This window comes from Algibacter sp. Ld11 (genome assembly GCF_045066735.1).
Lineage (GTDB): Bacteria > Bacteroidota > Bacteroidia > Flavobacteriales > Flavobacteriaceae > Algibacter.
This window is the reverse complement of sequence record NZ_JBISHH010000026.1, coordinates 461,374-519,044: the sequence shown is the minus strand read 5'-3', so window position 1 is coordinate 519,044 and position 57,671 is coordinate 461,374. Positions and strand designations below refer to the sequence as shown.

Below are 57,671 nucleotides of genomic sequence, written 5' to 3'. Positions count from 1 at the left end.
AGCTTTAGCGTTGAATTATCTTTTAATTTGACTTCTGGAATATTTTGCGAAAATAAACTTGCGCTAAACAACACGCATATTAATTGAAGGTAGTAACATTTCATAATAACTAATTTTTAAGGTTCTCTATAAAATTAGACTTATTACAAAATAAACGAAACCAATAATGAGTGAAAGCCCCTTATCAATGAGTGTAGTTATAAAAACGTTACATTTTTTAAAATTAAAGTGCTGAAAATACGGCATGAGCGTTTTACATAAAAATCTGCTACACACCATAACAATACATCAAATAAGCATTTGCTTAAAACCTTTATAAAAACAAAACAGATGCTTAAATGTTAAGCACCTGTTTTGTTTTAAATATATTTTATATTATTATTTCACCTCTAAACTATAAGGAAAAAGTAACTGTATTCCCTTGCGTTGCGTTCGAGATTTTACTTCTTTATAAATAGAATATTGTGCTTCACCAAGTTCTTCTCTTAAAATAGTTTCCTTAGCTTTTACTAAACCAAACTCTTGCAGCATTTTATCTAAATCCTTTTTAAATATTGGAAATTCGTTAATTTTATATTCTTCTATTCCAGCTGATTCTGCCGCGTATTTAAGAGCTAAATCTAATCCTCCTAATTCATCTACCAATCCATTTTTAACAGCAGCTGTTCCCGTCCAAACACGACCTTGTGCAATGGCTTTAACGTCATCTTGATTCATACCTCTTCCGTCAGCAACTCGTTTGGTAAATAATTCATAAATATCAATAACGCCTTCTTTAATGAATGCGTGTTGATCTTCAGTCATATCTTCAAAAAAGCTATACGTTACAGCGTTTTTATTAGTAACCACCTGCTCGGCATTAATCCCCATTCTTTCTGCTAAAACCTTAGCGTTTGGTAGCGTACCAAAAACACCAATACTTCCAGTAATTGTTGTTGGCTCTGCAATAATTTTATCAGCGTTGCAAGCTATATAATAACCTCCAGATGCAGCTACATTCCCCATAGACACTACTACAGGCTTAACCTTTTTAGTTAACTCTATTTCGCGCCAAATTAATTCACTAGCCAAAGCACTGCCTCCTGGCGAATTAATACGCAAAACCACAGCTTTAATCTTATCATCTTCTCTTGCTTTTTTAAGCGAAGCACTCATGGTACCTTGGCCTACGCTATTTTCATCTCCTTCACCGTAAATAATTTCACCTTCGGCATATATAAGGGCAATTCGATTTTTATTACTCTTTAATTTCAATTCACCGGCTGTGTGGATGGCATAATCTGCAATAGAAATTGTTTTTAGTTTTTTATCTTTTTCAACGCCCAAGGCAAACTTTAAACCATTAATATATTCATCATGATAAGCTATTCTATCAATCATTTTAGACGATTTTGCTAATGTTGCATTCCTTGCCAAAAGACTATCGGCAATAATATTAAGTCGCGTTTCATCTATACTCCTACTTTTAGAAATATCGTGCTTAATCTCACTCCAAAGGGAACTTAAATATGCTGTAATTTGCTCACGATTATTATCGCTCATTTCATTTTCTAAAAACGGCTCTACAGCACTTTTGTATTTACCAAAACGAACTACTTCCATTTTTACTCCAGATTTTTCTTGAAAATCCTTAAAATACAATTGTTCGGTAGATAGACCTTTAAACTCCATCATTCCAGCAGGATTCATGTAAATAGTATCTGCAACAGACGATAAATAATAGTCTTTTTGAGTATAAATATCGGCGTAAGCCACAATAAATTTTCCCGATTCCTTAAATTTCAAAAGCGCATCTCTCAAGGCTTTCGTTTGGGAAATCCCGGCACTTATAAAATTATTATCTATAGAAATTCCTTTTATTTTATTATCTGTTTCCGCATAGTTTATGGCATCGATAATATTGAAAAGCCCATTTTTAGCGTCTTCATTTAAAAAAGGATATTCGGCAAACTCTGTTTTACCTGCATAGTCTTTTATTGGAAAATCGAGGGTTAATTCTAAAACAGAATTATCTTTTACGATAACAACATCGTCACCTCCAGACCCCAAAATAAATCCTAGAAAAATTATTCCTAAAAAGAAAAGCACACAGAACAGAATGATTCCAGTTAGCGTTGATAATACACGTTTTATAAATTCCATATTAAATAAATTATTATTTTTTTATAAGTATCAAAAAAGGTCTAGACGTTACACTTAAAGCTCATTATTTTTTTCATTTTTTAAAAACGTTGACTTTAAATATGCAGGTCTAAAACAATAATACCTACCAAGTTATAAAAACCTAGTAGGTATTATTAAGAGTATTCGTTATTCGAGTTTAAAAAACAACTTGATCTAACGTGTTTTTACGATGAATTTTTCCTGAAGCTGTATCTATAAATTTACTTACAGCGTATATTGCTTTTGGTTTTTCGTATTTATCTAAACCATCAAAAATTGAATCGTCTAGCTTATTATCCTTTCCTTCTATAATTAAAATAGCTTTTTCTCCTAAGGTGTCATCTGGAACAGATGTTATAAAGAATTGTTGCGGTATTTTGCACTGTAACTTCTCTTCTATAACCTCTGGATACAACTTAATACCTCCAGAATTAATTACGTTATCGAAACGACCCAACCACTCAAAACTATTATCAGAATGAATTTTAACAATATCATTAGTCACTATAACTTCGTCTAACAAATTTGGAGCATTAATAACCAAGCAACCCCTATCATCTGAAGCAACTGTAATTCCCGTTAACGTTTTAAAATATTTATCAGATTCAGAATCTGTAAAATTATTTATTTTCTTTATCGCAATATGAGAAACGGTTTCCGTCATACCATATGTTTCATAAACATTAGGTTTTTTATCTTGAATTAATGCTTTTATACTCTCAGAAACGCGACCACCACCAACAATAACCGTTTTTATTTTATCAAAATATTTAGCGAAGTTTTTAAGTTGCATTGGTGTAAATGCACAAAACTCATAGTCTTTCTCGTAATCTATTCTTGGAAAAGCAGCTGGCTCTACCATATCAAGCTCTAAACCTAAAACAATGGCACGAACAATCATCATTTTACCAGCAATAAAATTGGATGGTAAACAGTGTAGCACCTTTTTACCAGGACTAAGATCGAAGAAATCACCAGTTGCAATCGCCGATTTTACCATAGCTTCCTTTTTGATAATAATCTCTTTAGGCTTTCCAGTAGATCCCGAGGTACGCACCTTTATATAATCATGCCTATCCAACCAATCGAGTAAAAACTCACCCAATTCGCGTTCGTAAGCAACGCCTTCTTTTACAAAGCTATACGCAACTTCCATTAAGTCTTCGTGAGAATAATGGTGATCATTTAACTTAAACCTTACATGTACTTTAGTGTAATCTGGTATCATAATTATTCTATTATTTTATAGTCTTCTTTTGTTGGTTCGGTAACATTGCCTATAAGTTTATCTTTCCAATTGGTCCACTTATATTTCTTAGAAAGAATAAATAAAAGTATTGGAAAAACTACAAATACTGGTATAAATATTTCGCCCAAGGCCATAGTATCTGGATCGGACATGTCTTTTAAAATTGAATCGGTTTGGAAGGCAGTCCAGTCGGCAGTAACTAACAAGGCTGTAAATAAATTATTGGCAGCATGGAACCCTAAGGCAAGTTCTAAGCCTTCGTCCATTAAAGTTAAAACACCTAAAAACAAACCTGTGCCTATGTAATATACCATAATTACTGGCCCTAGTTGCTCCACTTCAGGATTTGCAATATGCATAAGTCCAAAACCGACAGATGTTATTAACAATGGTAACCATTTATTTTTAAATATAACACCAATACCTTGCATTAAGTAACCTCTAAAAAAATACTCTTCAAAACTGGTTTGTAACGGTATTAAAGTAATAGCTATTGCTGCGAGTATTAAAAATGGTTTTAATTTAAAATTAAGCACATAATCTTCTGGCGCAAAAAAGAAATAATCTATCAATACAAAACCAGAAGAAATAACACCCCAAAGAATAAAAATAAACCAAAAACGGCTCCAATCTATCTTTTTACGTGTTGTTGTTAATTGCACAAACGATTGCTTATGCAGAACTTTAGCCGAAAAAATAACGCCCGCCAATCCTGCTGCAAAAGATACTAACATTAAAAACAGAAATAAATTACTCCCTAATGCCTCAATCATTTCTGGTATCGTGACTGGCATATTACCTGTTTCAAAAACTTTAATCCCTAAAACAATTCCCAAAGGAATCATACCTATAACTTGCCAAGCTATAAAAACAATAAATAATCCTAATAAATATCTCCACCAATCGTGTAAGCCTTTATAGGCTTGAGCTATATACATACTTCTAAATTAAATTTCCAAGGTTTTACCTCATTATACTGCAATGTACCATTTTTAACTAAAAGTGGTGAATCAAAATTATTAGAAAACAAACTGCCTGTACCTAAACCTTGTGGTAGATTACTATTTAAACCATAGGTATATTGTGCAATAGCGTTTAAGCCTACATTACTCTCTAAGGCACTTGTAATCCACCAACCTATATTTTGTTTATGAGCTAGATTAATCCAAGAGTCGCTCCCTTTAAAACCACCAATTAATGTTGGTTTTAAAATAATGTACTGAGGACAAATAGTTTCTAATAATGCTTGTTTTTTTTCTTCGGAAAACACACCTATAAGTTCCTCGTCTAGAGCAATGGGCAATGGTGTAGTTTCACAGAGTTTTGCCATTTCGGCTATCTGGCCTTGCTTTATAGGCTGCTCTATGGAATGTAAATCGAAATCTGATAATACTTTCAGTTTTTCTAAAGCTTCCGAAGGTTTAAAAGCGCCATTAGCATCTACTCGTAATTCAATATCATTTGAATTGAATTCTTTTCGAATTGATTTTAAAAGATTAATTTCTGTTTGAAAATCGATAGCACCAATTTTCATTTTAATACAACTAAAACCAGCTTCTATTTTATCCTTAATTTGTTGTTTCATAAAACTTTCCGTCCCCATCCAAATTAATCCGTTAATAGCAATACTATCTTCCGTTTTAGTAAATTTTGAAGGAAACAAATCGAAACCATCTATGCTTTCAATAGATTTAAAAGCCATTTCTAACCCAAATTGAATGCTAGGAAACTCTTCTAACTGAAATAACAACGCATCTAAACCTAATTCAATATTTTTACAAACCCATTTTAATTTATCTTCAAAATCGGGTCTATCATCAATAGAAAGTCCGCGAAACATGCCGCACTCTCCAATACCATTTTTTTCACCTTCATTTAAAATAATAAACCAAGTATCTTTAGTTTTTAAAATACCGCGCGAAGTTCCGCTTGCTTGCTTGAAGTTTAAAGTGTATGGTTGGTAAGTTGCCATCATAGTCATGCTAAAATAAGGATTTATTTTATGGAACATCAAAACTAAACAAGGATTATAATAAAAATATAAGAATGATTGTTCGTTCAATCTTTTACTATAAAAATGATAATTATTTGAGGTATAATATTACAATTAATCACTTTTGCCCCTTTAAAAAGTATAGACTAAATAATTAATAATCAATTCAATCAGGGTTCATAACAAATTAAGAAATAGTTAAAAAGAAACACCTAAAGCTCAATACTTTCTCCTATTTCTAAAAGCATTAAATCTTTATTCTTCTCAAAAAACTTACGTTTAGCAGCTTCATGATCAATTTCGATATAGCCGAAAGTATCAAAATGGTAACCTAAAATCTTATCACATTCTACAAAATCACTAGCTAAAATAGCATCACTAATTCCCATAGTAAAATTATCTCCAATAGGAAGAATAGCAAGATCTAACTTAGTTTGGAGCGGTATTAATTTCATATCAAAAGTAAGAGCCGTATCGCCCGCGATATAAATATTTTTATGTTCACCTTCTATAATAAAACCACCAGGTTGACCACCATAAGCACCGTCAGGAAAAGACGATGTGTGTATAGCATTTACATATTTTACATTTCCGAATTCAAAATCCCACTGTCCACCATGGTTCATAGGGTGACCTTCAAAACCAAGATTACCATAATACGTTACAATTTCATAATTAGAAATTATTACAGCATTGGTACGTTTAGCAATAGCTTCTACATCCAGAATATGATCTTGATGCGCATGGGTTACCATAATATAATCGGCTTCTAAGGTATTAATATCTATATTCGTTGCCTTTTCATTTCCTGTAATAAAAGGATCGACAAGTATATTAATATCTTCTATTTGAATACCTAAACAAGCGTGACCGTAAAATGTGATTTTCATTCGAAATAAGTTATAAAATTGAACTTTAAATTTACTAAATATTTACAACACTTGCCCCAAACCCATCAAAATAGATAAAAGCACTGTTGTAAGGGCTAGCTTTTTTAATTCAGGATCAAAATGTTTTGGGTTTTGTGTGTTATTCACTTTTTTAAGATGAAGAAACAAAGGAATAAAAGCAATAATAAAAATGAAATTAAAAGGTGAACTATAAAACAGCACACCAAATAAAACGGATAGTAAAATTGCCGAAACCACAAGAGCAATATGATAAGTTTTAGCTTTTTGGCTTCCTAATTTTAAGGCTAGCGTAATTTTGTTGGATTTAGTATCAGACTCTATATCTCGCATGTTATTTAAATTTAGTACCGCCGTACTTAATAAACCTATTACCATTGCAGGTAAAACAACAACAAAATCTATAGTTTTTGCATACAATACATAACCACCAATAACACTCACTAGGCCAAAAAACAGAAATACAAAAACATCGCCCATAGCATTATAGCCATAGGCATTACCGCCAACAGTATATTTTATAGCCGCAATTATAGCTGCTAAGCCAAGTACAAAAAACACAACTGCAAGTAAAATATTAGCCTTACCAAATGCAAAATAAACGGTAAGCAAAGCTAAAACAACCGAAATTGCCACGTTTAATGTAATGGCCCGTTTCATTTCTTTTGGAGATATTACACCGCTTTGTATGGCACGTTCTGGACCTATTCTATCATCATTATCCGTGCCTTTTACACCATCGCCATAATCGTTTGCTAAATTTGATAGGATTTGAAAACTTAAAGTCGACAAAATAGCGAACACACAAATTACCCAATTAAAAACCCCTTGATAGGCTGCTAAAAACGAGGCTAAAATAATTCCTGAAACAGATAAAGGCAAAGTGCGCAAACGCATGGAAGAAATCCAAACTTTTGTTTTATTCATTTATGGAATCCATTTTTTTTCAAAATTAGGCTTACGTTTTTCTAAAAAGGCATTTCTACCTTCGGTAGCCTCCTCTGTCATGTAAGCTAAACGTGTAGCTTCACCAGCAAACACTTGTTGCCCCACCATACCATCGTCTGTTAAATTCATTGCGAATTTTAACATTTTAATAGATGTAGGTGATTTTGCTAATATTTCCTGAGCCCACTCATAGGCTGTACTTTCTAATTCATCGTGAGGAATAACAGCATTCACCATGCCCATATCATAAGCTTCTTTCGCCGAGTAGTTTCTTCCTAAAAAGAAAATTTCACGTGCTCTTTTTTGCCCTACCATTTTGGCTAGATAAGCCGATCCGTAACCACCATCAAAACTAGTAACATCAGCATCGGTTTGTTTGAAAATAGCATGTTCCTTACTCGCTAAAGTTAAATCGCAAACCACGTGTAAACTATGTCCGCCACCAACAGCCCAACCCGGAACCACAGCAATTACTGCTTTTGGCATAAAACGAATTAAACGTTGTACTTCTAATATATTTAAGCGGTGATAGCCATCTTCTCCAACATAACCTTGATGTCCACGTGCTTTTTGATCGCCTCCACTACAAAATGAATAAACACCATCTTTAGTCGATGGGCCTTCCGCAGATAATAATACCACTCCTATATTTACATCTTCGTTGGCATTATATAAGGCATCATACAATTCTGATGTTGTTTTAGGGCGAAATGCATTTCTCACATTTGGCCTATTAAACGCAATTCGCGCAACACCATTACATTTTTTATATGTAATATCGGTGTATTCTTTAACAGTTACCCAATTTTCTTGACTCATTTTCTTTATTTTAGCCAAAAATAAATTTTATTTCATTAAAACCCTTCATTACCTATGAAAAATAATATTTCACTACTCGTTTTACTATTTATTTGCCTTTCTATAAATGCGCAATCGTATAAATTTGAAACAGTTATAGACCTTGAAGCTACCGATGTTATTAGCCAAGGAAATACCGGGACTTGTTGGAGTTTTTCTACATCGTCTTTTCTAGAGAGTGAAATAATAAGGATTACAGGTAAAAAGATTGATTTATCTGAAATGTACACCGTGAGAAACACCTACCCAACTAAGGCATGGAACTATATTATGCGCCAAGGTAAAACACAATTTAGTGATGGAGGCTTGGCTCACGATGTTTTAAATAGTGTAAAAAACCATGGTTTAGTACCAGCTTTCGCTTTTACAGGTCTTGAAGAAAATGCTACTAGACATAACCATACTGAAATGCTTACCGTTTTAAGAGGTTTATTAAACACATATAATAAGGACGTAAAAAAACCATTATCTCCAAAATGGAAACAGGTTACCGAATCTGTTTTAGATATTTATTTAGGAAAAAACGTTGAAACTTTTAATTATGAAGGCGTACAATATACTCCACAATCCTTTTTAGAATTCACAAAAATAAACCCTGATGATTATGTGAGCTTTACATCATTTTCTCACCAACCGTTTTACTCAAGTTTCATTTTAAATATTCCTGATAATTTTTCTAACGGAAGCTTCTACAATATCCCAATTGAAGAGATGATTAAAATTACAAATAACGCGCTTAAAAAAGGATACACTATTGCTTTGGATTGCGATGTAAGTGAAAGTACTTTTACGGCAAAGCCTGGTATGGCCATAATTCCAGAAGACACTAATGTTGATTTAAAGGACTTGACAGAAATTGTAACAGAAAAAGAAATTACGCAAGCTTACCGACAAACAGAATTTGAAAATTTTAATACCACAGACGATCACTTAATGCATATTACAGGATTAGTAAAAGATCAAAATGGAAACACGTATTACAAAGTGAAGAATTCATGGGGAAAAAACTCAGAACGTGTTGCTAATAACGGTTTTATATACATGAGTGAGGCATATTTCAAATTAAAAATGATTTCTATTACATTGAATAAAAATGTACTTGATAAAAAATATCACAAAATTTTGAATTAACGTCAAATCTATACGGGTGAAAATTGCGGATATCACAAAAATGTAAAAACCCGATTTTAAAGTGTAAGGTTATATTGATATAATTATTAGTTTTGTCACATATAAAAGCGGAACGTGTACAATTTGTTAATCACAAAGATAATTCGTACATTACAATGCGTTTAAACCCAGATTAATATGATTTTAACAATTACTCTTACATTTACCCTACTTGTATTCGTTAATTTATTGCTTTTAAAATTTAGCTGTAACAAAACAGTTAAGACTAAAAAAGTAAATAAACAACCAGTTATTTTGGCACCGTATTTAGAGTTAGATACTATGCACGAAAGACTTGCACCAACAGGTAGCTAATAGCAATGTTTTCCGCGCTTTTTGCAAAGCGCGATGTATTAATTTTCCCTTTTTATTTTTACCAATCTAGCCTTTTTTCTCCAAAGGCTTTTAGTGCTTCGTTGACTTTTGAAAAATGCTGATTACCAAACCAATACCCTCTGTTTGCAGATAAAGGAGATGGGTGTCCACTAGTTAAAACTAAATGCTTTTTCTCATTTATTAATTTCACCTTCTTTTTTGCGAAACCTCCCCAAAGTAAGAATATAACATCTTCCTTTTCATGACTTACCGTTTTAATTACGGCATCGGTAAAGGTTTCCCACCCTTGTTTCTGATGACTTCCTGCTTCATGGGCTCTAACCGTTAATGTAGCATTTAGAAGTAAAACACCTTGCTTTGCCCAATGCTCTAAATTACCACTTTCCGGATATGGAATACGCAAATCTGTTTCAATTTCCTTAAAAATATTTATTAATGACGGCGGATGCTTTACGCCATCGGCAACAGAAAAGCACAAACCATTAGCTTGGCCATAATCGTGATAAGGATCTTGACCTATAATAACCACCTTTACATCATTAAAATGACAATAATTGAAAGCATTAAAAATAGCATCTTCTGGAGGAAAACAGACCGATTCTTTATATTCTTTCAGAACAAATGTTGTTAACTTTTTAAAATAATCCTTTTTGAACTCTTGTTCTAAATATGGTTTCCAACTTTTGTGAATATCTAAATTCATTTATAAAATTTTATTAAGAAACTAAATTAACACTATCTTTATTGTAATTATAATTTAAGAAGATAAAAATGTCGCTTAACTCGTTAGATATAAAAATAGATTCGAGGGTGGAGCAAGTGTTCCACGCCTATCCGGATTTTGTTAAAAGCAAAATATTTTATCTTAGATCTCTAATTCTAGAAGTTGCGAACAACATTGAAAGTATCAACACACTTGAAGAAACCTTAAAATGGGGAGAGCCTAGTTATTTAGCAAAAAACGGAAGTACCCTTAGAATAGATTGGAAACCTAAGAAACCAGACCAATACGCCATGTATTTTAAATGCACGAGCAAACTTGTTGAAACATTCAAAATCGTGTTCAAAGATAGTTTTGAGTTCGAAGGCCATCGTGCTATTATTTTTCAACTTAATGATACCATACCCGAAAACGAGTTAAAACAATGTATTGCAGTAGCTTTAACCTATCACAAAGTTAAACAATTACCTTTTTTAGGATTATAATTTAACTAAAAATGCGCACTAAAAGTTCCTTTAGCAAATCACCTTGCGGAACAGAATTAGAACCAACACCTTTACTTTTTACATCAAATTCTCTTAATGTAGCCACCACGCCACTCACCTTTCTCATCGGGAAATTTCTGGCTGCCGTAATATAATCGTTCACAAAATACGGATTAACACGCAACGCAGATGCGACGCTCCTTGGCGACTTATCACTTAACCCATGGAACGTTAATAGTTGCGAGAAAAACGCAAACAATAACGATACTGTAACTACCATTGGGTTATCTTTTGGATTATCTCCAAAATAATGCACAATTTTAAACGCTTTAACCGTATTGCGTTCACCTACGGCTTTTCTCAACTCAAAATTATTGTAATCTTTACTAATACCAATATTTTCCTCAATATGTTCTGGAGTAATTTGAGTGCCTTGTGGTAAAATAATTTGAAGCTTTTCTAACTCATTATTTATTTTACTTAAATCTGTTCCTAAAAACTCTACAAGCATTTGCGCAGCCTTCGGTGTTATTTCATACTTTTGAGGCGCTAGAACACGTCTTATCCAATCGGCAACTTGATTGTCATAGAGTTTTTTACTTTCAAAAATAACAGCCTTTTTTTTAAGCGTTTTATAAAGTGCTTTACGCTTATCAATTTTTTTGTACTTATAATTAAATACTAAAACAGTTGTTGGCTGCGGATTTTCGGCATATGCGGCCAATTTCTCTATACTTCGAGCTAAATCTTGAGCTTCTTTTACAATCACTACTTGGTGTTCTGCCATCATTGGGTAACGTTTAGCATGGCCAACAATATCATCTATGGTCACATCACGACCATACAACACCATTTGATTAAAGCCACGTTCGGCTTCATCTAAAACAGAGCTTTCAATAAAATCAGAAATTTTATCAATATAGTAAGGCTCCTCACCCATTAAAAAGTAAATAGGTTTTAAGTTCTTATTTTTTATATCGGTTACTATTTGCTTTACTTCGTCCAAATCTAGTATAAATTCCTATTTTATAAATTTCAAATTCCTAAAAACAATTGCAGTCTTTAAAACTTGATTAATTGCTTAACTTTGAAAAAATTTAAAATTTCAGTGTTACAAAAATTAAATTTTCCTGAGTTTTCATTTCGTTTCAAAAATAGCGAAAATAAAGTATCTATATTCGATTGCATTCGCAAAAAATTTGTGATTTTACAACCCGAAGAATGGGTAAGACAACATTGTGTGCTCTATTTAATGGAGTTTAAAAAATATCCTATATCTCTAATTAACGTTGAAAAAGAACTCACTATTAACGATTTAAAAAAACGATATGATATTGTTATTTTTAACCCAAACGGCACCATACATTTAATTGTTGAATGTAAAGCTCCCAAAATAAATATTAACCAAACCACATTCGACCAAATTGCGCGCTACAATACTGCATTAAACGCAACTTATTTAATGGTAACTAACGGATTAAATCATTATTATTGTCAAATGGATTTCGAAAATGAACGGTATCAGTTTTTAAAAGACATTCCAGAATATAGCGCTCAATCGCAATAATCAGTCTCTTAAAATGTTCAGAATAAAACAAATTACTTTTTAACATATAAATAAAACAGCTTTTGAAACTCGCCATTGTTATACTAAATTGGAACGGAACACAGCTTTTAAAGCAATTTTTACCTTCGGTTATTGCGCATTCTAAAGAAGCCGATATTTATGTGGCCGACAATGCATCAACAGATGATTCTATTACATTTATAAAAACACATTACCCAACTATTAAAATTATTCAAAATAATGAAAATGGCGGTTACGCAAAAGGTTATAACGATGCTTTACAACATGTAATAGCCGATGTGTTTTGCTTATTAAACAGCGATGTAGAAGTTACAGAAAATTGGTTAACTCCTATAGTAGAAACCTTCCATACTTACCCACATACAGCAATAATTCAACCAAAAATATTAGACTATAAAAATAAAGCCTTTTTTGAATATGCCGGAGCTGCAGGCGGTTTTATAGACAAATATGGCTATCCCTATTGTAGAGGCCGTATTTTTGATACCATAGAAAAAGATAACGGACAATACAACGACACCACCGAAATTTTCTGGGCTACCGGTGCCTGCCTCTTTATAAAAAGTGAAGTATTTAAAAAACTCGATGGTTTCGATGCGCATTTCTTCGCACACATGGAAGAAATAGACCTATGTTGGCGCGCAAAAAACCAAGGTTATCCAATAAAATATGTAGGTAAATCTTCCGTTTATCACGTTGGTGGCGCAACACTAAATGCCATAAACCCAAAAAAAACCTATCTCAATTTTAGAAACAGCCTATTTATGGTGACTAAAAATGCAAAAGGCAATATATTAGCTATTATTTTTGTTCGTTTAGTTTTGGACGGTATTGCAGCAATTAAGTTTCTAGTCGAATTAAAACCCAAACATACATTCTCCATACTAAAAGCGCACTTTAATTATTACTACAATTTAAGTCGCCTATTAAAACAACGTAAGGCCACAAAAAACAAAATTATTTACTACAACAAAACATCTGTAGTTATCGATTATTTCGTAAATAAGAACATGTATTACAAAAGTTAAAGAGAATAAGTAAAAGTTTTGTTAATAACTCTGCTATCAACCTATTTTTATATACTTTTGTTAATTATAGAAAGAACATTTTTTAATCCAAAATTATAAAACAACTTATGAAAAAAGTTTTATTACTTAGTCTATCAGCCATGTTACTTTTAAGTTCATGTGTTACTAAAAAACAATTTACAGATCTTGAAGCTAAACAAAAAGAAACTCAAGACTTACTTAATTCAGCAACCGTAAAATTAAACTCTTGTTTAGAAGATCGTGCCGCTGCAACAGCAAAAGCAAGCGTATTAGAATCGCAAGTAAACGATTTACGTAAAAATAATGATAACCTTCAAGTATTATCTGCAAAAGGAGCAAGTAGCATCGAAAAAACGTTAGAAAGCATTAAAGAAAAAGAGCTTAAAATTACACGTTTACAAGATGCTCTTACTAAAAAAGATAGTGTAACACTAGCTTTAGTAACAAGTTTAAAACGTGAAGTTGGTATTAACGATCCAGATATTGAAGTAAACGTAGAAAAAGGAGTGGTATTTATCTCTATAGCCGATAAATTATTATTTCAAAGCGGAAGCTACAATGTCACTACTAGAGCTAAAGAAGTATTAGCTAAAGTTGCAAAAGTAATTAACAGCAAACCAGATTTCGAAGCTATGATCGAAGGTCATACCGATAGCCAATCTTACCAAAAAGGTGTGCTTTTAGATAACTGGGATTTAAGTGTAAAACGTTCTACATCAATCATCCGTGTATTACAAGACTTAGGTGTTAACCCAGGACAGTTAATCGCTGCAGGACGTAGTTCTTACGTACCATTAGTAGATAACGATACTGCTGAAAATAGAGCAAAAAATAGACGTACACGTGTTGTTGTTCTTCCTAAAATCGATCAATTTTATGATATGATTGAAAAAGAAATGAAGAACTTAGAAGCTGGAGGAAAATAATAAGTTTCTTATAATATATTTAAAAGCCCGACTGTAAAGTTGGGCTTTTTTTATGCTATTTTTTTTAAGGCGTTCCCCTATCGGGTCAGGCTTTACGTTACAATTCCTCGTTCGTACCTCTCTGCGGGATTTTCACTGCAATCCTTAACGCAGGGCTGAAGGAAAAGGTTTAGTTAACTAAGCCATCCTTTTAAGGTGTTATTATTACATGTTAATGAATATCATTTGCTTTAAGAATTGTATTTTTACTATGTTCTTACAAAATATTTGGTTGTATACAAAGTAAAATATTGAAGATACCAATTAGAAGTTTTGCTCATTATTTTCAATTTCATTTATTTAACAAAAAAAGGACTCGGAATTTTCCTGATGCACAGAACCAGGTTTCTAGTGATAATTTTCTAGCTTTTACAGATGAAGAAATACTATTAAGAAAACCACATGAAAAACACAATAATTCATCATATCATATTCCTATGCTTGTTATTTCAATTTAGCTGTTTGAATGCTCAACACAAAATTCATACATCATATGGAAATAATGATTCCATTGGTAAATATGTAAAATTAAATGGAGCACAAATATATTTTGAAGAATATGGAAAAGGAGATCCATTACTATTAATACATGGATGCGGAGGAAATATTAAATCGATGCAAAATCAAATTCATTATTTTAAAAATAAATATAGGGTTATTGTAGCCGACAGCAGAGGTCAAGGTAAATCAGAATTAAAAACAGATTCTTTGACTTACGATCAAATAACAAAGGATTGGGAAGGACTAGTAAACTATCTAAAATTAGATTCCATTAATATTCTTGGATGGAGTGATGGTGGTATAATTGGGTTAAAAATGGGTATTAGAAAAAACATAAAAATAAATAAAATAATTGCCATGGGCGCAAATTTACGCCCAGACACCACTGCTGTTAAAAGTTGGGCTCCAGAAAATGTGAAAAAACACCAATCGAAAGCACGTGAAATGCGAGCTAAAGGAGATACTTCGCGAGATTGGAACTTGGAACTTCAGCTGCACGGACTATTACTCAATCAACCGAATATTAGCCATTCAGACTTAAAAAAAATAACAGCATCTGTATTAATAATGGTAGGCGATAGAGATATTATTAAAAATGAACACGCTGTTGAAATATTTAATAACCTACCTAAAGGTCAACTTTGTATTATGCCTGGGCTTAACCATGGAGCTCCTTTAAACAATCCAAAAATTTTTAACGAAATAGCAAACAGGTTTTTAACCGAAAAGTTTGACTATACAATTAAAGAATAATTGCAAAGCAAATATTAAACAAACCCATAACTAAACAATGAATAAAAAAATAGGATTAAAAGACGCTATATCCATCGGCATTGGCGGTATGGTTGGCGGTGGTATTTTCGCTGTGCTTGGTCTTGCCGTTTCTTTAGCAAAAGGTGGCACACCCATTGCGTTTCTATTTGCAGGACTCATTGCCTTGTTAACGGCATACTCCTACGCTAAGCTTTCAAAAAAATTTCCTGAAAACGGAGGTACGGTAAAATTTATTCATCAACAATATGGTAATGGTGTTTTTGCTGGTGGTATTAACAACTTATTATGGATAAGCTACATTGTTATGCTAGCACTTTATTCATCAGCTTTTGGCTCTTATGCTGCCGAAATGTTTTCGCTCACAGACACTAAAAATATCGATGTTCATATTTTTCAAACATGTATTATTGTGTTAGCCTTACTAATTAATTACATGAGTGTAAAACTAGTCAGTAATATAGAATCGGTTGCTGTTGTTATAAAACTCATCATACTTATTACTTTTATTGGTGTCGGCTTTTACGGACTATATACACAACCCGAAAACTTAGACCAATTATCTCCAAAAAACTGGAAAAACCCTATTCTACTATTATCTGGTGGAATGGTAATATTTGTAGCTTATGAAGGGTTTGAACTTATAGCTAATTCTATAGCCGATTTAGAAAACAAAGAAAAAAATACCGAGAAAGCTTATTTTGGTGCTGTTGGCTTCGTGGTAGTACTTTACGTATTAATTGCCATAGTTACAGTTGGCGCTTTACCGTTTACACAAATAGCAGATGCTCAAGATTATGTTTTAGCCAAAGCAGCAGAACCAACATTGGGAAGTTTAGGATTTAAAATTATAACTATTACAGCTTTAATCTCAACCTTTTCGGCAATAAACGCTACGGTTTTGGGTAGCGGACGAGTAAATTACGACATCGCCGAAGACCAAGAACTTCCTAAATATTTTTGCCATCAGCTATGGGGTAAACCCATAGGAATACTTATTACGGCCTTACTATCTATTACGTTAGTAAACCTATTTAATTTACAAAGCATCTCAACAGCTGGAAGCGTTGGCTTTTTATTAATTTTTGCAATTGTAAATTACATTGGATATAGAAAACATAAAGAGTTAGAATCAAAAAAATGGATTCACCTACTAGCAAGTGTCCTATGCTTTTTAGCATTCTTTACACTAATAATTCAACAATACCCACAAAACAAAAATGGGGTTATTATTGCTGTTAGCATTATACTATTTTGTTTTATTCTAGAATGGGGTTATAAAAAAACACTCTCAAAAAACATATAACGCTATTTAAAAAATATCTAAACTCCCCTTACCTTCACGGATAATAACAGGCTCGCCCTCAGAAAGGTCTATAACTGTAGACGCTTCATTATCACCATAACCACCATCGATAACCAAATCGACCAAATTATCCCATTTTTCAAGAATAAGTTCTGGATCTGTGGTGTATTCTAAAACTGAATCTTCATCATGTATAGACGTCGATATAATTGGATTACCTAAAAGCTTCACAATATCTAAAGCAATAGCATTATCTGGCACACGAATACCAACTGTTTTTCTCTTTTTAAACGGATTAGGTAAATTTTTAGAACCTGGTAAAATAAAAGTATAAGGCCCTGGAAGTGCACGCTTAAGTATTTTAAAAACTGAAGTATCAATTTGCTTAACGTAATCGCTTAAATTACTTAAATCGTGGCAAACAAATGAAAAATTGGATTTTTCAAGTTTTACACCTTTTATACGTGCAATTTTCTCTAAAGCTTTTACGTTAGTAATATCACAACCCAAACCATAAACGGTATCGGTTGGATAGATTATAAGACCGCCTCGTTTTAAAATAGCAACTGCTTTTTCAATCTGTTTAGGATTTGGGTTTTCCTCATAAATTCTAAAAAATTCGGCCATAATAACTATCTTGCGTTACAATATTTATAGGTACAAAGTAAATATTATTTTTTACATATGAATGAGTAGTTCGACATACTTCATTTAAAAAAGTTTTAAAAACAATATATATGAAATTTTTTAAGTTTTTCTCACTAAACCTCTTGGTCTTACTAACCGCTTTAAGTTGTTCTGAAAAAATAGAACCGATTGCTACAACCGATATTCTAGATACCACTTTGGCTTATGAAGAGCAGGATATTGTTTATGGTGATGACGAAAATCAAACCTTCGATTTATATCTTCCTGCAGATAGAACTTTAAATACTAAAGTAATTATTTTAATCCATGGTGGAGGTTGGTCTGATGGTGATAAAGCAGAAATGGATGCTATAAAAGACCTTTTAATTCAAGATTTTCCCGATGTCGCTATAGCGAATATGAACTATCGTTTAGCAGACAGCAACAACAAACCTTACCCGATGCAAACCAATGACATTAGCACGGTAATTAGATATTTAAAAACAAACGAGACTAAGCTTTCTATCTCCGATCAACTTGGTTTTATAGGCGCCAGTGCGGGTGGACATTTAGCTCTGCTTTGGGCATATAGTTTTGATACGTTACAAAAAACAAATATGGTTTGCAGTATTGTAGGACCAACAAATTTAACCGACCCTAATTTTATTACTGCAGCAGAAGAAAATAGTGAATTAGATGTCTTTTTAACCTTGTTTGGAGAAGACCCTACAGATGAATATTTGGAAGAAGCCAGTCCGCTTCACCAAGTAACAGCTAATGCACCGGCAACTATTTTATTTTATGGCGGTCAAGACCCTTTAATTCCAATTAGCCAAGGCGCCGATTTAAACGAAAAACTATCTAAACTAAGTGTAACTCACGAATACACACTTTACCCCGAAGCTGGACACGGCTGGACAGGATTAGAATTCGTAGATACATGGATAAAATTAAAGGCTTTTACTATCGAAAACCTATAAAGAAAAAAAAGGCTAAAATTCAAGATTTGAATTTTAGCCTTTTTTTTCTTCACTAATATTATTAACGCATGCCTCCACCAGGAGGGCCACCTTGTCCACCTCCACGAGACATTCCAGAATTATTATTTTGGCGAGTTTCTTGTTTTGGGTTAAGGTCTGATTTTAATTTCTCTTGATATTTAATCCATTTTCCGTATTGCTTTTCACTTAACATAGACTCTAAATTAGCATTCAACTTTGTTTCGGCTATTTTAACTTCTCGTTTAGCAGGATCAATTTTTTGTTTAACCAATTCGCGTGAAGCTTTCATTGGACTATCGGAATCATCACCTCTATTTACACTGCTACCACCACCTATTTGACTATTTTGACGACTAGACTGAAGAGCTTTCATTTGTGCATTTACATACACATTTAGGGTGTCAAAATTATCCTTATTTAAAAGTGCTATTTCATTAACATGAATGTTATATTTTTCAATGGCTTTACGCACCTTTAACGTTAAGTCTTTATCCTTTTTCTTGATTTTAATTTTCTTAATAGCGGCATCATCATCATAATTAAAAATACCTGCTACATTAGCTGCATTAAACTCTACCATTTTTGGACGTTCTTGGCTACTACTCATACTTCTACCTCCACCTGGAGGGCCACCTTGTCCGCCACCACCTGGTTGCGCATAAATAAAACTAAAGGTTAACATGCATAATAATACTAAAAGAGTTCTCATATCTATTTGTTTTTCTATTGTTTTAAGTTTAGATGCGAAATAATAAAATAACTTTCGCTATTGGGAAAATTTTAACGCATAAATAAAGAACAAGCCTTTTAAGAAAACTCAAAAGGCTTGTTTTTTTTATTATTAAACTCAGTGATTAACCTATAACTTCTAGCTTTGCAAAACGCAGTAGTAATTTTTTAGAACCTCCATGCTGAAAACTGATTTCAGCCTTAATATCGGCACCAGTTCCTTCAATTTTCATGACTTCACCTGTACCAAAACGGATGTGTTTTACAATATTTCCAACGGCTAATTTACTATCAAACAAATTGGTATTGTTTGTTGTTTTAGCAACAGGTTTTAAGTTTTTTGGTGTAGTAACCTGAAACTTCTCGGGAGCAGATTTTGATACCCCTCCTTTTTTAAGTACGGCTTGTTTAGCAGGCTTAAATCTTATTTTCCCTGCGCTTGAGGGTTTATTGTCTACAACATCACCAAATATATTAGAATCTAGCATCGGGTTAAAACGGCGCTCTTCTATTGGTGTAACTATATCTAGGTACTTCTCGTCTATTTCCTCAATAAAACGACTAGGTTCAGAATCTACTAATTTACCCCAACGGTAACGGGACAAAGCATAAGTTAAATATGCTTGTTTTTCGGCACGTGTTAATGCTACGTAAAACAAACGGCGTTCCTCTTCAAGTTCGCTACGCGTGTTCATACTCATGGCACTCGGGAATAAATCTTCCTCTAAACCAACAATAAAAACATGCTGAAACTCTAAACCTTTCGCTAAGTGAATCGTCATTAAAGCGACATGATCGGCATCACCTTTATCATTGTCCATATCTGTAGACAAGGCTACATCTTCTAGAAACTCAGCTAAATTCCCTGTGGTATCGGCTATTTCTTTTTGGCCTTCCACAAAGTCTTTCATACCATTGATAAGTTCCTCTATATTTTCTATTTTAACAACACCTTCGGGAGTGTTATCCTTTTTATATTCGGTAATAATACCTGCGGTTCTAGTAACGTATTCGGCTAATTCAAAAACATCTGCCGTTTCGTTAAGCACCTGAAAGGTTTCCATTAAAGTAACAAAATTCTTAAGCTTCGTTTTAGTACCAGCATTAATTTTAACATCTGTTTTATCGATGTTTTTCATGACCTCAAAAATAGAACGCTTGTAACCATTGGCCGCTACAATCAACTTGTCTACAGTAGTTTGACCAATACCTCGACCTGGGAAATTTATAATCCGTTTTAAAGCTTCTTCATCTGCCGGATTAATAATTAACCTTAAATAAGCTAAAACATCTTTAATCTCTTTCCTTTGGTAAAACGATAAACCTCCATAAATTCGGTAAGGAATATCACGCTTTCTTAAAGCATCCTCAATAGAACGCGATTGCGCATTGGTACGATATAAAATAGCAAAATCACTATTTGGTAGCTGGTCGTTCATTTTAGTTTCCCAAATGGTACTTGCTACATAACGCCCTTCGTCACCATCAGTTAACGATCGATTTACTTTTATTAAAGGCCCTTCATCATTTGCCGTCCAAACTACCTTTTCAAGTTTGGTTTCATTTTTATCTATAATAGAGTTTGCTGCGTTTACAATATTTTTAGTTGATCTGTAGTTTTGTTCTAATCTAAACTCCTTAACATCATCATAATCTTTTTGGAAGTTTAAAATGTTACTAATATTTGCACCACGGAAGGCATAAATACTCTGCGCATCATCTCCTACCACGCAAATATTTTGAAACTTATCAGATAAAGCTCTCACAATTAAATACTGAGAATGGTTTGTATCCTGATACTCATCAACCAAAATATACCTAAAGCGGTTTTGGTATTTTGCTAATACTTCCGGAAAGCGGGTTAAAAGCTCGTTGGTTTTCAATAGTAAATCATCAAAATCCATCGCACCAGCTTTAAAGCATCTATCTACAAACTCCTTGTAAATATCTCCCATTCTTGGTCGGCGTGCCATAGCATCGGCCTCTTTCAATTCTGGATTCTGAAAATAAGCGCGAACCGTAATTAAACTATTTTTGTATGATGAAATTCTAGAACGTACTTGTTTGTATTTATAAAGATCCTTATCGAGACCCATTTCTCTGATAATAGAAGAAATCAACCTGTCGGAATCTTGTGTATCATAAATAGTAAAATTAGATGGATATCCTAATTTATCGGCTTCTATGCGTAAAATTTTAGCAAATACGGAGTGAAAGGTTCCCATCCATAAGTTTTTTGCCTCGCTATTACCAACAATTGTGGCAATACGCTCTTTCATTTCTTTAGCGGCCTTATTGGTAAATGTTAATGATAATATATTGAAGGCATCAATACCTTGGCTCATTAAATATGCTATACGAAAAGTAAGCACTCTTGTTTTTCCCGAACCTGCGCCGGCAATAACTATCATAGGGCCATCTTTCTGTATGGTTGGCGCTAATTGAGCTTCGTTTAATTTGCTTAATTGCTCCTGTAATTCCCTCTCTAAATCCTTTTTCAAATCCTATTCATTTTAAAGCGTGAAATTAACCATTGTTCGGCATTTTCTAAGGCGGAATTATTAAAAATTATGAACAATTCACTTAAATATTTAAGTTTTAAATATCTTTACGTCTAAGTTATTCAAATTTAAAAAACATATGTTAGATTTTCTCGGAACAATTTCATGGTGGGTATGGGTACTAATCGCTCTAGCCATTGTAGCCATTCGTGATGTACTCCAAAAGCATCACACTATAAGTCATAATTTCCCAATTGTTGGCCATTTGCGCTATTGGTTAGAAAGTATTGGACCAGAAATGCGCCAGTATTTTGTAGCAAATAACCGAGAAGAATTACCTTTTAATAGAATTGAACGAGGTTGGATTTATGCCTCTGCAAAAAACGAAAATAATTATGAAGGTTTTGGAACCGATAGAGATATTTTTGAGCATCAGCATGTATTTGTAAAAAATGCCATGATGCCTTTTGAAATTAAAAACCAAGACCATCCGCATTTTAGTGATAAAACCTTTTTGCCATGCGCAAAAGTTATGGGAGAATTTAATAATAGAAAACGCCCATTTCGCCCAGCCTCAGTGATAAATGTATCTGCAATGAGTTTCGGTTCTCTTTCTGCAAAAGCTGTTGAGTCCATGAATAAAGGTGTGCATATCGCAGGAGCATACCACAACACAGGCGAAGGTGGTTTATCGCCGTACCACAGTAATGGTGGTGATGTTGTATTTCATTTTGGAACAGGTTATTTTGGAGTTCGCTCTGCAGACGGCGGTTTTTCCATGGATAAATTAATAGCCCTTGTAGAGAAAAATCCTTTTATACGTGCTATAGAAATTAAATTATCACAAGGCGCCAAACCAGGAAAAGGAGGCGTTTTACCAGGAGCGAAAATAACTAAAGAAATAGCAGAAATACGCCATGTAGAAATGGGAAAAGATGTACTATCTCCCCCCAATCACAAAGCGTTTTCTACGGTACCCGAAATGGTAGATTTTATTGAAAAAATAGCAAAAGCAACCGGACTACCTGTTGGTATAAAAGGTGCTATCGGAAAATTGGACCAATGGAAAGAACTTGCCGATATTATGATAAAAACAGGTAAAGGTCCAGATTTTATTACAGTAGATGGTGGTGAAGGAGGCACAGGCGCGGCTCCACCAAGTTTTGCAGATCACGTGTCTTTACCATGGGTTTATGGTTTTACCGATTTATACAAAATGTTTAAAGAAAAAGGTTTAAGCGAGCGTATTGTTTTTATTGGTAGCGGAAAATTAGGTTTCCCTGCAAAAGCAGCTATGGCCTTTTCAATGGGGGTGGATTGTATTAATGTAGCTCGTGAAGCCATGATGAGTATTGGTTGCATACAAGCTCAAATTTGCCATACCAACCGCTGCCCTGCAGGAATTGCAACGCAAAAGAAATGGACACAAAACGGTATCGACCCAACTTTAAAGTCGCAACGTTTGGCACAATATTTTAAAACCTTTAGAAAAGAACTTGTAGAAATAACACATGCAGCAGGTTACGAGCATCCTTGCCAGTTTAAAATGACCGATATAGAAATTAATATAGACGGTAATGATCTGGCCAAAGACCTCAGCCGAACCTACATGTACGATAAAACCCCTGTACCTTTCAAGGGCATGGAAAGCCTTAGAAGTTGCCAACATTTAGGAGGTATTAAATAGTTTACAATAAAAACTTGAACCACAAACGGCCTTAATCAATTCGATTTTAGGCCGTTTTTTCGTTTTGGCGCATCCTTTCAGGTCGGGCTTTCCGCTATATCTTTTTATAAAACACATTACTCAATAGATACTTAAAGCGCTTTAAGTTAATCTCGGCAAAATTAATTATAATGTTTCTTTAACTTTACAAAAAGGATGCCGCATCAATCCCTTGCGCACAGCTCGAAAAGCTAGTATTCAGAATAATGTTCAATGTTTAAATTAATATTTGTAGAATTAAAGCAAACCACTTAAGTTTGTTATAAAATAACCTACACCATGGAAATTAGCCGAATATTAGACCTCTTCATGTTTACTATACCAACATTAGTAACCGGATTAATTGCCTATTATTTTTTTAAAGAACACACCAAAAACGAAGATGGTCGAAGACGCTTTTTACTAAAAAAAGACATGCAAGTAACCGCTTTACCGTTGCGCCTACAAGCTTACGAGCGTATGGCCATTTTTTTAGAACGTATTACCCCCTCAAAACTACTTATACGCATAACACCAACATCTTCTAATAAAGAAAATTACGAATCTTTACTTATTCAAAGTATAGAACAAGAATTTGAACACAACCTATCACAACAAATTTATATAAGCGATAAATGTTGGAACATTATTACAGCATCTAAAAACGCGACCATTCAACTTATAAGAAAGGCAAGTTTATTAGAGAAAACAGATACTGCAAACAAATTGCGAGAAGTTGTTTTAACCGAAATGATGGAACGCTTAGCACCAACTGATGCCGCACTATCATATATTAAAGAAGAGGTTTCCGACTTATGGTAAAATTTCTTGGCGTAACTCATTAGAGCGCCCTTCTTGACTTTTAGCTTTGGCATAATCAAAGCCCTGCTTCCACCAAACTGTCATGTCTTTTTTGTTAAAAATTAAAGAGTTCTCGGTAAGTTTAGATGGTGTATAATATAAATTAAGTTGCACATTTCTATACTTTGCAGCTAGTTTTCCAATAGTAATATCACTTCGTTCTACTTGGTCTAGTAAATGCCCAAATAAATTAAGCATTAATGAAAACGGGTTTTTACCAAGTACTTTATTGTACTCCATATTTTCCGATTCTAAAATTACAGCATCTATTTCGGTTGCTCCACGTAAAATAGCTTCTCTTATAGGCACAACGCACCCAAAAGCACCATCGGCATACTCAAAACCATCCACTTTAGCTAAAGACATAAACGGAATATAATTACAAGAAATCCAAATCCATTCGCAAAACTCCTCATAGCTAAAATCTTTTATAGACTTATACTCTACTCTATTTCTTGATAAATTAGAGACAGTAACTACAACATCTTCTTTAGTTGCTCTAATTAAATCGAACTCTTCTTTTGTAAAATGCCTTTTTAAATAACGCTTTAGAGCTTTACTTTCCCCAAAGGTTCGTTTACTTTTTATAAACTGTAATAAGGTGTTAAAATAATTAATGGTAACATAATCACGATCGTCCTTTTTACGCATAATAAAAGGGTTAATACTAAAAATATTACTCTGCTTTACATTAGTAAAAACATCATAGATTTTATCAATTTTTCCTGCAGCTAAATGAGGCACAAGCAAACTACCGGTAGATGTTCCTAAAAACAAATCATATTCACGCCCCTCTTCTTGCATTAAATACTGAGCTACACCACCTGCATAGGCACCTTTGCTTCCTCCTCCCGATATAACTAATGCTTTCATTTAAAATATTTAAAGGGTAAATATAAAGAAGAATTTACAGATAGCTTATTATATGTTTAAAACTTATTCTACTAAGAATAAGCAAATATTACTGTCCTTTTATATCAAATATTAAAAAAAAGCAAGATTAAATGTCTTTTTATAATTACAACTAAATTATTTAATTAATTTAGTATCAGCTATTAACCAACATCAACTCTATGAAGAATTACACTCTTCAAGCTATGCTATATTCCCTGATAGTATTGGCTCTATATCTCGGCGTGAGCCAAATTGAGCAAATCGGGACAAAGAACACATCTTTAAACGCTTTGTTTTTAAACAATGCTCCGGATGCTTTAATGCCTCCGTCTGCTAGTTTATCCGGAAACACAACTGTTTGTCAATACTCCTCAACAGCACCTCAAGTTACATTTACTGGTTCTGGAGGTATTGCGCCTTATACCTTTCGCTACAACATAAATGGTGGAAATTTATTAACAGTAAGTTCTAACGGATCCAACAACTCCATTGCAATAAACGCTAGTACGCAAAACGCAGGAACGTATGTTTACAACCTAATATCTGTTGAAGATAGTACTAACGATATAGTAAACACGTCAAACCAAGTAACTATAAATGTAACAAATGCACCGAACACAAATTTGGGAGGAACGGGGTCCGGCTCTATTTTTGAAGGTCAACCGGTATTTAGACAATGTAGTAATTCTACAGCTTTATTTACATTTACTAACACATCAACTACTGGGTCATTAAACTCGTCGTACTCAATAGATTGGGGAGATGGGTCTCCTTCATTCAACCAAACAACATGGAGTACCACCACACATACGTATGCCGTAGGGAAGCACAATTTAACTTATACCATAACAGGAAATAACGGATGCGACACCACAGAAAACTACATTGTTTTTGTTGGGTCTAATCCTGGAGTATCATTAGGAAACCCTGGCAATACAGATATTTGTAATTCTCGAACCCTGACATTCCCTATAACGGGAACAGAAAACAACGCACCAGGAACAACTTACACCGTTACTTTTAATGACGGATCAACGCCAGAAACATTTAATCATCCGCCACCTTCAGAAATTGCTCATGATTTTTCATCTTCCTCTTGTAACACAACAAGTTCTGATGGCACGAACTTTTATGACAATTCATTCTCTGCTATTATTGTAGCAACAAACCCGTGCAGTTCTTCTTCCGTCGGTGTTGTACCTATATATGTTTCAATAGCTCCAGAAGCCGATTTTACTAGCCCAAATAACACATGTGTAAATACTTCAACTTGCTTTACAAACACGTCTATAGGTGAAGAAAATTTAGGTAGCGGAAGTGTTTGTAATACAAGCCCTAATATTACATGGGAAGTATCTCCGAGCACAGGATATTCTATAACGAGTGGTAGTTTAGGTGACGACTTTGGATTAACAGAAGGAAACTCTTGGCTAACCGGAAGTGATCAACTCTGTTTAAATTTCACAACACCAGGAAACTATAGTGTAACTTTAAAAACAGGAAACAAATGCGGTAATGATAGTATTACTAGAAAAATTTGCGTTGAACCAAAACTTACCCCCATATTCACAATTAATTCAAACAGAGGCTGTACTCCGCTTGCCGTACAAACTACAAATACGACAGACGTATCACAAAGTTGCGGTGCAGAAACCTACCTTTGGGAAGTTGATTATACTCCATCGTTTTGCGAAACAGGTTCAGGCCAGTGGAATTTTACAAATGGTAGCGATGAAAACGCCGTTTCACCCTCTTTTAATTTTACCGAAGCAGGAAGCTATAATATAAAACTAACTGTTACTAACGCATGTGGATCTAGCGATACTTCACAAACTATAGAAGTAAAGCAACCTCCTACTGCAGTAATTGATGACATTGACGATATTTGCGGTGCCGCATCTATAACCCCCACAGCACATATAGACAGCTGTGCTCCTACTTCTGAAAGTGTCACTTATTCTTGGAGTTTCCCGGGAGGATCACCTTCTTCAGCAAATACTTTAGATCCAGGAACAATTACTTATGCTAACTCTGGAGATTATACAATTTCTCTAAGTGTCACTACAAGCTGCGGAACAGTAACTGACATGGAAGATTTTTCAATAAATCCAATACCAACACTTACAAATACAGATTTAACACAAACTATTTGCTCAGGCACAAATACCACAGAAGTTAATTTAACATCGGATATAGTAAACACTACATTTTCATGGACAGCCTCAGCACCCACAGGTGTTTCTGGTTTTTTAAGTTCAGGATCTAGCAATGTTATTCCAATACAAAACATTGTAAACTCCAATACAACTTCGGAAGATGTAACTTTCATTGTTACACCTTCTATTGGAGGCTGCAATGGAACTCCTGTAAATTTAGTAATAACGGTAAACCCGGCACCAACATTCACCACACAACCCATATCGGAAACCATATGCTTAAATGGTCCGGTATCTACATTATCAGTTTCTGTTAACGGATCTGGAACGGCTACCTACCGATGGTACAGCAACTCTACTGGCAACAATACTACAGGCTCAGAAATTATAGGCGAAACAAATTCAACTTACACACCAGCAAATACAACAATTGGAGTGACTCATTTTTACGCCATCGTATCGTTTACATCTGGAGGTGGTTGCAGCGAAATTACATCTGAAACTGCTAAAATTGAAATAGTAGATGGCATTGAAATAGATACTCAACCTATAGCAACTCAAAACATTTGTAATGGCGGCTCTATTACTTCAGCGTTAAGCGTAACACATTTCGGAGGTACAGGCTCAGTATCATATCAATGGTATAGCAATAATACAAACTCCATTAGCGGAGGTACTGCAATTTCAGGAGCAAATAGTATAGATTACACCCCTCCTACTTTTACAACAGCCGGAAACTTTTATTTTTATGTAATGATTTCGCTAAATGGTGGAGGTTGCAGTGCGATATCTAGTAACGTGGCTGAAATTGTAGTAGTTAACGACCCCATAGTAAACAGCCAGCCATTACAAACACAAACACTTTGCCAAAGTATAACTGCACAAGATTTAGAAGTTGTTACCTCTGGTGGCATTGGCTCTACTTACAAGTACCAATGGTATCGTAATTCTAACAATAGTAATTCTGGAGGCACTATAATCGCTAGCGCAACTAATAGTACATATACACCTCCTACCGATACGGTAGGTACTCTATATTATTATGCTGAAATTACTCAGGCTAGTGCAAATTGTAGCGCCACAACCAATCTCGCTGAAGTGATAATAAACCCAGCTCCAGTAATTAATACACAACCCGTTTCTAATACCTATTGCTTAGGAGATACGATTAACCAATTATCCGTTTCTTATTCAGACGGTGTTGGTACTCCTACATACCAATGGTATTCTAACACTAACAACAATACGAGTACAGGTACTGCTATTTCGGGAGAAACTACCTCAACTTTTAATCCGCCATCAACCATAGCAAGTACAGTTTATTACTATGTGGTGATAACCTTTAGTTCTGGAGGGTGTACTCTTATCACTTCCGATACAGCGGAAATAATAATTAATCAAACCCCAGATATTAACGATAAATCGGAAATAATTTGCAGCGGTACATCATTTAGCACAACAGCAGAAGCCGCTATTGGAGATACAGCACCAACAGGCACAACTTACACTTGGACAACACCAACTATAACACCTGCAGGAACCATTACCGGAGCTTCAAGTGAAAGCACACCGCAAACCAATATTAGTCAGACCCTAACAAACAATGCAACCTCCGCATCCACAGTTACCTACACTGTTACACCAACCTCCGGAATTTGTATCGGCAACGATTTCACGGTAACAATAACCGTAAACCCTTCAATCAGTATCACTTCAACCATAATGCATAGTAGTTGTTTCGGTGCTAATTCTGGTGCTTTAGACATTTCTATTTCTGGAGGCGTTCCATTTTCTACAGGAAATTCTTATCAAATAACGTGGTCGGGACCGAATGGTTTCAGCAGTAATTCCGAAGATATTTCAAACCTAGGACCTGGCGATTATACCATTAATATTTTAGACGATGGCGGTTGCCCATTTATAGAAACTTTCAATATTGAAGAACCAGATGAATTAATTTTTAGCAGTATAATTTTTGATCCCGAAACCATCTCTTGTTTTGGTGCTAACGATGGTAGTATTGGTATTGAAATTTCTGGAGGAACAGAACCATACAACTATGCATGGACCAAAGACAACACTCCATTTTCAAGCACAGAAAATTTAAGCAATTTAGAACCTGGTGACTACCAAATAACTGTAACCGATGCTAATAATTGCGCACCAATTTCCGAAGACTTCGAAATTATTGAACCTGCAATACTAAATATAACCCTAGCAAATCAAACCAATATTGACTGCTTTGGCTTCGCCACTGGTGAAATAAATATTAATACAACTGGCGGACGACAAATTGAAGTATCTAGCGGAGTTTTTGACTACAACTATGCATGGACGGGTCCAAATAGCTTTACGAGTAGTAATCAAAATTTAACAGGATTAAGTGCTGGAACGTACACCGTTACAGTTACCGACAAATCCAATTGCACAGACACCTTAGCGGTTATCTTAACCCAAAGCGACGACATCAATATAGCATACACAGCAACCGAGATTAAATGTTATGGAGATAACGATGCATCTATAAGCATCGATAATATTTCTGGAGGAAATGCGCCTTACACAGTAAATTGGAGCAATTTAGGCTCGGGGAATTCGCAAACCAACCTATCTCCCGGAACCTACACCATAACTGTTACCGATGCAACCAATTGCGAAAAAGAAGCCATTGTTATAATTGATGATGTCCCTATATATGAAATTACACCAACCATTACCAATGTATCATGCTACGGCGCTAACGACGGGCGAATTGTTTTAAATTTAGTTGGTGGTATTGATCCCGTAAACTTGGTTTGGAACGATGACCCAATTGCTGGTACGGAGCGAAATAACATAGGCCCCGGTACATACACGGTGACAATTACCGATGGAACACCTTGTGAAATAACTGAAACTTTCACTATTACAGAACCCGGAGAATTAAACCTTGCCACCAACACTACCGATGCCCTTAATTGCGATGATGCCAATAGCGGCCAAATTAACCTTATTGTAACAGGTGGCTCGTTACCATTTTCCTATTTATGGTCTAACGGAGAAACCACCGAAGATTTAAATAATATTCCGCCCGGCAACTATTCTGTAACTGTTACCGATGCCAATCAATGTGAAATATCAGGAAATTGGAACATAAACAGATTTGAGCCTTTAGAAGTAGCAATAAGCACCGAAACTCAATTTGATTGCGATACAAAAACAGTAAACCAAACTTTTGTAGCACAAGCATCTGGTGGCGTTCCTCCCTATTCCTACCAATGGTCTAGCGGCACAATCAGTGGTACAAATGGAGAGATTATGTCTACCACGTTTAATGGTTTAGTTATTATTGAGGCAACAGATAACATAGGATGTACGACCAGTTTATCATACAATATTGAAATACCTGTATTGGGCGATAATGATTTCAACCTTACATCAACTGCGCTAATCACCTATGATTTTTATTCCATTTACGACCCCATTCAATTCACAAACACGTCAACCGGAGATTTTGTCTCCGTATCTTGGGATTTTGGTGACGGTACTTTTTCTAATGAAGAAAACCCAGAGCATACTTATTTTAACGAAGATACTTACAGCGTGACACAAACTGTAACCTATCCGTTTGGCTGTGTTTACACCAAACAAATAGACCTTATTGTGAGTAAAGGTTACAGCCTTATGATGCCCAATGCCTTTACACCTAACGGCGATAGCATGAACCCTTATTTTGCGCCACAAACCAAAGCTTTATCAGAATTCGACTTTAATATTTATGATACTTGGGGAAGTTTAATTTATTCCGAAACAGGCAACAACTTAAAAGGTTGGAATGGAAAAATTAAAGATATTGATGCCGAAAACGGGAATTATTACTTCACACTTTCAGCAAAAACACTTTACGGCACCACCATTACCGAAAAAGGCAAATTTGTATCTATAAAATAAAGCAAGATGAAATTAAAACTCTCCATAGTACTAGTCTTAAGTTGCTTTATTTTCAAAGCAAACGCACAAGACCCCGTATTTTCTCAATATTTTTTAGTTCCTGAAACTCTAAACCCAGGATTTTCTGGTTTTGAAGATGCTGCTTATTTCGGAATTATCCACCGTACGCAATGGCCTAGCCTAGATTTACGAGTAAATACCGAATACGCCTTTTATAACACCTGGATAGAAAATTTAGGAGGCATTGGTTTTAGTTTAATAAACCAACATGAAAACAACACGAATTACAACCATTTACAAGCCAACATAAACTTTGCTTACCACGTAAAATTAGCAAACGATTGGTATTTTAGACCTGGTATTGAAGTTGGATTTGGTCAAAAATCGTTTAATTTTAAAAACTTAGTGCTTGGCGATCAAATAAATATCAACTCAGGTAGCATTAACCCAATTAGCGCAGATCCATTTGCAACCAATGGAAATAGCAAAATTATGTTTGTGGATTTTACAGCTGGTTTTGTTTTCGATAAAAGAAATTATAGAAACGATACTGATTTATGGCTAGGAGCATCCATAAAGCATCTCAACAAACCTAACATCTCTTTCGCAGAAAATGGAAATGCCCCACTAGATATTTTCTACTCAATACATGCCAACTACAAATTTCCTTATTTTGACTATAACGATATGCTACTCTCGTTAAACTATATGCAGCAAGGCGCCTACAATCGATTAGACCTAGGAACCAATGTGCAATTGGAAAAACTAATGCTTGGGCTAACCGCAGTTACCAACCCAGCTAAAAACGACGCAAACAGCCATTTAGTAACATCTATAAATGCTTTTATTGGTTTGGAGATGGAAAATTTAAGATTTGGTTTCTCTTATGATATTAACACTACAAAAATTGGAAGAACAGATGGCGTTTTCGAACTTTCGCTTACATATCTAACCGGTTGCTTAACCTGTAGAAACCCTGCACAATTAGAACGTAGAAAGTAATTTATTCTGTTTTAAGCAGTGATTTTGCAAACTTAGAAAACTGCCAATTATGATGAGTTGTTGCTTTACTTAAGTTTTTCGTGCAAAGCGTATTACAAGCCTGTATTTGATGTAAGTATTGAAAAGCGTTTTGTCGTGTTTCAAAGCCATAATTAGACCCCGTATAACTTGTTAATTCATCAAAATACTTCGATTTATTCTGCGGTTCAAAATCCTCAGTGACTAAAGCTAAAGTTAACCAAAGTTGCCTCACATTTTTATCATTAAATCCCTGAACACCTTCTGTTTCATTTAAATAAAAGTGGCGCTTACGCGGAAAATTGACCCATAGATTGAACAACGCGGTTTCTATAGTACTATAAGATTCATCTTTTAACAACGTTTCGTATTCTGACTGTAATATTATTGGAATTTCGGTTAAAGCCCGAGCAGCTAACTGACGTATTTTGATATCTTTAGAATTCAAAACACCTTTAAACAACACATTCTTATCAATTAAAGAATCATTAATTAATGACTTGAAAAAATCAGCACGAGAAAAATCATTTATAAATCCATACAGCAAATCCCATTTCGCAAAACTATCTTCGCTAATTTTTGTCGATTTACATGGAAATATAACATCTTTATTTCTTTGATTTTTTAAAATCTCATCAGATTTTCGTTTTAAAACGGATTGAAAAACATCAATATTTTCAAGATAATTCTGAACAAATAGACTCAAATCCTCACCACTAGCTAGCTCTACTTCATCTATAAAATTTTTAGTTTCAACATTTTTAAACTTATACTTCTGCAAATAATTTTTAACACCAGTTTTAAAAGCAGTATCACCAACTTTTTCTCTCAACAAATGTAGTACCCAAGCGCCTTTTTTGTAAAACGTTGTACTGCTCGATTTCGGATTTAAGAGCGAAGTACTTCCCCCTGCTTTATTCTGCGTTATTAACTCTTGCGCGTACTCGTAAAGCCTCCAATAGTAATAATCACCTCCAAACACATCCTTTTCTGCTAAAAGCGCATAATACGTTGCAAACCCCTCCTGGAGCCAATGATGTGTTCCTGATATTTCTGTAACCAAATCGCCAAACCATTGATGAGCCAATTCGTGAGCATTAACATTCACATAATTTTTATCTACAAAACCTATTGAATCTACCACAAAAGCATCGGAAAACAGCGTAGTACTCGTATTTTCCATTCCTGCGTATAAAAAATCTTTTACAGGAACTTGCTTATAGTTTTGCCAAGGATACGGCACACCAATTTCTTCTTCTAAAAAATCGAACATTTGTTTTGTATAGCGATATGTAGGTTCAAGTTTCAAAGAATCTTCAGGATAGAAATACATTTCTAAGGGTATACCGCTTTTTGAAACTTCTGTATACTTAGAATATTTACCAATAGCTAGCGCTAACAAGTAACTCGACATAGGCTCCTCCATATCATAATGCCATATTGAGGTTTCGGGATTCTTATTTTTATTTACAAGTTTTCCGTTTGCAATAACTTCGTAAGAACTATCAAATTCAATGGTAAGATCGAATTCTACTTTCTCATTCATATCATCAAAACTGGGTAGCCAATTACTGGTATATTTCCCTTGACCTTGCGTCCAAATTTGCTTATTCCCGTCAGCATACTCCCAATCTATAAAATACATCGCTTTTTTAGGATTGGTTTTAAATGAAATTTCAATAGAATGGCTTGTATTTGCCATAAAATGATGTTTAACGATTAACCGATTATTGTTGTATAAACTGCCTTGAAAAGTTTCATCTAAAACATACTCAATCCGCTCAAAATCTCGCGCATCGATAACAATAGAATCCGTGTTTTGTAAAATATCGAATTGATAAATAACCTTACCTCCCATTTCTTTTTGGGTTAAGTCTCCAAAAGAAATGAAAGCTTTACCTACTGTAAAATCTACCATTTCCGTTTGTTGACCAAACGACATATTCCAAATTAAAACAATCGCAAACGCATATAATTTCATAAATAAACCCATTCAAAAACTAAACCAAGATATAAGTTTCTTGACGAAATATTAAAAACAATGAACAAAATTACTTTAATTTAATATTTATTTCTAGTTTAGTTTTGTGAAAAGCAATTACCTACAAACTCCTATAGATTATTTAAAAGGCATTGGGCCTAACCGTGCAGACGCTTTGCGCAAAGAATTAGGTATTCACACCTTTCAAGACTTAATAAACCTGTTTCCAAATCGGTATATAGATCGTACGCAGTTTTACAAAATTAGTAGACTGCAACAAAGCAATGCAGACATACAAGTTATTGGGAAAATTACGGGCTTTAAAGAAGTAGCTCAAAAACGAGGAAAGCGTCTTGTTGCTAATTTTGTGGACGAAACTGGCACCATGGAATTAGTTTGGTTTCGTGGTCAAAAATGGATAAAAGACAACTTAAAAACCAATATAGAATACGTTGCTTTTGGAAAAGCAAATGCCTTTGGCGGAAAATTTAGCATGCCACATCCGGAATTAGAATTACTATCGGACCATAAAGAAAACATGAGATCGGTAATGCAACCGGTGTATCCATCAACTGAAAAATTAGCAAACAAAGGGATCACCAATCGTGTAATTAACAAAACCATGCAACAAATTTTTCTAGATACAAGAGGAAAATTTACTGAAACTTTACCCGATTATTTACTCACTGAATTAAAATTAATTTCGAAAAGTGATGCTCTTTTCAACATTCATTTTCCTAAGAGTCAAGAACTACTTTCTAAGGCTCAATTTAGGCTAAAATTCGAAGAATTATTTTACATTCAATTACAGCTAATTATTAAAAATTTAATTCATAAATCAAAAATAAAAGGCTTTCCGTTTGATAAAGTCGGTACATATTTCAACACCTTTTTTAAAGACCATCTACCCTTCGAATTAACAGGTGCACAGAAACGCGTTTTAAAAGAAATTCGAGCAGATTTAGGCAGCAATGCCCAAATGAATCGGCTTTTACAGGGCGATGTAGGCTCCGGAAAGACCATAGTAGCCTTCATGTCAACATTAATGGCGCTTGACAACGGTTTTCAAGCTTGTTTAATGGCTCCGACTGAAATTTTGTCAGTCCAGCACTACAACGGATTACTAGAACTATCTAAAGACCTAAATATCAGTATAGAAATACTCACAGGCTCAACTAAAACTTCAAAACGAAAAATTATTCATGAAAAGTTAGAAAATGGAGAATTACAGCTTTTAATTGGCACACATGCCTTACTTGAGGATAAAGTTAAATTTAAAAATTTAGGCCTCGCTATTATAGACGAACAACATCGATTTGGTGTTGCGCAACGAAGTAAATTATGGCATAAAAACACATCGCCACCACATGTTTTAGTAATGACGGCTACACCTATTCCGCGAACCTTAGCCATGTCTGTTTATGGCGATTTAGACATCTCGATAATTGATGAATTACCACCTGGAAGGAAGTCGATAAAAACGGTTCATCGCTATGATAAAAACAGGCTAAATGTCTTCCGTTTTATTCGTGATGAAATAAAATTAGGTCGACAAGTTTATGTGGTCTACCCACTAATAAAAGAAAACGAAAAAATGGATTATAAAGATTTGATGGATGGGCATGAAAGTCTCTCGAGAGACTTCCCGATGCCCGAATATCAAATCTCTATTGTACATGGAAAAATGAAGCCAGCAGATAAAGAATACGAAATGCAACGCTTTATAAAAGGTGAAACACAAATTATGGTTGCCACAACCGTAATCGAAGTTGGGGTTAATGTACCAAACGCTTCAGTAATGATTATTGAAAGTGCAGAGCGTTTTGGCTTATCGCAATTACACCAATTACGAGGTCGAGTTGGGCGTGGTGCAGAGCAAAGTTATTGTATTTTAATGACGGGTTACAAACTAAGTCAAGATAGCAAAAAACGCTTAGAAACCATGGTTAAAACCAACGATGGCTTTGAGATTGCCGAGGTAGATTTACGCCTGCGTGGACCCGGAGATATTATGGGCACACAGCAAAGTGGTATTTTAAATCTTAAAATTGCCGACATTATAAAAGATAACGACATTTTACAGCACGCCAGGTATCACGCAAAAAATATTTTAAACATTGATAAAAGCTTATCGAAACCAGAAAACTTACCAATTTTAAACACTTATAGATCACTAAGTAAGTATAAAAACATTTGGAATTATATTAGCTAGGTTTTACTAAAATTCACCAGAATACTTACATTTACAAAAAAACAAAATATCATGCTTGGTTTAAAATTAGCAACCGACCCGAGATGGGTAAACATTGTAGAAAGTAATATTGAAGAAATATTAACCGACCATGCGTGGTGCGAACAAAAAGCCGCAACTAACGCTATTACTATTATTACACTAAATTCTGAGCATGAAGATTTAGTTACCGATTTGCTAGAATTGGCAAAAGAAGAAATAGAGCACTTCCAGATGGTTCACGAGATTATAAAACAACGTGGTTTTAAACTCGGACGCGAACGAAAAGACAGTTATGTTAACGAGCTGTACAAGTTTATGAATAAGGGCGGAAATCGCTTGCAATCGATGGTAGATCGCCTATTATTTTCTGCCATGATTGAAGCTAGAAGTTGCGAACGCTTTAAATTGCTTTCAGAAAAGATAAAAGATCCAGAACTATCTAAGTTCTATCACGATCTTATGGTTAGTGAAGCGGGACATTATACTCTTTTTATTGGTTTTGCTAGAAAATATGGAAAAACAATTAACGTAGATAAGCGCTGGCAAGAACTTATTGAATTTGAAGCAGAAGTTATTCAAAACTACGGAAAAGCAGAAACCATACACGGGTAGGTGTATGGTTTAGTATATTATATGATGTTATTTTTAAATTAGTGAAATTCACTATACTCATGTAAAGACTTAAACGTTTCTTCGTAAAACAAAATTGCTGAGATTAAATTGTCGGTATCCGAGTATGGCAAAATACGCCCTTGAAATTCCCGCATTTGCTCCAGGTATTTATCAGTAGCTTCAAATTGATCATCTAAAGCATCACTATTATCATTATCGTTAGGTATGCCTAAACTCGTCATGGTTACACCCGGTTTAGTAGCAAAAGCAATATATGGCAACAACTTTACCAAACTTTCAATACGTTCCACATACAAAACCAATAACTGACCTTTTTGCATGCGCTCTAACTCTGCTTTGTTATGATATTTTTTAATAGCTACCTTTTCACTAATAATACTTTTAGCTTGCTTTTTCTTTTGAGCAAAACCAACACTAGTTACCATAAAAAGGCTAAAACAAAATAATACAACTTTTAATTTCATATTGAATTTTTTGGGGATCAACACTGCAAATTTAAGTTTTTAAACGTAAAAAACAAGCGTTTTATCGATTTTATGTTCGTTTTTTTATCAATTAAGATGATTTTAAAATCTTAATATCCTAATATCCTAGCTATTTGATAAGAAATAATACATTTTTTTCTTTCTACTAATTTAGTAAAATTCTTTCATTTAAAATACTTCTAAATTTAAAAAAACAAGCCAAGCTATCTTTTAAGAACTAACACAGAGCTATTAAGCTTAATTACTCCTAAAAAAAGCATTTAATACAATTAAAAAAAACAGCGTATTTATTTCTACTAAATCAAAAAAAAACACAACAGTTGCCTTTTCTTACATTAAAACTTTATAGATACATATAAACGGTTTATTCTAGTTAATTGGCTACATTTGCCACTAAATATCAATAAAGTCAAACACTTTTATTGATTTAAATTTTATGTTTTTAAGTACAAATTTTTCCCTAAAAAAATGAACTATTTACAAAAAGAACTTTATCGTTCTTTAAAAACAGATCCAAAAATCTTCGAGTTTATAGAAAAAAACTCATTAGACGGTATATGGTATTCGGATCTTGAAAATCATGAAAACGAATGGATGAATAATCGTTTTTGGGAAATTCTGGGATATAGCCCTGAAAAAATGCCACACAAATCTTCTGCATGGCGAGACATTATAAACCAAGACGATTTAAAAGCTGCAATAATAAACTTTAACCAACATGTTAAAGACCCTAATACCCCTTACGACCAAGTACTGCGCTATACGCATAAAAAAGGACGAACGGTGTGGATTAGATCTAAAGGCATGGCTATTAGAAATAATGAAGGCAAAGCCATTAGAATGGTGGGCTCTCATCTAGAGATTACAGCACTTAAAGAGAATGAGGAGTTTCTAAACAGGTGCAACCAAGAAGCCAATATTGGTTTTTGGGACATGTCTGTAGAAAATAAAACTATAAAATGGAGTAACACCACTAAAAATATACATGGTGTATCTTTAGATTATGAACCCAACCTTGAAACTAGTATTAATTTTTACAAAGAAGGCTCTAGTAGAACTAAAATTACAGAGCTTGTTTTTAGAGCTCTTAATTTTGGAGAACCCTTTAACAAAGAATTACAAATTGTTACTTTACAAGGCGAATATAAATGGGTAAAGGTTATTGGTATTCCTGAGAAAATTAAAAACAACTACAATAGAGTTTACGGCACAATACAAGATATTGACGACCTAAAAAAATACCAAATAAAACTAGAGCAGAGTGAACAAGCCTTTAGAGGTAATTTTGAAAATGCGGCTATTGGTATGGCTTTGTTTGATAAACAAGGCAAATGGATAAAAATAAACCAAACTCTTTGTGATATACTAGGATACACCAAAGAAGAACTTAATGCATTAAGCTTTCAAGATATCACGCATCCTGACGATTTAAATATAGATGCAACTTTAATAGAGGATATTATTAATGAAACAAAAGACCACTACAAAGTAGATAAACGCTATTTTCATAAAAAAGGACATATTGTTAATATTCATCTTGCCGTTTCTGTTGTAAGAGATACAGATAGCGAGGTCCTTTATTTTATTTCTCAAATAATAGACATCACGCTCCTAAAAGAGCAAGAAACCGCTTTAAAACGTATTATTTCAATTACACAAGATCAAAATGATCGTCTTAAAAATTTTGCGCATATCGTATCTCACAACTTACGATCGCATTCTGGAGGTATTTCAGCCTTATTACAAATACTAAAAGATGATGAGCCTGAACTTTTTGAAAATGAAATGATTCAGCTATTAGAGACGTCTTCTACTAATTTAGAAGAAACCATTAGCCATTTATCTGAGGTTGTTAAAATTAATTTATCATCAAACGATAATTTAACATTAATACCTTTAAGTAATATCATCAAAAAACAAATTTCCTCACTTTCTCCAATTGCAGAAAAGAATAATATAAAAATTACTGATAATACTGAAAAAAACATAAAAGTTCTGGGTATTCCGGCCTATGTAGAAAGTATTATTTTAAACTTTATAACTAACGCTATTAAATACAGCTCTAATGAGCGCGATAGCTTTTTAAGTATTAACTCTGAAAAAAAAGGGCCTTATGTAATTATTTCCTTTACCGATAACGGCATAGGAATTGATCTTGACTTACATAAGAAAAAATTGTTTGGAATGTATAAAACATTTCACGACAATGAAGATGCCCGAGGTATTGGTTTATTTATTACAAAAAACCAAATAGAAACCATAGGAGGAAAAATAGAAGTAACTAGCAAACTAAACAAAGGAACCACTTTTAAAGTATTTTTTAAACATGAAAAAAATTAATTTAGCCTGTATTATTGAAGACGATCCAACACACGTTTATATTACCAAACGTTTTTTAAATCTAACGGGACTTGTAGAATCGATTTTAATATGCTCTAACGGAAAAGACGCTTTTACTAAACTAAAAGCTATAATTTCTAGTGGAGAAAAATTACCAGACTTGATACTTCTAGATTTAAATATGCCAGTTTGGGATGGTTGGCAATTTCTAGATGCCTTTAAAGAAATTCCTGTAAAAGAGAAAATAGACATTTTTATTCTTACAAGTTCTAATAACGAAGCCGATATAGAACGAGCAAAAAACTATAACATTGACAGTAACTATATTGTAAAACCTATAACATTAGAAAAACTAAAAGACGTTATCTTTAATGAATAACACCTTTTAAAAAAATATCTAGAGGGTAAAGTATTATGTTCTTAACACCTACTCGACCCTCTTTAAACGCTATGGCTCCTATATAATCTTGGTCAACAGCAAAACTAACCACTTGCATAGATTGCTTTACACCCAAATCATTATATTCGACAACATTATCACCATCTAAAATATTAATTTTTATAAGGTTATCATCTATCCCGTTACCTGTTGCCTTTACAACAGCCTCCTTTCTCGTCCATAATTTATAAAATTCCAGATTTTTATTTGCTGCGTTTAGAACCTCATTCATTTCAGGCTTACTAAACACCGTTGGTAAAATTTCTGTGAAATTAAAATCTTTAGAAATACACTCCACATCTACACCAACTGGTCGAGTTCCTATAACGATTAGCGCATAGTTTTTAGCATGAGACACATTAAAATGCAATTCGGGATGCAAAGCCAAATATGGCTTTTTATTAGAGTTTTTACTAAATTTTACTGTCGAAACATCGGTTCCAATTTCCTTAGCTAAAATAAGTTTTAATATAGCTTTAGATATTATAAATCTCTGACTGTCATGTTGATGATAATACCTTTCTGCTCTATCAATTTCCTGAGCATTTAACAGTTTTTTCAATTCAGAAATAACCGCGATATAATCGGAAATTTTAAATTTAAAAAGCTTGAAGCCTTCTATATCTATGTCAGTATCATAAATTTTACGCTCAGGTAGTTTTATTGTTTGACAACATATTTTAATTTTAGAATCATTCATAATCTCGATCTAAAATATGTTGTAACGTTTTACCAAGAATTTCATCATTTGGACTTTGAAACATATTTTTATGATTACCAGGTATAACATGTTTTATTACGCCACCTTGCGCTATCTCCTTCCAACCTAAATAATTGGTATCATGTGCGTAAAATATATTGTCATCTTCAACCTTAATTAAATCTAATTCTAATGCTTCGGGAGTAATTTGATAATTATACACAGCCAATTTATGCTTATCATCTAGCTCCAAAGGCCAAGGTTTCTCTAATTTATGCTGTGCTTCGCGGCCTAGTTTAATTCTTAAGTAAAGCGATTTAAACTTTGCTTGTATAATATCTAACCATCGATCAAAATTCTTTCTATCCTCAAGCATCATTTTAACAACAAAAGCGGCTTGACCTAAACTGTACGACAAATGCACACTTGTTTTCTTAAAGGAAACAGGATAGTTAAAAGTTGGATACACGTAGCTATCTAGTAAAATTAACGACGCTACTTTTTTGTTTTGAGCTTTTAAAATCTTAGCCATTTCATAAGCAATAATTCCACCAAACGAATATCCTGCAATAGCATACGGGCCAGTTGGATTAGACTCTACAATCTCGGAAACATAGTGCGCTGCCATTTTTTCTACAGAATCGTGAGGCTCATCAGTTCCGTTAAGGCCTTTTGCTTGCAATCCATAAACAGGTTGCTCTTTATCTAGTGTTCTTGATAACGTTTCGAAAATTAAAACATTATGATCGGCACCATGCACAACATATAATGGCGCTTTACTTCCTGAAGTCTTTATAGGTGTGAGAGAACTCCATGTTGATAAATCTTTGCCTGAATCTATAAATTTGGCTAATTTCTCAATGGTTGGATATTCTAACAAAGAAGAAAGCGGATAATTTTCTCCAGTTTCCTTTTCCAAACTCACCATAACTTTAACAGCAATGAGAGAGTGTCCGCCTAGTTCGAAAAAATTGGTAAAAATATCAATATTATCAAGTTCTAAACACACCTTCCAAATAGCCGATACAATTTGTTCTGTTTTGCTTCGAGGTGCTGTAAAATGGGCTGCTCCTTTTTTTTCTGAAGCATTTTCTAATAAAGACTTTCTATCTATTTTACCATTTAATGTTTTTGGAAATTGAGTTACCTGATTATAATCTTGCGGCACCATATAATCTGGAAGTTTATTAGCAAGATTCTTTTTCCAATTCGTAATATTTTCTTCAGAAAAAGCATGAGTATCTTTGGTGATAACAAATGCAATCAAACGGTTTGAATTAACAATCAAAACAGATGATATAATTTCACTCTCCTCATCCAACGCCTCCTCAATCTCTCCTAACTCAATACGGTGTCCTCGAATTTTTACCTGATGATCTATTCTTCCTAAACACAAAAGTTCTCCCGATGGCAATAATTTACCTAAATCTCCTGTTCGGTAAAGTTTGGTACTATCATCTTTATTAAAAGTATTTTTGATAAACTTCTCATTTGTAAGTTCTGGACGTTTCCAATAACCTTTGGCCACACCATCTCCGGCAATACAAATTTCTCCAGTTTTCCCTGCCTCTACCAATAAACCTTGAGAGTTTAGCAGAAAAACTTGAGTATTTGCTATAGGCTTACCAATGGTGATTTGTTCATCATTTGATTTAATTTGGTTTACAGTAGACCATATTGTGGTTTCTGTTGGTCCATACACATTCCATAACTCATCTACCCTATCTAGTATTTTTTTTGCTAAAGGCAACGGTAACATTTCGCCTCCACAAAGTGCTTTAATAGGCAATGCTTTTTCCCACCCTGCATCTAATAACATTTGCCAAGTTGTTGGCGTTGCTTGCAGCATTGTTATGCGTTCTTGCTTTAAAAGTGCTAACATTAATCGACTATCTCTAGCCGTATCATCGTTAGCTATTACCAATGTAGCGCCTACTAACAAAGGAAGAAAAAGCTCAAGACCAGCAATATCAAATGAAATTGTTGTAATCGACAATAACCTATCTCCTTCCTCAATGCCAGGTTCCAGCATCATACTATACAAAAAGTTGACTAAATTTTTATGTGTTACAGATACACCTTTAGGCTTACCTGTAGAACCTGAAGTATAGAGTATATAAGCAACCTGATTGTTACTTAAATTAAAAGAAGGTGGTGTTGAAGTATATTTTGATAAACTTGAAAATACATCTTCATATAATAACACTGATGCATTTGTTTTTAAACTTAATGAAAATGTTTTAGATGAAATAAGGAAATTCGCTCCTGAATCATCCAACATAAACTCTAATCGATTGATAGGGTAATTTGGATCTAATGGTAAATATGTTGCTCCACATTGCATTAAAGCAATTAGAGAAACAACAAGCTCTATTGAGCGTGGTAATGCCACTCCTACTATATCTCCAGAACTAATACCTTGTTCTATAAAATAATGAGAAAGCTGATTAACTTGAATCTCTAAATCTTGATATGAAATTTCGGTGTTTTCAAATTTCAACGCTTGCTTTTCACCAAAAGTTTTAACCCCATTTAAAATTAGATCATGTAAAGTCAATTGAGGATAAATAGTATCGGTTTGGTTTAATTTTTTATATGGAGCATCATCAACCTTTACAATTTCTCCAATGGTAACACCTGAATTCTCAACAATTGATTTTAATATCTCTTCAAAAGAAGCCATCATACGCTCTATAGTCGATGGTTTGAAAAGTGCTACATTGTAAGACCACTCTAGAACAAATGCTTCCTCACTGCCGGTAGCATTCAAAAAAAGTTCGAAAGTTTCTGAGGTTCTCGGGTTACTTATTAACTTGTATTCTAAGCCTTCAAAATGAACACGCCCCGTCATGCCCATATCAATATTAAAAACAACAGGAACTAGAGGTACTCGTGACGGATCTCTATGCAATGGAAGCTTTTGCAATAACTCTCCAAAACTTAGCTGCTGATGATCGTAAGCATCAAAAACCGAATTTTTTCTATATTTTAGATACTCTTTAAAGGAGAAAGACGTATTTATTTTACTACGTAAAGGCAATAAATTAACACAATGCCCTATTAATTGTGTTTTACCTGTTACCGCTTGCCCCGCAGCCGGTAAACCTAATACAATATCATCCTGTCCGGTTTCCTTACAAAGAAAAACCTCAAAGGCAGCCATGAGTGTCGTTACAAAACTACAGCCAGATTGTATGCCTATTTTTTTTAATTCAGCTAATAACCTTTTATCAATTGAAAAATCTAAACGCTCACTTTTAAAAGTTCTAAGCTCTGGCCTAGTAAAATCTGTAGGTAAGGTAAGTTCGGGTATTAATGATTGGTATTGATCTAGCCAATACTTTTCAGTTTTAAGATTTTCTTCGCTTCCTGAGTATGCAATTAAATTATCTACATAATCACTATAGTCGTCCGCTTCAGGAAGATTAGGTGTTTTATTAGTAGCATAAGCCGAATAAAGCTCCCCTAATTCTTCGAGCATAATACCGAAAGACCAGCCATCGCATATAATATGGTGGGCGGTTATTAATAACTCATGTTCCTGATCGTTCTTTACAAGAAGAGTAAATCTAATAAGTGGCCCCCTAATTAAATCGAATAGATAGTTTGCTTCTTCTAATACTAAATTTGATATAATTTGCTTTTGTTCACTCGACTTAAACTGTGATAAATCATGGTGTTTAATGTCCAAAGGAACAAATTTCATAACGCTCATAAAACGCCCGTCATGACTAAAAACAGAACGTAAAGATTCATGCCGCTGCACTAATGTTAGTAAAGCTTTCTGTAAAGCAAAATGATTTATCTCTCCTTTCAAAACGAGAGATATAGATTCATTATAAGCTCTATTAGCTTCAATCCCTCCTAAACTACAACTAATCCATAACTCTGCTTGAGACTGAGTTATAGGGATTACCTTTTCAAGTTCTGGTCCAATAAAAGGGTTGAAATTATTAATATTACTCAACGTATTACGGTTTTACATTAATTTGCACTCAAAATACTTAATCTAGTCGCAAAAAAAATAGTTTTCTTACATAAAAATATTGTTTTAGCGTAAATAATTCATCAACACTAAAAACTTTTTTTTATTTTTCTATAATTCTATTTTGGCAAAGCCACTTTCCGTTTTAATATCTTCAATAAACCATGCGGGATTACCCTGTTCATCTAAACCAAGTTTTGCACCTTCTACCGGAGGCTGATTTAACGTTTTAGTAAACACTTTATCTATTTTGGTAATAGCGCCTGATTTAGCTTCAAAAACACCTGCGGATATAAGTTCATCTAAACAAGAAATAAATAGGTTTTTAAGCTTATTTATATCTTGTTCGTTATATGCGTTAGTAATAAAACAAGGAAAACCATCCCAAATGTGAATTCCTTTTTCTCTCATTAAAACAAAAAGTAATTCAGAATACGGTATTTCCTCTAAAAACTTTAATCGCCATAAAGAACCAAAATAATTAACTTCTATTGGAAGCTTACGTTTTTTGATTTCAACAATTAAATCTGAAACTAAACTTTCAGTCATAGCTGTTAACCTAGTCTGTAATTCGGGCCCTTGTTCTTTCATAAAAATTAAAGAAGCCTTAGAAGCTGCTAAAGCAAGTGGGTGACGAACGAAAGTACCTGCAAAATAAGTAACACCTACTTCAGGATAAGATTTATCTCCGTATTTCCAGAAACCACCATCAATAGCATCCATCCAAGTACTATTTCCTGCAATCGCACCAATAGAAAGACCTCCACCGATTACTTTTCCGTAAGCAGCAATATCTGCTTTTATATTAAATAAAGCTTGTGCTCCACCTGGGTGCATTCTAAACCCAGTAATAACCTCATCAAAGACAAGTGCTGTTTCTGATGCTTTTGTAATTTCACGAACCTTATTAAGAAACTCAATAGGTTGAAACTCTGGTCTACGACTTTGTACTGGCTCAACAACAACAGCAGCTAATTCATGCGAACGTTGACGAATGATTTCTAAACTTTCATCAGTACCATATTCTAAGACTAATACATTTTGTACAGATTGAGATAAAATACCTGCTGCAGCTGGGAAAGTTTTTAATTTTTTAGAACCTCTTACAAGTGCCTCGTCATTAATACCATGGTAGGAACCAGAAAAAGCAACAATAAGTGAACGGCCAGTAACGGTTCTAGCAATACGCATAGCACCTAAAACAGCTTCAGAGCCCGTATTACAAAGCGCAACACGCTCATGTCCAGTAAACTCACTAAGCAACTCACAAACCTCACCTGCTAGTGGGTGTTGAGGTCCTACCTCATAACCACTTTCAATTTGCTTATGTAATGCTTCTTTGATAAAATCTGGTTGGTGACCAAATAAACATGATCCAAAACCATTTAAAGTATCGATGTATTCATTGTTATCTAAATCCCAAAGGCGATTTCCTGATGATCTTTCAACAACAATAGGGTATATAAGTTCTTTTGTTTCTGGTTTGAAACCTGACACAACTCTTGGATCAGACATATGACTACGATGTCTCTGAGCATATGCCTTACTACCAGCTGTTTTAGTGTTATAGCTTTCAATTAAATTATCTAAAAAGGTCTTTTGACTACTGCTTATACCTGTTGATTTTTTTTCAATTTTAGGTGATGCACCAAAAGGTTTTTGATGTTCTTTTTTCTCGTCTTCTGATAAATCTTCTGGATCAATAATAACAGGTGCTATTACTGGTTTTTGTTGTTGAGCAACAGGCGCAGGTTGCGCTTGAGCAACTGTATTATCGTTTCCTTGTAATAACTCCATTTGTTTCCCAAGAAGCTGTAGTTGCTGAGCGATTAAACCTAATGCCGTATTTTGGTTAGGGTTGCTTACCACATTTATAGGCTGTAGCGATGGCGTACTTGGCGCTGCATAATTTACAGGAGCTTGTGCTTGAACAGGGCTAACAGTTGGTGCAGGAGCATAAACTTCTTTAGGTAAAATTTCATCAATATAATCTGCTAACAAATTTGGAGAACCAAGTTCATCATTTAACTGTCTAAAGGTAATTGGCGTGTTAAACTCATTTTTAAAAGTTATAGCCATTTGAGTTAGCACTAAAGAATCTAAGCCAAGTTCTAAAAAACTGTGATTAAAATCATTAGCTTCAATTTCAACTCCAGAGTTTTCTTCTATGATCTCTGATATTTTATTAAGAAGGATAGGTTTTCTCATAAATTTATAATCGGTATTATGTACTAGATCAATAGACTGATCTTCGGTATTTACTATATTATTTATTTCTTTATTAGCATCTAATTCGATAGATAAAGGCTCTACCCAACAAGGTTTACGGTCAAATACGTATGATGGTAATAAAAGTTTTTGTCTGGTTTGTTCTCCATAAAAAGAACTCCAATTTGGTTCTACTCCGTGTAACCATAAAGTACCTAATGCAGACAATACAGAATGATGAGCTGTTTCATTTTCTTTAGGAAACGATAAACTAGTAATAGAAGCTAAAGATTTTAAACCTGTTTTTTGCATTGACAAAGTCGTTAGCGCACGGCCAGGGCCTACTTCTAGTAATAAAGTATCTTCTAGCTTTAAAACAGTTTCCATAGCTCCCGAAAAGTTTACAGTTGCTCTTAAGTGATTTGTCCAATATTTTGAACTAGTCGCTTCGGTATCTGTTAACCAATCTCCAGTTACTGTAGATACAATAGGTAATCGAGGAACACTTAATCTTATCTTTTTTACCTCTGTTTCAAAAACATCTAAAACAGGATTCATCATTGTAGAGTGAAATGCATGACTCGTTATTAAAAGCTTATTAGCAATATTTTCTGCATCTAAGACTTTTGAAAAACTTTCAATTTCACTATCAGGCCCGGATACTACGATTAAATGATCTGAATTGATAGCCGCAACTGACAGTGTTTCGGGAATTATATTTTTAACAACCTCGATATTAGATCGAACTGATAACATGCTACCTCCAGGAAGCTCACTAACTAGCTTACCACGCATTGTAATAAGATGTAATGCATCTTCTAAAGTAAATATACCAGCTAAATGAGCTGCTACAAATTCCCCAACACTATGACCACAAAGTAATGTTGGCTTTATTCCCCAGCTCATCCATAGTTGTGAAAGTGCGTATTCTACAACAAATAATGCTGGTTGTGTATATTTAGTGTCTTTTAATTTTAATTCAGCTTCTTCTGAGTTTTCATCAGGATAAATTATTTGTCTAATATCTAACTTTAAGTACGACTTTAATAACTCAGCACATTTATCTACCGCTTCTTTAAATATTTTTTCTTCCGTATAAAGAGACTTTCCCATTTGAAGATATTGTGCACCTTGCCCAGGGAATAAGAAAGCTAATTCACTAGAGGTAATACTTAGTAAATTTGTTTTAATGTTTTTATTGTCTTCAAATGTTAATTTATTAGAAGCATCTTCTATATTCTCAGCGATTACAAAACCTCTGTTTGTGAACGAATCTCTCGTATTAACTAAAGAATGAGCAACATCAGCAAGTGAAAAATCAGAATTTGTTTTTAAATAATTCCCTAATTCAGATTGATACCCTTGTAAACTCTTTTGTGTTTTAGCAGACCAAGGTAAAAGTTGCAAAGGTCTTGAGGCGCTAGATGTTTTTTGTTCATTATGATATTCTTCGACAACGATGTGCACGTTTGTTCCTCCTACACCAAAAGAACTGATTCCTGCTTTTCTAAGACCGTTAGACTCCCAAGGGGTCAGTTTATTATTAACGTAAAACGGACTGTTCTCAAAATCAATAGATGGATTTGGTTTTTCAAAACCTAATGATGCCGGTATTTGTTTATATCTAAGAGCCAATATTGTTTTAATCACTCCGGCAACTCCTGCTGCTGCAGTAAGGTGTCCCATATTACTTTTTATTGAACCAATAGCACAATAGCCATTAACAGCTTGTTTACCAAAAGCCATTTTTAGACCTTCAATTTCTATTGGATCGCCAATAGGTGTAGCTGTACCGTGAGCTTCAATATAGCTAATTTCGGACGGAGCTATTCCTGCATCTAATAAGGCATTGGAAATAGCTCCTGCTTGTCCTTCAGTGCTAGGCGCTGTAAAGCTTCCTTTATTTCCTCCATCATTATTAATACCGACTCCTTTAATAACACCGTAAACAATATCTCCGTCGGCTATGGCATCTTCTAGACTTTTAAGTAAAACAACTCCAGCCCCATCACTAAAGACTGTTCCTTTACCGTTTTCATCAAAAGAACGACAGTGTCCGTCCGGACTAAGCATAGAACCTTCTTCATAAAGATGTCCGCTATGGATAGGTGCCGTTATGCTTGAGCCTCCTGCCAAAGCAACATCACAACGACCATTTCTAATCGCATCTGCAGCTTCTGCTATAGCTAATAAAGATGTTGAGCAAGCAGAGTGTACACTTACTGCAGGCCCTTTTAAATTTAAATGATATGCTGTTCTTGATGATATATAATCTTTTTCATTAACCGTATTCGCCTGAAGTACACCTACTTGTTTTAATAATTCTTTATTAGGTAGTACGTTATTTTTATAGTAAGTATTTGTACCTGTACCAGAATAAACACCAATACTCCCTTTATAATGTTTAGGAAGGTGACCCGATTGCTCAAGAGCTTCCCATGCTATTTCTAAAAATAAGCGTTGCTGCGGATCCATTGCTTCGGCAAGTTTTTTGTTTAAACCAAAAAACTTTGCGTCAAATTCTTTGACAGAAGGTACAATACCTCTAGCTCCTACATAAAGTGGATCATTTCTTAAATATTCTGAAATAGATCTATCAAGTTCTTCTGGAGTAAAAAACGAAGTCGTTTCTTTTCCATTTTTAAGAACATCCCATAACTCATCAATTGATTCAGCTCCGGGGAATCTTCCTGCCATACCAATAATAGCGACATCACTAGATGTTTTATTCTTTTTTGCTTTGGAATAATCAATAGAAGACGCTGTTTTATCGTCATTTTCAATATATTCTGCTATTTCTTTTATAGTAGGGTGTTGGTAAATTTTTGTTACTGGTATTTTTAGTTTGAAACGCTTCCTCATTAAGGTTGCTACTTTTTGAGTAAGGAGTGATGTTCCTCCCATTTCAAAAAAGTTGTCATCAATACCTATGCTTGGCACCTGAAGTTGCTCACTCCATATCGATGCGATATCTTTTTCTAACTTTGTGCGTGGTTTTTTAAAAAGTGGTGCAGAATCTGGTCTTACATATTTTGGTTGTGGTAATTTTTCTTTATCAATTTTACCATTTGTAGTAATTGGAAATTCGTTTAACCAAATAAAAATTGAAGGGATCATAGATTCAGGAAGAATCTCTTCTAATTGATTCCGAACAATATTCGAGTCTTTATCAGCTGTTGCAGATTGTAAATAGGCAACCAATCTTGGTTCTCCGCTTTTTAAATTATTAACTAAAACTGCATTTTTTTTAATATTTGGCAGTGTTTCAATAACTTTTTCAATTTCTCCTAATTCAATTCGATGCCCTCTTATTTTTACTTGTTGATCTCTACGCCCTAAACACAACATTTGTCCATTAGGCAATAGCTTCCCTAAATCGCCAGAAAAATACATTTTATTTTTTGCAACAAAATGATCATCAACAAATGATGCAGTATTAAGTTCGGGTCTATTTAAATAACCTAATGATACACCATCGCCACCAATAACGATTTCTCCAACCTCTCCTTCATTTACATGATTTCCTTTATCGTCTAATAAGTAAGCATGTGTATTTGCAACAGGTTTTCCTATAGTAATTTGAGCCTGATCTTTAAAAATTCTCGTTAAAAAAGCACAAACAGAAGTTTCAGTTGGCCCATAAATATTCCATAATTCACTACAAAGTTCTAAGAGCTTATTGGCTAAATTTAATGGTACAGGTTCACCACCAATCAACGCTTTAATATTTAAAGGTATTTTCCAATCAGAATCTAAAAGTAACTGCCAAATACTTGGTGTCCCCCACATTATGGTGATTTGATGTCTCAAAGCTTTTTCCAATAATAGTTCACCATCCAACCTTGTTTCTTCATCAACTAAAACAACACAAGCTCCATGAAGTAATGGAAGAAAGATTTCCAACACCATAATATCAAATGAAATACTAGTAAGTGCGAAAATCTTATCATCTCTATTAATTCCGGGGTCTATTCCCATAGAAAAAACGAGATTGATAATATTAAGATGAGAAACTTGAACACCTTTAGGCTTCCCAGTAGATCCCGAAGTATAAATTATATAAGCAACCGATGATGGTTCTACTTTTAAATCAAGAGAATCTGAAGGTTTATCTTTTATATGTTTAGCAACATCTTCAACAAAAATATTTTTAGACGAGTCTGAAAGATCCGTTTTAGTCGATTTACAAATGACATAACTTGCTTCAGAATCAGTCACAATTATTTCAAATCGTTTTGTAGGGTAGCTATTATCAATAGGCACATAAGCAGCACCACATTGCAAAACAGCAAATATAGAAACAAATAGATCAAGAGATCTGTCTAATGAAATAGCTATAATCTGACCAGGGCGAACTCCTTTTTCTTTTAAATAATGAGCTGTTTTATTTATCTTAATTTGTAGCTCTTTATAAGAAATTTTAACGTCATCAAACTCTAAAGCAATTGCATTTGGATAAGCTTGAGATTGCTTTTCTAAAAGTTCATGAAGAGTTGATTGAGGATATTCAAGATTAGGTCCTTTTATTCTATATGTAGGCTTCATTTTTTGCATTTATCAGTACTTAACAATAATCTATTAGTCGTCTCCATATTTCCAAATTATAAATTCGACTTGCAGTTACAACTATAAAATATATTTTTATAATAAGAAACAGGTTGTAACTATTTCAATAAAACATATAATTCAGTTATCTATTTAATAATTTATAAAGTTTGGTTTTATTTGAGGGGGGGAAAGTTTTATCTTTATACTAGTATTACAAATCAAAAATAATCACTATTTTAATTAACAACAATAATTTCCTTTTTGTAGTATTTATTAACGTTAAAATGCAACATTCAAAAACAAACACTCCTATAAAATACTTTTTTCGCAGTAAAAAAGATAATTTAGAGCATTTAACTTTTTGCACCTACAAGACATTGAATATATTGCTCATTCCAATCCTTATGAGACATATGCCATATTCTAAATCCTGCATTTTTAAAAAGCTTGGAGTAATTATGAGAGAAAGAACGCTCATGTCCATAAAGCTGTGAATTTGGGTTTAATCCAAAATCATGATCTAGACCATTAGGTTCCATGGCTACAAAATAACTTTTACCTAAATTATTTATTTGTTTCAAAAAATCATTTAATTGCTCCTCTGTAAAATACTCTAAAACGCCTCCAGCTGTAAGAAAAACAGTGTTAGACTCGCCATTTTTTTCAACCCAATCAACAGCATCTGAAGCGACAAATTCTAACTTAGTATTGTTTGAAAACTTATCCCGATTACTAATTATTTGATCTTCACTTAGATCGATACCTACGAAGCGATTAATCTCAGGGAACTTTGAACTTAAATAGTTTAAAACATTACCTTTTCCCGTACCAATCTCCACAAATGTTGTAAAAACTACAGGTTCATTAGATAATTCTTCCTTAAGAAGGTCTAATATATAAGAACAATTGGGTAAAAAATGACTATTAAAATTATCGTCTGTAGATGAGAAAAAAGCATTACCCTGATTTTTCCAAAAATTTTGATGCAAATTTGCCAAAGTATCATTATCGGCCTTGCCCTCAACTTTTTTCATAATAGCATCACGCATAAGGCGTTCTGAAATACTTAAACTATTCTTCATAACAAGCGTCATTCCTTTTTCTGACAACTGTTTTGCTTTTTTAGGAAACAAAAAAACTAACAAGTTACCGATAGTAAAAGTTAATACCTGTAAAATAATAGAACGTAATTTTTTCTTCATGTAAATATGCTATTTATTCTAGATCAGTTTAAGCTTTATAGTTAATCAATGATTAGGTGATAACTCTTTTTATATTATTGTAGTTCAGAAACCGTCTGCAATAATAACAAAATACCACAAATTTACTGTCCTGATTGAGAAAAAAAACACTACACATGTTATACTCAGTTTTATTTTAAGCCGATAACCTAAAACTCAACATCCCTTATTTAAGTATAACAAACACAATTTAATAAAGATTAATATATCACTATTTTAAATTGAAAAACACGCAATCACACCTCAAAAATCACTCAATACAACACCCATAAAACGAGATACGTCGAACAAAGAAAGCTTAAAGCTTTGTTAAGTCTTATTTTCCATATATTTATTTTTTTAATAATCAAGATAATTATATGTGGCATTATAGGTCCCTCCTTATATCCCTGATATTACCAACTATACTTTTTTCACAAAACATTACTCCTTCAATTGAAATTAGCGACGCTGGAGGTTTAACAGATATTTTAGTCGACTGTGATTATCCTACAGATGCTGACCGTTGTTTTGTTTTACAAGCCAATTACACCACTATTTACGAAACTACTTCTTACGAAGTAAACAGTATACCTTTTACTAACTTATCTGGTTTAACAAATGAAAATTCGGTAACCGTTTCTGCCGACGATAAATGGAGTTCTGTTTTACCATTACCTTTCGATTTTTGCTTTTACAACGAAGGTTTCAATTCATTTATTCTTGGAGATAATGGTCTAATCAGTTTCAACACCACACTTGCTCTTGCCGATAGCCCCTATTTTTCAGGGAGTTTACCAAACTCATCCATGCCAACCAATGCTATATTTGGTGCTTATCACGATTTAACAAACGATGATAATGTGTTTGGCTGCACCGACGACCCGAGCACACCAGAAAACGAATGTGGCGAAATTAAAACCTATACTACAGGCACTGCTCCGCAACGCACCTTTGTTATTAGTTACGAAAATTTAAACCATTTTAACTGCGAAAACACAAGGTCTACAACTCAAATTGTACTTTACGAAACTTCAAATATTATTGATGTTTATATAAAGGACAAACCAATAAATTGCGAAACAACATCTGGAGCTTATAGAAAAAATGCTTTGATAGGGATTCAAAATGAAGATGGAACATCGACAACAACGCCTACCGATAGAAATTCTGGTATATGGAACGCCACTAATGAAGCTTGGCGGTTTTCACCAAACGGAATTCCGACTACAGTTGTGCAATGGCGAGATGCCAGCAACACACTCATTGCAACAGGCGATCAAATAACCATTTGCCCAGAAGAATCGACAAGTTATACCGCTAGAGTCACTTATGATATGTGTATTGGCACCGATGTGGTTTTAGAAGATACCATAGATATTACCATTGATTTCTCTTACCCAATAGCTATAGACAATGAGCAAACCGTATGCGACATTAACTTGGTTGGAGAAGAAACTATAGATTTAACAACCTATGCGCCATTAATGGTTGGCACACAAACTGGTTTAGTGTTGAGTTACTATAATTCTCCAGACGATGCAAAAAACGAAACCAACCCTATACCTACTCCAGAAAACTACCTTTTAACAACCTCAACAGAAAACATATATGTTAGATTACAACGTGGCGTTGGTTGCTTTGATGTAGGTACATTAACCATTAATCTAGAAGAATTAGCAACCTCTCAACTCTCTCAAATTTCAGAATGCGATGTAGATAATGATAATTCAGAAATTATAACATTTTCCAATTACACCACGCAAATTATTGGTAGCCAATCTAGCGCTACACTTTCGTATCATTTAAATCAAAATGAAGCTGAAAACAATCTAAATCCGCAAACCAATCTAACCGCTGCAAATGGCGATTCTGTTTTTGTTCGCTTAACGCTTCAACCCGATGAATCTTGCCCGAATATTGTAGAAATCCCTATAGTTCTAAATCCTGTTCCCGTTGTTGCACCTATTGCGGTTACGCTTTGTTCTAATATTGCTATTTACAATTTAACACAACATGAAACAGATATACAATCGAACAATACCGCGGCTTTAAACTTTAGTTATCATCTTTATGAAAATTGGGCGGAAAGAAACATTTATCCTTTTGATCCAGATGCCACGAGCAATCCTATAGACCCCGCAGTTTACCGTTTAAATAGCGCTTCTCAAATTTGGGTACGATCTTACACATCAAATGGTTGTATTGAAGTTTTTCCCATAAATTTCACATATATTGATGGTGTAACCGTTCAAAACGATAACCAAGTCAGTACAGGAACTATTTTCGATTTAACCACATCCATCAACGATATGGTAACTGATTTAACAGGTATTACTGTTCAATATTACGATTCTGAAAATGGAGCACAAATACAAGATCCGGGCAGTTTAGTAAGTGATCCTGCTAATTTTGGGGTTACCAATCCTGAAACCGAAGTATTTGTTGTTTTCACCAATACAGATTCTGGCTGTATCACCATAGGAAGTATCGAATTAGAGTCTGTTGGATTCTCTGGAGGAGCTATTGATGGAGATTTTCAAATTTGTGATACCGATAACGATTCCGAAGAATTAGTAACATTAAGCGCATATGACGATAGCTTAATTTCTAGTTTTGATGACTCTAGACACATGGTTGTCACCTATCATATTTTAGAAACCGATGCCGACGCCAATACTGGTGCTATTGCTGAAATAAATATTACCACACCAACAACGCTTTATGCTCGTATTGCATTAGTTTTTGAAGGAACAGAACTCGATTTTACAGTGGAAGAAGTTAATCTAGATTTTCAAACCACCATACTTCTTAATCCGGTTTTAGCAACTATTTGTGACGAATTTGGAAACAACAGAGAAGTACATGACATTACTCAATATGAAGATGACATCACTACAGAACCAGGTGCCATTTTCGAATATGAAGACATTTACGGACGAGACATTAGCTCACCAGAAACCTACAACATTATTGGGCCAACACGAGTTATTAACGTCTTTGTAACTACACCAGACGGCTGTACAACAGAAACCGATATTACTTTCGATTTTTATCCAATAATAACTACAAACGACGCCGAAATTCAAGCTTGTGATAGTGATAACAATAATGAAGAATTAATTAACCTAAACGATGCTTTACCAGATGTAAACACAAATTTTATAGACTATGAAGCTTCTTTTTACAATACTGAAGCAGAAGCCGAAACAGGAGATCCAACAACCGAGATACCAACACCTGAAAATTATTTAGCCACATCTAACCATTCCGTTTTTGTTCGTTTATATAATACAACCACAACATGCTATAACACAGCCGAAATAGAAATAACTATTGTTTCCATACCCGAGTTACAATCTAATATGCTAAGTCTTTGTGATTTTGAAAATAACGGTATTGAAAACAATGTTGATTTATCCAATTTCAACTCAGAGATAATTGGAACTCAAAACAACATCGATTTAACGTATTATAACAGTTTAGATAATGCAAACAACAAAAACACACCAATAACTACGGCGAATATAACAAACACCACTACCTTATATGCTAATCTTTCCGCACCAGATGGTTGCGATATTTCTGGAGCCATTAACTTCAGCTTAATTTCCGCACCAGTAGTTAACAACATTGATGTTACCGTTTGCGATAACTTTACCGATGGCAGCGAATATTATGATTTGCGCTTAAGTCATGATGCTATCATTTCCGATCCTATAAACCATACATTCCGTTATTTTACTTCAGAAACTAACGCTATTAATAACAGTAGAGCAATTTCATATAGATATCTAATTACTAGTGTTCCGGAAACTATTTATGTCAGAGTTACAAATAGAACTACGGGATGTTTTTCAATTGCTAAAATAACCTTAAATTTTACATTTCCTATCGCTGTAAACGACACCGAACTTACAGCTTGCGACGATGATTTTAACCTTTCCGAAGAGTTTGACTTAACCACTGCCATTCCGGCTATGTTAGCCAATACTACAGGGCTTGACATTACTTATTATTCCGATGAAGTAGGCGCACAAACTGCTAATACAGCTTTTCTAATTTCAACACCCGAAAATCATAATACCGCTTCAGAAACCGATAATATTTTCGTTAGATTCGACAATACATTAACCGGCTGTTTCTCTATAGGCCGCGTTATTTTAAAAGTACTCGCCACACCTAAATTAATTGATAGTAGCCATACTATTTGCGATGCCGATTTCGACGGGTTTTTCACGCTAGACTTAAGTGATTTGAACGCATTAATTATCCAAGATCAAACGAATCTAGTGTTCACATACTTCACCTCATTCTCAAATGCTGAAAATGAAACCGGAGCTATTTCTAACACGACAAATTATGCCATTCCAAATGATAATCATACTGTATATATTAGAGTGGAAAATCAATTTGGTTGTTGGGCTGTTGCCGCAGTTAATGTTAGTATTAGAACATCGACCA

Annotated in this window: 38 protein-coding genes (2 of these 38 only partly in view); 18 read left to right on the top strand and 20 right to left on the bottom strand. The window is 34.1% G+C overall.

The features are described from left to right. The 8 genes from ACJJV4_RS18660 to ACJJV4_RS18625 form a co-directional block, all read right to left on the bottom strand. On the bottom strand, positions 1 to 104 hold the 5' portion of the coding sequence (locus ACJJV4_RS18660) for a VIT domain-containing protein (protein ID WP_405296912.1). Its footprint begins 3,331 nt before the window's first position; 104 of the gene's 3,435 nt are visible here — the first part of the coding sequence; its start codon is at positions 102 to 104; its stop codon lies beyond the left edge, outside the window. Between the two features lie 274 nt (positions 105 to 378). After that, entirely contained in the window at positions 379 to 2,142 is a 1,764-nt protein-coding gene (gene sppA, locus ACJJV4_RS18655) for a signal peptide peptidase SppA (protein ID WP_405296911.1), read from the bottom strand. A gap of 178 nt (positions 2,143 to 2,320) precedes the next feature. After that, positions 2,321 to 3,391, bottom strand: coding sequence for an AMP-binding protein (locus tag ACJJV4_RS18650; RefSeq protein ID WP_405296910.1), 1,071 nt, complete (start codon positions 3,389 to 3,391; stop codon positions 2,321 to 2,323). Between the two features lie 2 nt (positions 3,392 to 3,393). Then, entirely contained in the window at positions 3,394 to 4,350 is a 957-nt protein-coding gene (locus ACJJV4_RS18645) for a CPBP family intramembrane glutamic endopeptidase (protein WP_405296909.1), read from the bottom strand. Next, positions 4,341 to 5,387: an o-succinylbenzoate synthase gene (locus tag ACJJV4_RS18640; protein WP_405297068.1), complete on the bottom strand. Its 1,047-nt coding sequence runs from the start codon at positions 5,385 to 5,387 to the stop codon at positions 4,341 to 4,343. The genes ACJJV4_RS18645 and ACJJV4_RS18640 overlap by 10 nt, the downstream gene beginning before the upstream one ends. Positions 5,388 to 5,617: 230 nt before the next feature. Continuing rightward, positions 5,618 to 6,295, bottom strand: coding sequence for a metal-dependent hydrolase (locus tag ACJJV4_RS18635; RefSeq protein WP_405296908.1), 678 nt, complete (start codon positions 6,293 to 6,295; stop codon positions 5,618 to 5,620). Between the two features lie 42 nt (positions 6,296 to 6,337). Further along, positions 6,338 to 7,240: a 1,4-dihydroxy-2-naphthoate octaprenyltransferase gene (gene menA / locus ACJJV4_RS18630; RefSeq protein WP_405296907.1), complete on the bottom strand. Its 903-nt coding sequence runs from the start codon at positions 7,238 to 7,240 to the stop codon at positions 6,338 to 6,340. Continuing rightward, positions 7,241 to 8,080 carry a 1,4-dihydroxy-2-naphthoyl-CoA synthase gene (locus ACJJV4_RS18625; protein WP_405296906.1) on the bottom strand — a complete coding sequence of 280 codons (840 nt, stop codon included), beginning with the start codon at positions 8,078 to 8,080 and terminating at the stop codon, positions 7,241 to 7,243. Positions 8,081 to 8,134: 54 nt separating this feature from the next. On the opposite strand from ACJJV4_RS18625, the gene ACJJV4_RS18620 reads away from it, so the two are divergent. Further along, on the top strand, positions 8,135 to 9,250 hold the full coding sequence (locus ACJJV4_RS18620) for a C1 family peptidase (protein WP_405296905.1): 1,116 nt from the start codon (positions 8,135 to 8,137) through the stop codon (positions 9,248 to 9,250). A gap of 177 nt (positions 9,251 to 9,427) precedes the next feature. Beyond that, positions 9,428 to 9,604, top strand: a complete 177-nt coding sequence (locus tag ACJJV4_RS18615; RefSeq protein ID WP_405296904.1) for a hypothetical protein — start codon at positions 9,428 to 9,430, stop codon at positions 9,602 to 9,604. Between the two features lie 58 nt (positions 9,605 to 9,662). Here ACJJV4_RS18615 and ACJJV4_RS18610 read toward each other — a convergent pair whose 3' ends face one another. Then, the gene (locus ACJJV4_RS18610; RefSeq protein WP_405296903.1) at positions 9,663 to 10,328 is read right to left on the bottom strand and encodes a uracil-DNA glycosylase; all 666 of its coding nucleotides are present in this window, start codon (positions 10,326 to 10,328) and stop codon (positions 9,663 to 9,665) included. Positions 10,329 to 10,396: 68 nt separating this feature from the next. Here ACJJV4_RS18610 and ACJJV4_RS18605 point away from each other — a divergent pair, with 68 nt between their 5' ends. Next, complete coding sequence (locus tag ACJJV4_RS18605) at positions 10,397 to 10,831, top strand: DUF1801 domain-containing protein (protein ID WP_405296902.1); 435 nt, start codon at positions 10,397 to 10,399, stop codon at positions 10,829 to 10,831. A 1-nt stretch (position 10,832) separates the two neighbouring features. Here the strand turns inward: ACJJV4_RS18605 and holA are convergent, their stop codons facing one another. Beyond that, positions 10,833 to 11,837: a DNA polymerase III subunit delta gene (gene holA / locus ACJJV4_RS18600; RefSeq protein ID WP_405296901.1), complete on the bottom strand. Its 1,005-nt coding sequence runs from the start codon at positions 11,835 to 11,837 to the stop codon at positions 10,833 to 10,835. A 102-nt stretch (positions 11,838 to 11,939) separates the two neighbouring features. On the opposite strand from holA, the gene ACJJV4_RS18595 reads away from it, so the two are divergent. The 5 genes from ACJJV4_RS18595 to ACJJV4_RS18575 all read left to right on the top strand — a co-directional run bounded on the left by ACJJV4_RS18595 (position 11,940) and on the right by ACJJV4_RS18575 (position 17,011). Beyond that, positions 11,940 to 12,398 (top strand): type I restriction enzyme HsdR N-terminal domain-containing protein, encoded by a 459-nt coding sequence (locus ACJJV4_RS18595; protein WP_405297067.1) that lies wholly within the window; start codon positions 11,940 to 11,942, stop codon positions 12,396 to 12,398. 62 nt (positions 12,399 to 12,460) lie between these two features. After that, positions 12,461 to 13,447 carry a glycosyltransferase family 2 protein gene (locus ACJJV4_RS18590; protein ID WP_405296900.1) on the top strand — a complete coding sequence of 329 codons (987 nt, stop codon included), beginning with the start codon at positions 12,461 to 12,463 and terminating at the stop codon, positions 13,445 to 13,447. Positions 13,448 to 13,554: 107 nt separating this feature from the next. Further along, on the top strand, positions 13,555 to 14,394 hold the full coding sequence (locus ACJJV4_RS18585) for a flagellar motor protein MotB (RefSeq protein ID WP_405296899.1): 840 nt from the start codon (positions 13,555 to 13,557) through the stop codon (positions 14,392 to 14,394). A 441-nt stretch (positions 14,395 to 14,835) separates the two neighbouring features. After that, on the top strand, positions 14,836 to 15,687 hold the full coding sequence (locus ACJJV4_RS18580) for an alpha/beta fold hydrolase (protein WP_405296898.1): 852 nt from the start codon (positions 14,836 to 14,838) through the stop codon (positions 15,685 to 15,687). A 37-nt stretch (positions 15,688 to 15,724) separates the two neighbouring features. Beyond that, entirely contained in the window at positions 15,725 to 17,011 is a 1,287-nt protein-coding gene (locus tag ACJJV4_RS18575) for an APC family permease (RefSeq protein ID WP_405296897.1), read from the top strand. Positions 17,012 to 17,017: 6 nt separating this feature from the next. On the opposite strand, the gene ACJJV4_RS18570 is transcribed toward ACJJV4_RS18575, so the two are convergent. Then, complete coding sequence (locus ACJJV4_RS18570; RefSeq protein WP_405296896.1) at positions 17,018 to 17,638, bottom strand: L-threonylcarbamoyladenylate synthase; 621 nt, start codon at positions 17,636 to 17,638, stop codon at positions 17,018 to 17,020. A 110-nt stretch (positions 17,639 to 17,748) separates the two neighbouring features. On the opposite strand from ACJJV4_RS18570, the gene ACJJV4_RS18565 reads away from it, so the two are divergent. Beyond that, complete coding sequence (locus ACJJV4_RS18565; protein ID WP_405296895.1) at positions 17,749 to 18,618, top strand: alpha/beta hydrolase fold domain-containing protein; 870 nt, start codon at positions 17,749 to 17,751, stop codon at positions 18,616 to 18,618. Between the two features lie 61 nt (positions 18,619 to 18,679). On the opposite strand, the gene ACJJV4_RS18560 is transcribed toward ACJJV4_RS18565, so the two are convergent. Next, positions 18,680 to 19,348 (bottom strand): hypothetical protein, encoded by a 669-nt coding sequence (locus ACJJV4_RS18560; protein ID WP_405296894.1) that lies wholly within the window; start codon positions 19,346 to 19,348, stop codon positions 18,680 to 18,682. A gap of 145 nt (positions 19,349 to 19,493) precedes the next feature. Continuing rightward, the gene (locus tag ACJJV4_RS18555; protein WP_405296893.1) at positions 19,494 to 21,869 is read right to left on the bottom strand and encodes an ATP-dependent helicase; all 2,376 of its coding nucleotides are present in this window, start codon (positions 21,867 to 21,869) and stop codon (positions 19,494 to 19,496) included. A 139-nt stretch (positions 21,870 to 22,008) separates the two neighbouring features. Here ACJJV4_RS18555 and ACJJV4_RS18550 point away from each other — a divergent pair, with 139 nt between their 5' ends. Both ACJJV4_RS18550 and ACJJV4_RS18545 read left to right on the top strand, forming a co-directional pair. Beyond that, a complete protein-coding gene (locus tag ACJJV4_RS18550; protein WP_405296892.1) occupies positions 22,009 to 23,556 on the top strand; it encodes an FMN-binding glutamate synthase family protein in 1,548 nt (515 codons plus the stop codon). Between the two features lie 318 nt (positions 23,557 to 23,874). Then, on the top strand, positions 23,875 to 24,396 hold the full coding sequence (locus tag ACJJV4_RS18545; RefSeq protein WP_405296891.1) for a hypothetical protein: 522 nt from the start codon (positions 23,875 to 23,877) through the stop codon (positions 24,394 to 24,396). Here the strand turns inward: ACJJV4_RS18545 and ACJJV4_RS18540 are convergent. After that, positions 24,388 to 25,308: a patatin family protein gene (locus tag ACJJV4_RS18540; protein ID WP_405296890.1), complete on the bottom strand. Its 921-nt coding sequence runs from the start codon at positions 25,306 to 25,308 to the stop codon at positions 24,388 to 24,390. The two genes, ACJJV4_RS18545 and ACJJV4_RS18540, sit on opposite strands and share 9 nt — an antisense overlap. 200 nt (positions 25,309 to 25,508) lie before the next feature. Here ACJJV4_RS18540 and ACJJV4_RS18535 point away from each other — a divergent pair, with 200 nt between their 5' ends. Both ACJJV4_RS18535 and ACJJV4_RS18530 read left to right on the top strand, forming a co-directional pair. Next, positions 25,509 to 31,415 (top strand): PKD domain-containing protein, encoded by a 5,907-nt coding sequence (locus ACJJV4_RS18535; RefSeq protein WP_405296889.1) that lies wholly within the window; start codon positions 25,509 to 25,511, stop codon positions 31,413 to 31,415. A 6-nt stretch (positions 31,416 to 31,421) separates the two neighbouring features. Then, entirely contained in the window at positions 31,422 to 32,417 is a 996-nt protein-coding gene (locus ACJJV4_RS18530) for a PorP/SprF family type IX secretion system membrane protein (RefSeq protein ID WP_405296888.1), read from the top strand. A 1-nt stretch (position 32,418) separates the two neighbouring features. Here the strand turns inward: ACJJV4_RS18530 and ACJJV4_RS18525 are convergent, their stop codons facing one another. After that, complete coding sequence (locus tag ACJJV4_RS18525) at positions 32,419 to 34,416, bottom strand: M1 family metallopeptidase (protein WP_405296887.1); 1,998 nt, start codon at positions 34,414 to 34,416, stop codon at positions 32,419 to 32,421. Positions 34,417 to 34,522: 106 nt separating this feature from the next. Between ACJJV4_RS18525 and recG the strand changes: the two genes are divergently transcribed. Next, entirely contained in the window at positions 34,523 to 36,628 is a 2,106-nt protein-coding gene (recG, locus tag ACJJV4_RS18520) for an ATP-dependent DNA helicase RecG (RefSeq protein WP_405296886.1), read from the top strand. 51 nt (positions 36,629 to 36,679) lie between these two features. Continuing rightward, complete coding sequence (locus ACJJV4_RS18515) at positions 36,680 to 37,261, top strand: tRNA-(ms[2]io[6]A)-hydroxylase (RefSeq protein WP_405296885.1); 582 nt, start codon at positions 36,680 to 36,682, stop codon at positions 37,259 to 37,261. A 38-nt stretch (positions 37,262 to 37,299) separates the two neighbouring features. Here ACJJV4_RS18515 and ACJJV4_RS18510 read toward each other — a convergent pair whose 3' ends face one another. Then, entirely contained in the window at positions 37,300 to 37,746 is a 447-nt protein-coding gene (locus ACJJV4_RS18510) for a hypothetical protein (RefSeq protein ID WP_405296884.1), read from the bottom strand. Between the two features lie 489 nt (positions 37,747 to 38,235). On the opposite strand from ACJJV4_RS18510, the gene ACJJV4_RS18505 reads away from it, so the two are divergent. Together ACJJV4_RS18505 and ACJJV4_RS18500 are read left to right on the top strand one after the other, a co-directional pair. Beyond that, entirely contained in the window at positions 38,236 to 40,107 is a 1,872-nt protein-coding gene (locus ACJJV4_RS18505; protein WP_405296883.1) for a PAS domain S-box protein, read from the top strand. Next, positions 40,094 to 40,486: a response regulator gene (locus ACJJV4_RS18500; RefSeq protein ID WP_405296882.1), complete on the top strand. Its 393-nt coding sequence runs from the start codon at positions 40,094 to 40,096 to the stop codon at positions 40,484 to 40,486. Before ACJJV4_RS18505 ends, ACJJV4_RS18500 begins: the two co-directional genes overlap by 14 nt. Here ACJJV4_RS18500 and ACJJV4_RS18495 read toward each other — a convergent pair. The 4 genes from ACJJV4_RS18495 to ACJJV4_RS18480 form a co-directional block, all read right to left on the bottom strand. Then, positions 40,476 to 41,246 carry a 4'-phosphopantetheinyl transferase family protein gene (locus ACJJV4_RS18495; protein ID WP_405296881.1) on the bottom strand — a complete coding sequence of 257 codons (771 nt, stop codon included), beginning with the start codon at positions 41,244 to 41,246 and terminating at the stop codon, positions 40,476 to 40,478. The genes ACJJV4_RS18500 and ACJJV4_RS18495 overlap by 11 nt on opposite strands. Next, a complete protein-coding gene (locus ACJJV4_RS18490; RefSeq protein ID WP_405296880.1) occupies positions 41,239 to 45,213 on the bottom strand; it encodes a non-ribosomal peptide synthetase in 3,975 nt (1,324 codons plus the stop codon). Before ACJJV4_RS18490 ends, ACJJV4_RS18495 begins: the two co-directional genes overlap by 8 nt. Before the next feature lie 129 nt (positions 45,214 to 45,342). Then, positions 45,343 to 51,984 (bottom strand): amino acid adenylation domain-containing protein, encoded by a 6,642-nt coding sequence (locus tag ACJJV4_RS18485; protein ID WP_405296879.1) that lies wholly within the window; start codon positions 51,982 to 51,984, stop codon positions 45,343 to 45,345. A gap of 356 nt (positions 51,985 to 52,340) precedes the next feature. Next, complete coding sequence (locus tag ACJJV4_RS18480; protein WP_405296878.1) at positions 52,341 to 53,189, bottom strand: class I SAM-dependent methyltransferase; 849 nt, start codon at positions 53,187 to 53,189, stop codon at positions 52,341 to 52,343. 398 nt (positions 53,190 to 53,587) lie between these two features. On the opposite strand from ACJJV4_RS18480, the gene ACJJV4_RS18475 reads away from it, so the two are divergent. Then, on the top strand, positions 53,588 to 57,671 hold the 5' portion of the coding sequence (locus tag ACJJV4_RS18475; protein WP_405296877.1) for a T9SS type B sorting domain-containing protein. 2,828 nt of this gene lie beyond the right edge of the window; 4,084 of the gene's 6,912 nt are visible here — the first part of the coding sequence; its start codon is at positions 53,588 to 53,590; the stop codon falls past the right edge of the window.

Coding starts and splice junctions, on each gene's coding strand:
- sppA (WP_405296911.1), bottom strand. CDS start 2,142: ATGGAATTTATAAAACGTGTATTATCAACGCTAACTGGAATCATTCTG.
- ACJJV4_RS18650 (WP_405296910.1), bottom strand. CDS start 3,391: ATGATACCAGATTACACTAAAGTACATGTAAGGTTTAAGTTAAATGAT.
- ACJJV4_RS18645 (WP_405296909.1), bottom strand. CDS start 4,350: ATGTATATAGCTCAAGCCTATAAAGGCTTACACGATTGGTGGAGATAT.
- ACJJV4_RS18640 (WP_405297068.1), bottom strand. CDS start 5,387: ATGATGGCAACTTACCAACCATACACTTTAAACTTCAAGCAAGCAAGC.
- ACJJV4_RS18635 (WP_405296908.1), bottom strand. CDS start 6,295: ATGAAAATCACATTTTACGGTCACGCTTGTTTAGGTATTCAAATAGAA.
- menA (WP_405296907.1), bottom strand. CDS start 7,240: ATGAATAAAACAAAAGTTTGGATTTCTTCCATGCGTTTGCGCACTTTG.
- ACJJV4_RS18625 (WP_405296906.1), bottom strand. CDS start 8,080: ATGAGTCAAGAAAATTGGGTAACTGTTAAAGAATACACCGATATTACA.
- ACJJV4_RS18620 (WP_405296905.1), top strand. CDS start 8,135: ATGAAAAATAATATTTCACTACTCGTTTTACTATTTATTTGCCTTTCT.
- ACJJV4_RS18615 (WP_405296904.1), top strand. CDS start 9,428: ATGATTTTAACAATTACTCTTACATTTACCCTACTTGTATTCGTTAAT.
- ACJJV4_RS18610 (WP_405296903.1), bottom strand. CDS start 10,328: ATGAATTTAGATATTCACAAAAGTTGGAAACCATATTTAGAACAAGAG.
- ACJJV4_RS18605 (WP_405296902.1), top strand. CDS start 10,397: ATGTCGCTTAACTCGTTAGATATAAAAATAGATTCGAGGGTGGAGCAA.
- ACJJV4_RS18585 (WP_405296899.1), top strand. CDS start 13,555: ATGAAAAAAGTTTTATTACTTAGTCTATCAGCCATGTTACTTTTAAGT.
- ACJJV4_RS18580 (WP_405296898.1), top strand. CDS start 14,836: ATGAAAAACACAATAATTCATCATATCATATTCCTATGCTTGTTATTT.
- ACJJV4_RS18575 (WP_405296897.1), top strand. CDS start 15,725: ATGAATAAAAAAATAGGATTAAAAGACGCTATATCCATCGGCATTGGC.
- ACJJV4_RS18570 (WP_405296896.1), bottom strand. CDS start 17,638: ATGGCCGAATTTTTTAGAATTTATGAGGAAAACCCAAATCCTAAACAG.
- ACJJV4_RS18565 (WP_405296895.1), top strand. CDS start 17,749: ATGAAATTTTTTAAGTTTTTCTCACTAAACCTCTTGGTCTTACTAACC.
- ACJJV4_RS18560 (WP_405296894.1), bottom strand. CDS start 19,348: ATGAGAACTCTTTTAGTATTATTATGCATGTTAACCTTTAGTTTTATT.
- ACJJV4_RS18550 (WP_405296892.1), top strand. CDS start 22,009: ATGTTAGATTTTCTCGGAACAATTTCATGGTGGGTATGGGTACTAATC.
- ACJJV4_RS18545 (WP_405296891.1), top strand. CDS start 23,875: ATGGAAATTAGCCGAATATTAGACCTCTTCATGTTTACTATACCAACA.
- ACJJV4_RS18540 (WP_405296890.1), bottom strand. CDS start 25,308: ATGAAAGCATTAGTTATATCGGGAGGAGGAAGCAAAGGTGCCTATGCA.
- ACJJV4_RS18535 (WP_405296889.1), top strand. CDS start 25,509: ATGAAGAATTACACTCTTCAAGCTATGCTATATTCCCTGATAGTATTG.
- ACJJV4_RS18530 (WP_405296888.1), top strand. CDS start 31,422: ATGAAATTAAAACTCTCCATAGTACTAGTCTTAAGTTGCTTTATTTTC.
- ACJJV4_RS18525 (WP_405296887.1), bottom strand. CDS start 34,416: ATGAAATTATATGCGTTTGCGATTGTTTTAATTTGGAATATGTCGTTT.
- ACJJV4_RS18515 (WP_405296885.1), top strand. CDS start 36,680: ATGCTTGGTTTAAAATTAGCAACCGACCCGAGATGGGTAAACATTGTA.
- ACJJV4_RS18510 (WP_405296884.1), bottom strand. CDS start 37,746: ATGAAATTAAAAGTTGTATTATTTTGTTTTAGCCTTTTTATGGTAACT.
- ACJJV4_RS18505 (WP_405296883.1), top strand. CDS start 38,236: ATGAACTATTTACAAAAAGAACTTTATCGTTCTTTAAAAACAGATCCA.
- ACJJV4_RS18500 (WP_405296882.1), top strand. CDS start 40,094: ATGAAAAAAATTAATTTAGCCTGTATTATTGAAGACGATCCAACACAC.
- ACJJV4_RS18495 (WP_405296881.1), bottom strand. CDS start 41,246: ATGAATGATTCTAAAATTAAAATATGTTGTCAAACAATAAAACTACCT.
- ACJJV4_RS18485 (WP_405296879.1), bottom strand. CDS start 51,984: ATGAAGCCTACATATAGAATAAAAGGACCTAATCTTGAATATCCTCAA.
- ACJJV4_RS18480 (WP_405296878.1), bottom strand. CDS start 53,189: ATGAAGAAAAAATTACGTTCTATTATTTTACAGGTATTAACTTTTACT.